The organism is Micromonospora ferruginea (genome assembly GCF_013694245.2).
GTDB lineage: Bacteria > Actinomycetota > Actinomycetes > Mycobacteriales > Micromonosporaceae > Micromonospora > Micromonospora robiginosa.
This window is the reverse complement of the sequence record NZ_CP059322.2, coordinates 5,536,884-5,592,629: the sequence shown is the minus strand read 5'-3', so window position 1 is coordinate 5,592,629 and position 55,746 is coordinate 5,536,884. Positions and strand designations below refer to the sequence as shown.

Below are 55,746 nucleotides of genomic sequence, written 5' to 3'. Positions count from 1 at the left end.
GCGTTTTCCGCCCACCCCGCCGGGTAGTACGCGACGGCGACGGAGTGACCGGGACCTCCCCCTGAAGCCCGTGGCACCACTTCCCCTCCCCCGGGGAGTGTGGTTAGGCTAGCCTTAGCTTCGGTCGACGGCACGCGCCGGCCGACGGGCGACCAGACAGGGGACGGCCAGGTGACTGCGGTGATGCCGGGGCGCGAGGTCGCCACCCCGTTCGCCCCGGTCACCGCGACCCTGCGCGCCATGTTCGGCACCGACGACCTGCCCGGCCTCGCGCCCGGCCTGCTGGTCCGCGACGAACTGGACCGCTGGACCCCGGCCGCCCGCCTGATCGACGGCACGCTGCTGCCGGGGTTCCTGACCGCCGCCGGGCGACGCTGGGGCGGCACCCCGCACGCCTGCGCCGCGCTCGCCTGGAAGTCCTACAGCTACTGGACGGCGCTGCCGGCCGTGCTCGGCTGGGCGTCCGCCCGGCGGGTGCCGCTGCTCGACCCGGCGAACGTGCTGGTGCACTTCGAGGACCACCACCAACTGCTCACCCTGGGCCTGCGCGCCTCCACCCCGGTGGCCGTGCTGCCCGGCGACCCGCTGGCGCTGGCCGGCGCGCCCGGCGTGCGGGTGGTCGCCGACGAGGCCGCGCTGCTCGGCGCGCTGCGCGCGACGCTGCTGGACGCCCACTTCGCCCCGCTGATCGCCGCCATCCAGGGCGAGGTCCGGATCGGCACCCGTACCCTGCTCGGCTCGGTGGCCTCCGGCATCGCGCACGGCATCCTGCGCGCGGCGGACGCGCTGCCCGGCCCGACCACCGCGACCGTCGGCACGCTGCTCGGCGCGCTCGACCTCGCCGACCTGGTGGAGCTGGTGCCCGGCCCGACCGGCGAGCCGACCGTGCAGCGGCGCACCTGCTGCCTCGCGTTCACGCTGCCCCGACCGAAGGTCTGCCAGGGCTGCTGCGTCCGCCAGGCCTGACCGGCGGTCAGTCGACGAGCGGACGGACGTCCCAGAGCCAGAGCCCGCCCACCCGGGTCGGCGTGATCCCGGTCAGCTCGGTCATCGCCCGGCGCAGCGACTCGGCCGTCCGCAGCCGGGGGTCGAGGACCACCGCGCCGGCCCGCCAGTGGCGCAGGTCGTCGACGGCGGCCACCCGGTCCTCCGGGGTGATCGGCGGGACCGCGTCGGTACGCCGCACCGTCTCGAAGAAACTGCTGGTGGGGCGCGGCGGCGCGGTGAAGAGCGCGACCCGGTCGGCGCCCGGCCGGGTGTCCGGGTAGAGGAAGTAGCCCCGGGCCAGCGGCATCTCCAGCCGGGTCTCGGCGGACCAGCGCAGCGGGACCGCGTAGGTGGTGTCGGGCAGCGGGAGCGTGACGATGCTCCGCCCGCCCGCCACCCAGGGGCGCCACGCCCCGGAGGTGACGAACGCCGGGGTCGGGTCCAGGCGCGTCGCGGGCAGCGGGGTGGGCAGGATCGGCAGCAACGCCATGGCCAGCACCGTGCCGGTGGCGAACCGGATCTGCCCCCGGGCCGCCGGATGCCGGTGCGCCAGCCGCCGCGCCCGGTCGGCGCCGAGCGCCAGCAGCACGCCGATGATCGGGGTGAGCGCGAGCGACCAGCGGGTCGGCACCACCGAGTGCAGGACCGGCAGGTTCTCCAGCGCGGCCCAGGGCCCGGGCACGCCGGTCCCGTGCCCGTCGAACCGGATCTCCCGGCCGAGGGAGAAGAGGCCGAACACCACCCCGACCGCGGCCAGCCCGAGCACCACCGCGTTCCGGCGCAGCCACCAGACCAGCGCGACCACCAGCACCACCAGCGGCCAACCGAAGAACGCGTTCTCCTCGGTGGCGTTCTTGACCAGCGGCTCGCTGCCCCGGGCGTCGCCGGCCACCGACTCCCGCGACCAGGCGAGGTAGGCGGCGAGATCGGTGGAGTAGCCCCGGATCAGGGTGGAGAGCCCGGAGTACGCGCCGGGGCCGGCGAACTGCACGTACAGCGGGTACGCGAGCAGCGCCCCGGCCACCGCGGCGGCCACCGCGAGCCCGGCGGCGAAGGGGCGGGCCGCCGAGCGCAGCGCGGGCCGGCCGAGGGCGAGCGCCAGCACCACCACGCCCAGGCCGATCGCGGTCATCAGCAGGATCTCCAGGTTGAGGAACGCCTGCCAGACGATCACCAGGCCGAGCAGCACCCCGTTGCGCAGCCAGCGGCCGGGCCGCGCCAGCCGGAGCGTCCGCCAGACGATCAGCGGCACCACGAACTGGCTGACGATGTTGGGGTGGGCGTTGGCGTGCGACACCATGGCCGGCGCGAACGCGCAGAAGCCGGCGCCCAGCCAGGCCGGCCCGCGGGCACCCACCACCACCCGGGAGAGCAGGAAATACCAGGCGACTCCGGTGGCGGCGAGCCCGAGGGTGAGGAAAATGAGGAACGACCAGCGCGGCCCGAACCACACCGTCACCGGCGAGAGGGGCAGCGACATGGATAACACGGAGGTGTTCGCCATCAAATTGACGACGTCGGGCACATTCATCCGATCCGAGGTGAACGGATAGGCGAAATCCGTGACGACTCGTGCACCGTGCGCCATCATCCATTCGAATTGCGCTTGATCGGTGCGATTGTCCCGTACGCCGTTCGCCGGGTTCACCCACAGTCGGGCGGTGACCCAGAACGCCAGCAGCACGAAGCTGAGCACGGCGAGGGCGTCGACGCACCGCCCCCGTCGCGGGTCCGCGTCCGAATGCGGAGTAGTCATAACATTTCAGAGCGTAGTCAGTGTATGACGGGCCCGTGACATATTTCGGGGACTCGCGTACTATGTGCCGAGTTCGCCGACCGCCGATCACGTGCCCCACCCGACCGCAATTCGGCCACTCCGGTGCCCCCGATTTTCCCGCCAGCCATCCAGATGGTTGACTCTGACGGTCCAGGCGCGGGTCAGTAATATCGTGAGGAATCGACGCATGGCAGAAATCACTGGGGATCAGCGCGTCCAGGCGGAGGTGCTCGAAGGCCTGGCCACGGCGGTCAACCACCGGCGGTGGTTCGTCGAGCTGGCCGTGCCCTACCTCGGTGACAACCCCATCGAGATCGGCAGCGGCCTGGGCGACTACGCCCTCGCCTGGTCCGAGCGCATCCCGCGGATCACCGCCACCGAGGCCGACCCGGACCGGCTGGTCAAGCTCAAGGAGCGGCTGGCCCCGCACCCCGGCGTCGAGGTCCGGCAGATGCTGCTGCCGCACACCGAGCGGGGCGACTACAGCGCCGCCGTGTCGTACAACGTGCTGGAGCACATCGACGACCACGTGAGCGCGCTGCGCAGCATGCGCGACCTGGTCCGGCCCGGCGGCGCCGTGATCATCATCGTGCCGGCGTTCCAGTTCGCCATGGGTCCGGCCGACATCGCGACCGGCCACGTCCGGCGCTACACCAAGAAGACGCTGGCCACGGCGATGACCGAGGCCGGGCTCACGGTCGAGAAGATCCACTATGCGAACGCGCTCGGCCTGATCGGCTACTTCATGGCCACCAAGGTCTTCCGGCTGATGCCGAAGGAGGGCCCGATGGTGAAGGTCTACGACACCCTGGTGCTGCCCGCCACCAAGGCCGCCGAGCAGCGCATCCGGCCCCCGTTCGGGCAGTCCGTGTTCGCCGTGGCCCGGGTGTAAGGCGGGGGCCCTTCTTAACGCTTTAGGTAGAGGCGGGGGCCCTTCTTAACACTCACCTGTTAAGAAGGGCCCCCGCCTTACCCGAGGGTCAGTCCTTGAGCTGGTAGGTGGGGCGGATCACCGCCCGGGCCAGCGTGTGGAACGCCAGGTTGAAGCCGACGAAGGCCGGGCTGGCCTCCTTGCCCACGTCCAGGCGCTCCACGTCGACCGCGTGCACCGCGAAGACGTACCGGTGCGGACGGTCCCCCGGCGGCGGCGCGGCGCCGCCGTAGCCGGTGTCGCCGTAGTCGTTGCGGATGCTGAACGCGCCGCCGAGGTCGGCCTCCCGCGCCCCGGTCGGCAGCTCGGTGACCGACGTGGGCACGTCCACCAGCACCCAGTGCCAGAATCCGCTGCCGGTCGGGGCGTCCGGGTCGAAGCAGGTGACCACGAAGCTCTTCGTCTCTGCCGGGAAACCCGACCAGGACAGGTGCGGCGACACGTTCTCACCACCGGTGCTGCCGTGCGCGTACCGCGCGTCCATCGGCTCGCCGTTGTGCACGTCGTCGCTGGTCAGGTCGAACGACGGCACGGTCGGCAGCAGCTCGTACGGGTCCGGGGCGATCGGTCGTTCCAGGGTCATCGAAACGGGTCCTTCCGGGTGCGCGAAATGTTTCTGCGCCCCTTCATACCCCGCTGTCGTGCTGCCGGCGCACCATCTCGGTGATCCAGATCGGCGCGTACGGCGACGTGCAGCCCGGCGGCGTCGGATAGTCCTTCAGCACCGCCAGGCGCTCGCCGATGCCGATCGCCCGGTCCCGGAACCCGGCGTGCTCGATCCCGATCTGGGCCAGGCAGTGGTTCATCGCCCACTGGAGGCGGTCCGGGGCGTCGCGCATCTCCGCCTCGACGACGTCGAGCAGGCCGGCCAGGTCCAGCCCGTCCGGCTTCCGCGCCACCCGGTCGGTGGTCAGCGCCCAGCCGGCGCTCGCCACCACCGGATCCGGGTCGGCGAGCCAGGCCACCCGCAGCGACTCGGCGTGCGGGCTCTTCCGCACCACGTAGGTGACCAGCCAGTCGTGCACCTTGGGGGTGCGCGCCTCGCGCAGCATGGCGTCCAGCTCGTCCGCACCGTACGCCCTGGGGCGGCAGATCAGCAGCGCCAGCAACCGCGCCGCGCTGTCCCCGGTCGCCCACAGCTCGCGGGCCAGCTCCGGTTGGGTCTTCAGCCGCTTCGCGATCGCGCGCAGCCGGCCCAGGTTGACCCCGTGGTCGTCGCCGTGCCGCTCGTTGACCGCGCGGGCCCTCGGGTCGTCCAGCGCGGCCAGCTCGGCCGTGACCTCGGCCAGCGCCGCGTCCGTCACCTCGGCCTCCTCGGTGTTGCGGGCGGAGGGTGTGGGATTCGAACCCACGAAGACATCGCTGCCTTACCGGTTTTCAAGACCAGCGCCATCGGCCACTAGGCGAACCCTCCCGACGCGCTCCCCGAAGGGGAACCCGACCGCGCATAGTCTGCCACGAACACGGGATCGGGTAAGACTGAGCCATGCGCGCGATCACGATCACGGAACCCGGCGGACCCGAGGCACTCGTCTGGGCGGAGGTCCCCGACCCGGAGCCCGGTCCCGGTGAGGTGGTCGTCGAGGTGGCCGCCAGCGCGGTCAACCGGGCCGACCTGCTGCAACGGCAGGGGCACTACCCGCCGCCGCCGGGCGCGCCCGCGTACCCCGGGTTGGAGTGCTCGGGGACGGTCCGCGCGCTCGGCGCGGACGTGACCGGCTGGTCGGTGGGCCAGGAGGTCTGCGCGCTGCTGGCCGGCGGCGGCTACGCGGAGCAGGTCGCCGTGCCGGCCGGGCAGTTGCTGCCGGTGCCGGCCGGGGTGGACCTGGTGGACGCCGCCGCGTTGCCGGAGGTGGCCTGCACGGTCTGGTCGAACGTGGTGGACCTGGCCGGGTTGGCCGAGGGGGACACGCTGCTGGTGCACGGCGGTGGCAGCGGCATCGGCACGTTCGCGATCCAGCTCGGGGTGGCACTGGGCGCGACGGTGGTGGTGACCGCGCGGGCGGCCAAGCACGAGCGGCTGCGCGAGCTGGGCGCCGCGCACACCGTCGACTACCGGGAGCAGGACTTCGTCGAGGAGGTGCGCCGGGTGACCGACGGGCGCGGCGCGGACGTGATCCTCGACATCATGGGCGCGTCCTACCTGCCCCGGAACGTGGCGGCGCTGGCGACCGGCGGGCGGCTGGTGGTGATCGGCATGCAGGGCGGCCGCAAGGGCGAACTCGACCTCGGGATGCTGCTGGCCAAGCGCGCCTCGGTGCACGCTACCGCGTTGCGGTCCCGGCCGGTCGACGGGAAGGCGGCGATCACCCGGAGCGTCCGCGAGCAGGTGTGGCCGCTGGTGGAGGCCGGGAGGATCCGGCCGGTCGTGCACGCGCGGGTCGACATGGCGGACGCCGCCGACGCGCACCGCCTGGTCGAGACCAACGACCACCTGGGCAAGGTGCTGCTGGTGCGGTGACGCCTCAGTCCCGGGGCAGCACCAGGCGCGCGCCGGGGCCCTCGTCGGCCAGCGAGTCGCCGGGGTTGTAGAGCGTGCAGCGCTGCAACGACAGGCAGCCGCAGCCGATGCAGCCGTCCAGGTCGTCGCGGAGCTTGCCGAGCAGGCGGATGCGCTCGTCCAGCCGGTCCCGCCAGGCCCGGGAGAGCGCGGCCCAGTCCTCCGGGGTCGGCGTACGCCCGGACGGCAGCGAGTCCAGCGCCTCCCGGATCTCGTCGAGGGACACGCCGACCTGCTGGGAGATCCGGACGAAGGCGACCCGGCGCAGCTCGGTGCGGGCGTAGCGGCGCTGGTTGCCGCCGGTGCGGGCGGCGTGGATCAGGCCGAGCCGCTCGTAGTAGCGCAGCGCGGAGGGCGCCACGCCGCTGCGCTCGGCGAGCTGGCCGATGGTGAGGGTTGCCTCGTGCATCACAGGACCTTGAGGTGAAGTTCGGTTGAGGTTCGAGGCTATCGGCATGACGACGACCACCGCCACCGAGCTGGCCGCGCTGCTGGACCGGGTACGCGCCGGCCGCGACTTCGGCCCGAACGTGTACTCGACGCTCGACGTGCTCCAGGTCCTCTACGACCGGGTGCTGCGCGTCACCCCGGCGACCGTGGACGACCCGGACCGGGACCGGTTCCTGCTCTCCAAGGGTCACGCGGTCGCCGGCTACTACGCGCTGCTCGCCGCCCGGGGCTTCCTCCCGGCGGACTGGCTGGACGACCAGGGCGGCCCGGCGAGCCGGCTCGGCGACCACCCGGACCGGCTGCTGGTGCCGGGCGTCGAGATCGGCTCCGGCTCGCTCGGCCACGGGCTCGGCCTGGGCGTGGGCACCGCGCTCGGCCTGCGGGCCCAGGGCCGCACCGACCCCCGGGTGTACGTGCTGCTCGGCGACGCCGAACTGGACGAGGGCGCCAACCACGAGGCGATCGCCTACGCGGGCGCGACCGGCCTCGGCAACCTGACCGCGATCGTGGTGGACAACCGCTCCGCCACGTACGGCTGGCCGGGCGGCGCGGCGAGCCGGTTCACCGTCAACGGGTGGACCGCCGCCACCGTTGACGGCCATGACCACGACGCCCTGCACACCGCCCTCACCGGGCACGACCACCACCGGCCGCACGTCGTCGTCGCGGCCGTCGCCGACGGGGAGTGACGCCATGACCATGCGGGACGCGTTCGTGACCAGCGCCGGTGAGGTGCTGGCGGATCCCCGGAGCACGATCGTGCTGGCGGACATCTCCGCCGCCGCGTTCGCCCCGGCCGCCGCCCGGTATCCGGAGCGGGTGGTCAACGTCGGGATCCGGGAACAACTCATGATCGGCGTGGCCGGTGGGCTCGCGTTGACCGGGCAGCGGCCGATCGTGCACAGCTACGCCCCGTTCCTGGTCGAGCGGGCGTACGAGCAGATCAAGTTGGACCTCGACCACCAGGGCGTCGGTGCGGTGCTGGTCGGCATCGGCGCCTCCTACGACCGGGCGGCGGCCGGGCGCACCCACCTGGCGCCGGCCGACGTGGCCCTGCTCGACACGCTCGACGGCTGGACCGTGCACGTGCCCGGCCACCCCGACGAGGTACGCCCGCTGCTGCGGGCCGCCGTGTGCGGGACCGGCTCGGCCTACCTGCGGCTGTCCACCCAGGTGAACACGGTCGCCTACCCGGAGGCGGGTGACCTGCGGGTGGTCCGGGACGCCGGGCCGGGCGCGCCGCTGCTGGTGGCGGTCGGGCCGGTGCTGGACGCCGCGCTGGACGCGGTGGCCGACCGGCCGGTGACGGTGGCCTTCACCCACCGGCCCCGGCCGTTCGACACCGCCGGGTTGCGGGCGCTGGCCGGCGCGGAGGTGATCCTGGTCGAGCCGTACCTGGCCGGCACGTCCACCCGGGTGGTGGCCGACGCGCTGGCCGACCGGCCGCACCGGCTGCTCGCCCTCGGCGTGGGCCGGGCGGAGCTGCGCCGCTACGGCGCCCCGGAGGACCACGACCGCTGGCACGGCCTGGACGCCGCCGGGCTGCGCCGCTCGGTCGACGCGTTCCTCGACCCGGCCTGATCCGGTGCCGCCGGACCGGCCTGACCTGGGCCGCACACGACAGGACCCCGCGACCCGGCTGATGCCGGTGCGCGGGGTCCTCGGGTCGGGCGGGTCAGCGCGGGGCGGCGCCGACCGGGCGGCGGCGGGCGCGCTCGCGGGCGAGGATCCAGATCGCCTCGACGCCGTCCTTCCAGGTGATCTTCTTGCCCTCCTCGCGGCCCCGGGCGCGGTAGCTGATCGGCACCTCGTAGGGGCGGATGCGCTGGCGCAGCAGCTTGCCGGTGACCTCGGCCTCCATGCCGAAGCCGCGCGAGCGCACCTGGAGCGAGCGGTAGAGCGCCAGCGGCATCAGCTTGAAGCAGGTCTCCAGGTCGCCGATGTAGGAGTTGTAGAGCACGTTGGCGGCCAGCGTGACGCCCTTGTTGCCCACCACGTACCAGAAGCTGTAGGAGCTGTGGCTGCCGAACGTGCGGTTGCCGTAGACCACCGTGGCCCGGCCGTCGAGCACCGGCTCCAGCAGGCGCGGAATGTCCTGCGGGTCGTATTCGAGGTCGGCGTCGAGGATGACCATGTACTCACCCTCGGCGTTGTCGACGGCGGTCTTGATGGCCGCGCCCTTGCCGGCGTTGCGCTGGTGGGTGATCACCCGCAGGCGGGCGTCGTCCACCCGGCCGAGCACCTCGCCGGTGCCGTCCCGGCTGCCGTCGTCCACGACGACCAGCTCGATCTCGCACGGGTAGTCGACCGCCAGCGCCTGCTTCAGCGCATCCGCGACACGTTCTTCCTCGTTGTAGACCGGCATGAGGATCGAGAGCTTCACGGGTTCTCCACGGGCGCGATGGCAAGTCGGGGCATAGCGTAGCCTGGCGGATCCGGCAGGTCACGGCAGCCCGGGTGGTCTACTGCTGCCGGAGCGGCACCACGACGAGCCGGGCGACCCCCTGGGCGCCGTCCTTCGTACCCGCCACCCCGACCGTGGTGCCCACCTTCACGTCGCTCGGCTGGATCGTGGCCCGGCGCTCGACCACCTTCAGCTTCTCGTCGAACGTCCAGGTCATGGTGAAACCGTCGGTGGACTTGACGGTCATCGACTTGTCGTCGACCGCGGTGACCTGGCCGCGCTGGACCGCGACGGTCTTCGTCCCGTCCTCCTTGGTCTGCACCACGACCTCGCCGTGCAGCGTGTTCTTGCGCAGCAGCACCCGGGCGCGGTGTCGTTTGCGCCACTCCTGGGCCCGCTCGCCCTTCTTCTCGCCGGCCTGCGGGCTCGGCGTGCCGGAGGCGGACGGTGCGGGCGCGGCGACCGGGTCGACGTCCAGGTCGCCGGCGTCCACGCCGAGCGCGGCGAGGGCCTGCCCGTCCACGCCCATGGCGGCGGCCACCTCGACCGCGCTCTCCCGGGCCGGGCCGGCCCCGACCTGGGCCGCCCCGCACCCGGCGAGGCCGAGCGTGGCGGCCGCGAGCAGTGCGGTGGCGCCGGTGACGATTCGCTGACGTGTCACGGAGGTTCCTCTCGTCCGGTGGTGACGTCAGCGTCCCCCGGCCACGCGAGCGGACCGTCAGGCCGATGTACGAGCCAGGTAAGGGTCTCCGGGCAGCCGGACGGCGAACGCCGCGCCGCCCTCCGGGGCGTGCCCGGCGGCGATGTCCCCACCCAGCCGGCGGACCAGGCCGGCGGCGAGCGCCAGCCCGAGCCCGCTGCCCACCTTGCGCACCCCCCGGTACCGCTGGTGCAGCGCACCCCGCTCGAACGCCACCGCCAGGTCGTCGTCGGTGAAGCCGGGTCCGCCGTCGCGGACCTCCACCACGCCGCCGGCCGCCGGGCCCGCGCCGGCCGGTCGGACCGCGAGCACCACCGGCGCCCCCGGCGGTACGACCCGCAGCGCGTTCTCCAGCAGCCCGTCTACCACCTGCCGGATCCGCCCCGGATCGGTGTACGCCGGCACCGGCACGCCCGGCGTCTCCACCCGGAACGGCACCCCGACCGCCGCGCACCGGTCCGACCAGGTGCGCTCCGCGTCGGCGGCGAGCCGGGTCAGGTCCACCGGACCGGGTTCCAGCGGAAAGTCGGCGGCCTCCAGGCGGGCCAGCGCCAACAGGTCGCTGACCAGCCGGTCCAGGTGCTCGGCCTCGGCGAGCACGGTCCGGCCGGTCGCCGGGACCGCGTCCGCGTCGAGCACGCCGTCGGCCAGCGCCTCGGCGTAGCCGCGGATGGCGGTCAGCGGGGTGCGCAGCTCGTGCGAGACGGAGAGCAGGAACTCGCGCTGCCGGCCCTCGCTGGTGGCCAGCGCGGCGGCCAGCCCGTTCAGCGCGTGCGCCAGGTCGGCCACCTCGTCGGGCGGCTCGACCGGCACCCGGACCGCCCGGTCCCCGGCGCGCAGCCGGGCGGCGGCGGCCGCCGCGATGCGGATCGGGCGGGCCAGCCGGCGGGCCAGCAGCAGCCCGGCGGCCGCCCCGGCGGCGAGGCCGGCGAGCAGCGGCAGCCACAACCCGCGCAGCACCTGCCGCCACGGGCCGGCGGTCACCGCCCGGGTCAGCACCACCCCGTCGCCGCCGGACAGCGACCGCGCCTCGACCAGCCGGCGTTCCCCGTCGACCAGCCGTCGGCCGGAGACGTTCCCGCCGGCGGCCACCCGGGCGACGAGCGGCGCGGGCAGCCCGGCCCGGTCGACCTGACCGCCCCGGATCACGTACACCGTGACCTGCTGCTGGCCGAGCTGCCGGATGAGCCGGTCCCCGGCGTTGTCGCGCTGGCGTACCGGCCGGACCCGCAGCACCTCGGCCGCGAGGCGGGCCTGGGCGGCCAGCGCGGCCTGGTCCCGCCGTTCCGCGCCGCGCACCGCGAGCGGCACCGCGACCAGCGCGGTGACCAGCACCGACACCAGCGCCACCGCGCACGTGACCAGCACCGCACGGACGGTCAGCGACAGGCCGGGCCGACGGCGGGCGGGCGGGGGGCCGGGCCGGATGACCGGCAGCGTCATGGTGGGCTGCTCAGGCATCGGCCGCGTACCCGACGCCACGGTGGGTGCGGATCACGCCGGCCGGGCCGAGCTTGGCCCGGACCTGCGCCACGTGCACGTCCACGGTCCGGGTGCCGCCGTGCGCCGCGTACCCCCAGACGGCGGCCAGCAGCTCCTCCCGGGTGAACACCCGGCCGGGGCGGGCCATCAGGTGCGCGAGCAGGTCAAACTCGGTGGAGGTGAGCTGCACCGGAACCCCGCCCGCGGTCACCGCCCGCCGGACCGGGTCGAGGGTGACCGCGCCGAGCACCCGCGGCTGCTCGACCGGCGTGCCGGCGCTGCGGCGCAGCACCGCACGGACCCGGGCGACCAGCTCACGCGGGCTGAACGGTTTGGTGACGTAGTCGTCCGCGCCCAGCTCCAGGCCGACCACGCGGTCCACCTCGTCGTCGCGCGCGGTGAGGAAGATGACGGGCGTCCAGTCGTCCGCCGCGCGCAGCCGCCGGCAGATCTCGGTGCCGGCGAGGCCGGGCAGCGCGATGTCGAGCACGCAGGCCACCGGGCGCAGCCGCCGCGCGGCGGCCAGCCCCGCCGTGCCGTCCCGTTCCAGGTGTACGCCGAAGCCGTCCCGGGTCAGGTAGAGCCGGACCAGGTCGGCGATGGCCGGTTCGTCCTCCACCACGAGGACGAGCCCGCGCTGCGCGGCATCGGCGGTCACCGGCCCATGATGACCGACCGCCGGCGTCGGGGACGGTCCGGGCGATGTTCGGGTTGGGTAAGGAGAACGTCAGCGCGCCGGCGCCGGGCGGAACACGGCGGGCCGGGCGGGGGCCGGCGAGTCGCCGATGGTGGCGACCAGCCGTTCCGCGGGTGTCCGCAGCCGGGTCCGGAAGGCGTGGTTGAGCAACGCGTCGAGCTGCCACACCTGCTTGGGGTGATGGGTGCGGATGAGGAAGCGCTCACGGATCCCGTCGATGGCGGTGGCCGCCAGCTCCAGGCTGTGCGAACGCGGGTCCGGGCTCCACGTGACGTTGCTCAGCTCGCGCAGCTCGGTGTTGAGGTGCAGGCGCAGCCGGTGCAGCACCCGGGTCTGCCGGGTCACCACCAGCCGGCGGTGGGTGAGGAGCATCAGGTACTCGCCGCCGACCGGGTGGTCCGGCCGGCTGCACCGGGTGACCAGGATGGTCGCGTCGCCGGAGCCGACGCACCGGCGGAACACCGGCATGTGGCGGGTGGCGGTCTGGGTCGCCAGGCCGGTCTCGGCGGCGGCCGGAAGGAACGTTCGCGAGAACACGTCCATGCATGGTGCAACGAGCATGTGACCTGGGGTGATATGGGTCACGCCCGATTTCTGGAACTTCCATCCGTGCAAATCGCACCCGCGGTGCGACGTCCGGCTCCGCTCAGAGCAGCTCGACGATCGTGGCGTTGGCCATGCCGCCGCCCTCGCACATGGTCTGCAGGCCGTAGCGGATGCCGTTGTCCCGCATGTGCTGGAGCATCGTCGTCATGATCCGCGCGCCGGAGCCGCCGAGCGGGTGCCCGAGCGCGATCGCCCCGCCCCGCGGGTTGAGCCGCTCCGGGTCCGCCTCCGTCTCGGCCAGCCAGGCCAGCGGCACCGGGGCGAACGCCTCGTTCACCTCGTACACCCCGATCTCCTCGATGCCCAGCCCCGCGCGTCGCAGCGCCTTCGCGGTGGCCGGGATGGGGGCGGTGAGCATGGTGACCGGGTCGTCGGCAGCGACCACGGCGGTGTGCACCCGCGCCAGCGGACGCAGCCCGTGCCGGCTGGCCCACTCGGCGGTGGTCACCGCGAGCGCGGCGGCGCCGTCGGAGATCTGCGACGCGGACCCGGCGGTGACCACGCCGTCGGCGCGGAACGGGGTGGCCAGCTCGCCCAGCTTGGCCAGCGACGTGTCCCGGCGGATGCCCTCGTCGGCGGCGAACTTGCCGCCGTCCGCGAGCGCCACCGGGGCCAGCTCGGGGTCGAACGCCCCGGCGTCCTGCGCGGCGGCCGCCTTCTCGTGGCTGGCCAGCGCGAACTCGTCGAGCTGGGTACGCGAGAAGCGCCACCGCTCGGCGATCAGCTCCGCCCCGACGCCCTGGTTGAACGGCAACGGAGAGTCCTCGGCGACGCCCTCGACCCCGCGGTAGCGCTCCAGGATCGCCGCGCTGAACGGCATCCCGCCGGCCACGCTGGTGCCCATCGGCACCCGGGTCATCGACTCGACGCCACCGGCGACCACCAGATCGGCCTGGCCGGAGAGGACGGTGGCGGCGGCGAAGTGCAGCGCCTGCTGGCTCGACCCGCACTGCCGGTCGAGCGTGGTGCCGGGCACCGACTCGGGCCAGCCGGCGGCCAGCACGGCGTTGCGGGCGACGTTCCAGGACTGCTCACCGACCTGCGACACGCAGCCCCAGATCACGTCGTCGACCTGGCCCGGATCGATGCCGGTGCGCTCGGCCAGGGCACGCAGCACGTGCGCCGAGAGATCGACCGGGTGCACGCCGGCGAGGCTGCCCTTGCGCCGCCCGACCGGGGTCCGTACCGCACCGACGATGACCGCGTCACTCATGTCTACTCCCCGGTAACCTCGCTTCCCCCGATCCTACGTGCTGACCCGACCGGTCGTCCTCCCCCGCTCCGGGGCGGTCGCGGCCAGGCGCGCGGTCGTCCTCCCCGGCGTCCCGGCGGTCGCGGCTGGCATGCTTGGGCGCATGGATCCACAGCCGTCACCGGCCCGGCAGTGGCGCGTGCCGCGGTCGTTGCCCCTGGTCAAGGCACTCGGCGCGCTCGCCGTGGCCGCCCTGGGCCTGCTCCTGGCCGCCGGCGACCCCATCCGCCCGGCGCTGGCCGGGGCGGTCGCCGCCGCGCTGCTCGCCTGGGCGCTGCGCGACGTCGTCGCGCCGGTCCGGCTTGCCGTCGACCCGGAGGGGCTCACCGTGATCCGGGGCTACGTCGGCCGGCGCCGGCTGCCGTGGGCAGCGGTGGAGGCGATCCGGCTGGACCGGCGCAGCCGTCGCGGCGTCACCGCCGAGACGCTGGAGATCGACGCGGGCGAGTCGCTGCACCTGTTCGGCCGCCGCGACCTGGACGCGCCGCTGGACGAGGTGGCCGCCGCGCTCACCGCCGCCCGCTCCGCCGCGCGCTGACCCCCCGGCTCCGCGCCCTCGCATGAGGATCTCGACCGATGGCGTCGATCTAGGAGTTGTGGCACCTCCGATATCCCACCGAAGCCGACATCTCATTGCACCACAAATCCATGATCGACGAAACGGTCGACGCGGGCCGCCGCGCGCTGACGGTCAGCCGGTCAGGGCGGCGGTGCGGACCAGGGCCAGCCCGATCAGGGCGACCAGCACGAGCGCGCCACCGGCCACCTGGAACGCGGTCCGCCGCGACCGTGGCGCGTACGCCAGGACCAGCGCCGTCACGGCGCCGACCACCAGCCCGCCGAGGTGCCCGGCCACCGAGATGCTCGGCACGGTGAACGTGAAGATCAGGTTGATCACCAGGATCGGCACGATCGCCGAGGTGTCCCGGCCCATCCGCCGCATGATCACGAAGATCGCGGCGAACAGGCCGAAGATGGCGGTCGACGCGCCGGCGGTGGACCGGTTCGGCGCGGTGAACACGTAGGCCGCGACGTTGCCGCCGAGCCCGGCGATCAGATAGAGCGCCAGGAACCGCAGCGGCCCGAGCACCGCCTCCAGCGTCCGGCCCAGCACCCACAGCGCCCACATGTTGAGCAGCAGGTGCAGCACGCCGAAGTGCAGGAACATCGCGGTGACCAGCCGGTACCACTGGCCGTCGGCCACCCCGCCGAGGCTCCCGTCGGGCAGGATCGCCAGGCCGATCACGCCGCCCCAGTCGGTCAGCGGCGTCGAGCCGCCCATCAGGCCGCCGAGGCCGCCGCCGGCGAGCGCGTTCCCGCTGCGCGCCGAGATGACGGAGAACACCATCATCAGCACGTTCAGCCCGATCAGGGCCTTGGTCACGTAGCCCTCGCGGCCGGCGGCACCGCCACCGAAGGCGGTGCGCGCCGGCCGCACGCTGCGGCGTCCCTCGGCGACGCACTCCGGGCACTGGTGGCCGACGGTGGCGTCGCGCATGCACTCCGGACAGATCGGCCGGTCACAGCGGGCGCACCGGAGGTAGGTCTCCCGATCGGGGTGCCGATAGCAGACCGGAGTGGTCGGCACCGGCCCCTCGGTCGCGTCGCCTGCCGGCCCGGAGCGCTCAGTCATGCGAGCAAAGGTACCCGCGCGACGCTCAGGACTGCTGCCGCTCGATCTCGACCCGCTCGATCACCACGTCCTGCAGCGGCCGGTCGCTCGGCCCGGTGGGGGTGTTCGCGATCGAGTCGACCACCTTCACCGACTGCTCGTCGGCGACCTGCCCGAAGATGGTGTGCCGGTTGTTCAGGTGCGGCGTCGGCCCCACCGTGATGAAGAACTGCGAGCCGTTCGTGCCCGGCCCGGCGTTCGCCATCGCCAGCAGGTACGGCCGGTCGAAGCGCAGCTCGGGGTGGAACTCGTCGGCGAACTTGTAGCCCGGCCCACCGCGACCGGTGCCGGTCGGGTCACCCATCTGCACCATGAAACCGCTGATCACGCGGTGCGAGATGGTGCCGTCGTAGTACGGCCCGCTGCCCGGCTGGCCGGTGCGCGGGTCGGTGTACTCCCGGGTGCCCTCCGCCAGCTCCACGAAGTTGCGGACGGTCTTCGGCGCGTGGTTCGGGAAGAGCTCCAGCCGGATCGGGCCGGCGTTGGTGTGCAAGGTGGCGTAGACAGCCTCGGCCACGGGTACTCCTCACTCGTTGGTCAGTTCCTTGCGGATCCTCCCATGTGCCCGATACGGCCATGCGGAGGCATCCGAAGGTGGAGGATGACGAAGGAACAACTCCCAGGAGGTGGGACCGTGTTTGGAATCGGGCGGCGAAAGACCCAGGGCCAGCTCGCGAAGGCTGAGCTGAACCAGGGCATCGGTCACCTGAGGCAGGCTGCCACGCACGCGGCGAAGGGTGCCGGCGCCACGGTCGGCCCGCGGGTCCAGGCAGCCCGGGTCGCGGTCGCACCCACCGCGGTCCTGGTCCGGGACCGGGCGTCCAGCGGCGTCGCGTCGAGCGCCGCCGCGCTCGCGCCGGTGCTCCTGGCCGTGCGCAACGCCCGGGCCGAGGCCACGGACAAGGCGCTGACCGGCCGCAAGGCCGCGGCGGCGAAGAAGTCCGCGCTGACGAAGAAGGCGAAGAACATGAAGACGGGGAAGAAGAAGCAGCGCAGGTCGCGGGGCATGACCGCGGGCCTGCTGGTCGCCGGCACGGTCGCCGGCCTGGCCGGGGCGATGGCCATGCGTCGCCGCCGCGAGCAGCAGGAGTGGGCCGAGTACGACCCGACCGGCGCGGTCGCCCCGACCGGTCGGGACAAGCTGGAGCCGATGCGGGAGGACGTGGACACCATCGTGGTGGAGACCCCGGACGCGACCGCGAAGGTGACCCAGGCCGGCCCGACCGGCGCCGGCAGCTCGCCGGTGGCGGGCGGCAGCAGCGCGTCGACCACGACGCCCGCCGCCGAGCCGGTGATCCACCCGAACAGCCAGGTCCCCTCGGTCGCCGAGGGCGCCCGGGACGTCTCCGGCCGCCCGGCCGACGACATCACCAAGGCCGCGCAGAACGGCCGCAACGCCGCCAAGGCCGGCGGTCGCCGCTGAGCCTCGATCCGGCCGTCGGAGCAGCGCCGGCACGCGGGCACGTCCCGCGTGGCCGGCGCTTCCGCGTCCAGGCCGGTCCGGCTCCGGGCCGTGGCCGTCAGAGCCAGCCGTTGCGGCGGAACCAGCGGTAGAGGACGAACGACAGGGCCAGGTTGACGGCCCAGATGCCCGGATAGCCGTACGTCCACTTCAGCTCGGGCATGTTCTCGAAGTTCATGCCGTAGATGCCGGCGATCGCGGTCCACACCGCACCGATCGCGGCCCAGGCGGCGATCTTGCGCATGTCGTTGTTCTGGTCGACGGTGACCTGGGCCAGCCGCGCCTGGAGGATCGAGTTGAGCAGGTCGTCGTAGGAGTTGACCTGCTCGACCGTACGGCTGAGGTGGTCCTGCACGTCCCGGAAGTAGCGGCGGACCTCCTGCGGCACCGCGCGGTTGACCTGGGAGGTGAGGGTCATCAGCGGACGCTGCAACGGCACCACCGCACGCTTGAACTCGACCAGTTCCCGCTTCATCTGGTAGATCCGCTGGATCCGGCCGCTGCTCTGGCGGTCGAAGACGTCCGCCTCCAGCACGTCGAGGTCGTCCTCCAGCCGGTCGGCGACCTCCAGGTAGAGGTCGACCACCCGGTCGGTGATCGCGTACGCGACCGCCCACGGCCCCTGCCGCAGCAGGTCCCGCTTCGCCTCCAGATCGGCCCGGACCGGCGACAGCCGGCAGGCGTCCCCGTGCCGGACGCTGATCACGAAGTTCGGCCCGATGAAGAGCATCACCTGGCCGGTCTCCACCACCTCGGAGTTCTCGGTCAACTCGGTGTGCTCGCAGTAGCGGGCGGTGCGCAGCACCAGGAAGACGATCTCGCCGAAGTGCTCCAGCTTCGGCCGCTGCTCGGCCTTGACCGCGTCCTCCACGGCCAGCTCGTGCAGGCCGAACGTGGCGGCGATCTCGGTCATCTCGGTCAGGTCGGGCTCGTGCAGGCCGAGCCAGACGAAGCCGTCGCGCTCCCGGCGGGCGGCGGCCAGGGCCTCGGCGTACTGCGGGCGGCCGGGCCGGCGCTCGCCGTCGACGTAGAGCCCGCAGTCGACGATCCCGCTGCGGCCGGGGCCGGCCGGCTGCGGCGTGCGCGGGGAGCCGTCGGCGTTGAGGATGCGGGACATGGCGCGTACCGGGGCCGCCCAGGCGCGTGGCCTGACCGCCCGGTCGCCCTGCTGGCCGGCGGTTCGCTCGCGTGACACCCGGTCCGTCATCTCTCGCCCCCTCTCCGCGAAGCTGCGGCTTGCAGGCTACGCCGCCGGGGAGCGGGACTGCCGCTCACGTGTGGCGCCGGGCGGGCCGGCCGCGTCAGGGGGGTGAGGGGCGACACGGCCCACCCGGCACCCCTTGGGGGCGGGGGTGATGCTGGGCGCGTCGCCGACCCGGCCGGGACGGTTCGCCGGCCGGAAAGGTGAGCGACGCTCGCAGCATTGTGGGCCGGGGGCCGGCCCGGCGGGAGAGCCGGACCGGCCTGCAAGGGCTTTCTGTCGGAAACCCGACAGAAAATCAGCCGCGTACGGCGGCCATCGCCTCGGCGAGCCGCCGGACGCCCTCGTCGATCCGGTCCACGGTCACCGCCGAGTACGCCAACCGCAGCGCGTGCCGACCGCCGTCGACCATGAAGTCACTGCCCTTCACCACCGCCACGCCGCGCTCGGCCGCGGCCGGCGCCAGCCGGTCGACCTCGACGTCCTCCGGCAGCTCCACCCAGAGGAAGTAGCCGCCGTCCGGCTCCACGAACCGGGCCTCCGGGACGTGCCGGCGCAGCGACTCGGCCAGCGCACCGGCCCGCTCGCCCAACGCGGTGCGGACCGTGTGGATCGACCTGTCGATCGCGCCCGAGACGCAGAACTCGTGCACGATCGCCTGCGCCACCATGCCCGGCGAGATGTAGAGGTTGGTCGCCCGCTTGGCGATCGCCGCGATCAGCTCCGCCGGACCCACCAGGTAACCGACCCGGACGCCCGGGCAGACGGTCTTGGTGAAGCTGGAGGCGTGCACCACCACACCCCGGCCATCCATCGACAGCATCGACGGCAGCGGCTCGCCCCGGAACCGGATGTCCGCGTACGGGTCGTCCTCGAAGATCGTGAACTCGTACTCGGCGGCCAGGTCCAGCAGCTCACGACGCTTCTCCAGGGAGAGCGTCACGCCGGCCGGGTTCTGGTAGTTCGGGATCACGTGGGCCAGTCGCGGCCGGACCCCGGACTCCAGGAGCTTGCGCAGCTCGGCGGTGTCCAGACCGTCCGGCTGGATCGTCACGCCGTGCACCTCGCCGCCCATCTGCTGCAGGTTGAGCAGCGTGCGGTCGTACGTCGGGCGCTCGACGACCACCGCGTCGCCCCGGCGGACCAGGTGGTCGAAGAGGAACGCGTCGGCTTGCAGCGAACCGTTCGTGACCAGCACCTGGTCGGCCTCGACGCCGTGCTTCTCGGCGATCCACTTCCGCAGGGGCGGGTAGCCGACGGAGGTGCCGTACGCGGTGACCCCCGCGGGGTCGGCGTCGAAGGCGCGGACGGCGGCGGCCTTGAGCCCCTCGACATCGACGATGTCCAGCGAAGGAGCCCCACGGGCGAAGGAGATCAGCTGCTCGGCGGTCATGCGCAGAGCCTAGGGCCTGGCCCGGCGGGTCCGACCGGCATACACGCGAAGTTCAACATGCGGGCGGCCACCGGCGGTCAGCAGGACCGACGGGAAGGCGAGACCGCCTCGCGGCTGTCTACGATCCGACCGGACGGTGGCGCCGACCGGGCCGGCCGCCGAAGGATGACGGGTCGGCAGACCCGCGAGACAGGGATGGGGCTCGTGACCGAGGACGAGACGGGACGACTCGACGACCAGCGGTTCGCGCAGTGGCTGGCCACCGAGGCCGGGATCGCGCTCACCGCGCTGCGGGACCGGCAGGGCTTCGCCGACCCGAAGGCGCTCAAGGACGCCGGCGACCGGGCGTCGCACGAGCTGATGACCGCGGCGCTGGCCCGCTGGCGTCCGGCCGACGCGGTGCTCTCCGAGGAGGAGGCCGACGCCCGCCGGGCCTGGGCGGACGGCGAACGCGCGCCCCGGCACGAGGCGGACCGGGTGTGGATCATCGACCCGCTGGACGGCACCCGCGAGTTCTCCGAGGCCGGACGGGACGACTGGGCGGTGCACGTGGCGCTCTGGCAGCGGTCCGCCGCGCCGGACGGCGCGCTGGTCGCCGGCGCGGTCGGCATGCCGGCGCGCACCACGGTGGACGGTGACCCGGTCGTCCTGGGCACCACCTGCCCGACGCCGAAGGCGACCGACGGGCCGATCCGGATCGCGGTGAGCCGCAGCCGCCCGCCGGCGTTCGTCGGCGAGCTGGTCGAGATGCTGGGCGCCCAGGCGGTGCCGATGGGCTCGGCCGGGGTCAAGGTCTGCGCGGTGGTGACCGGCGAGGTCGACGCGTACGTCCACGCGGGCGGCCAGTACGAGTGGGACAGCGCCGCGCCGGTGGCCGTGGCGCTGGGCGCGGGCATGCACGCGTCCCGGATCGACGGGTCGCCGCTGCGCTACAACCGGGCCGACCCGCGCCTGCCCGATCTGCTGGTCTGCCGCCCCGAACTGGCCGACCGGTTACTCGACGCGATCTCGCGTACCGGGGTCGAGATGCCCGCTTCGGCCGTCACCGATGAGCAGGGTGAGGCGTTCGGCTGAGAGTGACGGTACGTACGGCCAGGGTGAACGAGGGATATTGTCGGGCAGGAATGCGCGTCCGACCTGAGCCCACGACACGGGCCGCCGACAGCCAGGGAGGGCCATGCCGGCCGACCGAGACCCGCACACTGCCTTCGGGCAGCCACCCGGCCTGTGGCCGGGGCAGGACATTTCGCACCAGTCGGACGGGGTTGCACTGCCCTGGCCCGACGCCCGGGCCGAGCCCGCGCCACCGGCGCGGCTCGACGCCCACGGCGACCTGCCCTGGCCGCAACGGGAGGCGCCCGGTCGCGAGCACCCCGACCAGAGCTGGTCGACGCACGACCAGTCCTGGTCCGGGCGCGACGAGCCCTGGTCCGGGCACGACCAGCCCGGGTGGCGACACGACCCGTCCTGGTCGGGACCCGACGCGGCCCCTCCGGCCGCCGTCGACCAGGCGACCGCCGGTTGGGGCCGGTCGGCGACGGCGACCGCCACGCTGACCGGGCCACCGCCCCCGCACGCCCCGGTCGGGCCCCCCGCCCGGCCGACGGGCGGAGGTCCCGGCCAGCCACCGCCGCCGTCCGGCTCGCCCGTGCCGCCACCCGGCGGGGCGCGTCGGCGCTGGCGCATGATGATCGCGGCAGCCGTGGTGCTGGCCGTGGCCGGCGGCGGAGTCGCGGTGGCCGCGCTGCGGCCCGACGCCACCAACCCGCAGGCGGGCGAGGTGCCTCGCACCTCCGCCCCGTCGGCCGGCCTCGGCGCGCCCGCCGCGCCCGGCCCCGCGTCCCCGAGCGCCGCCCAGGGCCTCGGCGGCAAGCCCGCCGCGAAGCCGTCGGCGTCCGCCGGCGCGAACGCGAAGGGCTTCGCCGGCACCCGGCTGACGCTCCCCGGCGCCTCGATCGGGGTGCAGAGCGGGGAGAGCTTCGGCCAGGCGCTGACCCGTTCCGACCAGACCTTCGGCAAGCTGCAGATGGCCCGGATCTTCTTCCCGGGCCTGCCGCCGGCCTGGAAGGGCAGCCGCGCGGACGTGGTGGACCGCACCGTCGTGGTGTCCTTCAAGGCCTCGCCGCAGGAGATCAACTCAGGCCGGCACGACGCCCGCCTGGCCTCCTGGTTCGCCTCGATCCCGCGCGACCACAACGTCTACTGGTCCTACTTCCACGAGCCGGAGGACGACGTCGAGCGCGGCGCGTTCACCACGGACGCCTACCGGGCGGCGTGGAAGCGGGTCGCCGGCCTGGCCGCGCGGGCCGACAACGCCAAGCTGATCAACACGCTGATCCTGATGTGCTGGACGCTGGACTCGAAGTCCGGGCGCAGCTTCGACGCGTTCTACCCCGGCGGTGACGTGATCGAGGCGCTCGGCTGGGACTGCTACAACTGGGGCAAGAAGTGGAAGCGGTACGCCGCGCCGCAGGAGATCTACGGCCCCATGATCAACAAGTCGAGGGCGCTGGGCAAGCCCTTCGGCGTCGCGGAGACCGGCAGTGACCTGGTCCCGGGTGACTCCGGCGCCGGCCGGGCCGCCTGGATCCGAGCCATGACCAGCTATCTGAACGGTCAACGGCCGGAGTTCGTGGCCTACTACAACCAGACGGTCAGCCAGGGTGACTTCCGGCTGCTCGACCAACCGAGCATCCAGGCCTGGAAGTCGTTCTGCGTGGCCTGACCGGACGAGTGGAGCGGCGGGCGGGCGGCCCCAGGTCGCCCGCCCGCCGCCGTCTCAGATGCCCCGGCCGCGCTTGTGCAGCGTGCGCAGCACCCGGTCGGCCTGCACCGCCCGGCTCGCCACGGCCAGCGCCAGGTAGGCGCGCGGCTCCTTCGGGTTGCGGGCCAGCGTGCGCCGGGCCCAGCGGACCGCGTCCCGCCGGTTGCCCATCGCCGCCTGCGCGAAGGCGATCTGGCCGGCCACCCGCGCCTCGCCGTGCGGCACGGTGGCGAACTCGGGATAGCGGCGCAGCAGCCACTGCAACGCGGTCGAGATGGTCTCCCAGCGCTGCGCGAAGTAGGACCGCTTGTGCCAGCGGACCAGCACGTACGGGCTCTCCACGTTGACCAGCGGGGCATACCGGGCGGCCCGGAGCAGGAACTCGTAGTCCTCCGCGTAGCTGCCCGGGATCTGCTCGTCGACCAGGCCGATCGCGTCGAGCAGCGCGGCCCGCCGGATCAGGAACGTGGACGGGTGCAGCTCGGTGAGCCGGTCGCGGAGCAGCGCCTCCAGCGAGATCCGGGCCCGATCCAGCGAACGGTCCACCGTGCGGTCGTCGTAGCTGACCCGGATGCCGCAGCTCACCAGCGCGCCGTCCGGGTGCGCGTCGAGCGCGCCGAACTGGGCGGCCAGCTTGCCGGGCAGCCACTCGTCGTCGTCGTCGCAGAACGCCACCCAGTCGCCGGTGGCCGCCTCGATGCCGGTGTTGCGCGCCCCGGCCAGCCCCGCGGTGCGGGTGTTCGTGATGACCCGGACCCGCCGGTCGCCCCGGTCCGCCTCCAGCGACCGGTCCGGCTCGGACTGGTCGTAGACCACGATCGCCTCGATCAGCCCGGGATGCGCCTGGCTGAGGATCGCGTCGAGCGCCGCGCGCAGCAACTCCGGACGGTCCCGCGTCGGTACGACGACCGAGATGCTCGGCCCACTCATGATCTCTCCACGGACTCGTCGGATCCCCGCTGGCCCAGGTAGCCGTAGCGGACTCGGAGGGGCAGCGTGGCCAGGCTGACCACGGCCCGGCTGCGGCGCGGCAGGCGGTCCCGCCACGCCTCGTCCCGCCGTACCGTCAGCGGGCCGCCGCTGAACCGCAGCGGGTTGCCCGCGACGCTGTGCGCGCGGAACGGCGCGGCCGGCTCGGCCGCGGGGTTCGGCGGGTCACCGGCCAGAATGCGCAGCGCCGCCGGGTCGTCCGGCAGGCCGCTGAAGTCACGCAGCCGGCGTACGGTGCCGGCCGGGTCGGCGGTGAAGTCCTCGTAGCGCAGCCGGAGCACCTTCGCCCGGGAGGCGAGCAGGTGGAACGCCGCGTTCTGCGCGGTCCACAGCTTGCTCACCTCGAACGGCGAGAACGTCGGCATGAAGTCCTCGCCGTCCACCACCTCGGGCCGGCGCACCTGCTTGCCCCACGAGTACGCGACCGCCCGGCTGTCCCGGACCAGGTGCAGCACCCGCAGGTCGAGGTCGTCGGCCCAGCTCAGCGCGAAGGCGAGCGAGGCGTGCTTGCTGGAGTCGACCACCACCCGCGCGCCGGTCACCGCGAGCGCGGCGCGGTAGATCCGGGTGTAGAGGTCGGCGTAGCGGCGCACGTCGGCGAGCTGATCCGGCGCGAGCGAACCCTTCGCCAGCCGGGGGATGTGCCGGGTCCGGTCGACCCGGTCCTTGAGCGCCAGCACGTCGTCCCGGTCGACCGCGGACCAGCCGCCGAAGGCCTGCTCGCCGACCTGCCGCCAGAACGGGCAGGCGGTGAACCGCTCGCCGCAGCCGCAGCGCTCGTCGGCGCCGAGCGCCCGCTCCCAGAGATGCACCACCTCACCGACCGCGCACACGTCGGCACTCTGCGCCAGCAGCAGTTCCAGCAGCGTGGAGCCGCTGCGGCCGAGACCGCCGACGAAGAGGACGCGCGGCTGGGGCGGCTCCGGCGTGCTCATCCGCGCCGCCCGCCAGCCCGCTGGCGCCCCCGGCGGGCCACCAGGTCGTCGATCACGGCGCCGACCCGGGCGACCGCCTCGGCGCGCGGGTCCGGCCGCCCCGGGTCGGCGGCCAGGACGAAGCGACCCGGCTCGGCCAGCCCCTCGTCGAGGGCGGCGACCAGCTCGGACTCGGACTCGCAGAGCCGGACCATCCCGGCCGCGCCCAGCCGCCGGGAGAACAGTTGCTGGTGGTTGTCGACGTGCTCGTCGTGGGCCGGGTCGCGGGGCACCACGATCGGCAGGTGACCGGTGCGCCGGGCCTCGGTGATGGTGGCCGGGCCGCCGTGGCTGACCACCAGCGTGGCCTCGGCCATCGCGCGCTGCAGCTCCTCGTGACCGAGGAACGGGGTGGCCTCGGGCAGCGCCGGCTGGCGGCTGTGGCCGAACTGCAGGACCAGCCGCACCTCGGGACGGGCCGCGTGCCAGCGCTCCAGCCAGCCGACCAGACGGTCGAAACGGTGCACGTCGGTGCCGACCACGACCAGCACGAACGGCACCGTACGCCGGTCCCGCTGCTGCGGAATGTGCGCCATCAGAGGAGGTTCCCCACGACGGTCGCCTCCGGGTACATCCGGCGCTGCTCCTCCCACTGCACGAGCATCGCGGAGAGGAAGGGCCGGCAGAGCCGGGCGGTCAGGGTCGCGCTGTCGATCCGGTCGTACACCTCGATGTAGACCGTGGGGATCCGGCGCAGCCGGGCCGCCACCACGAACGGCAGGGCGACCCCGGCCCCGGTGGTGACCACGGCGTCGACCCGGCGCCGGCGGATCACCTTGAGCGCGAGGAACGCGTTGCGGACCAGGTTCTTGACGTTGCGGGTGGTGGGGTGGTGGGCCCAGACCACGTCCTCGCCGTCGAGCAGCGAGCGGGCGTCCGGTGTGTCGAAGGTGACCCAGGCCCGACGCCGCTCCCGGTACCAGGGCTCCAGTGCCAGCAGTTGGGCCAGGTGGCCGCCGCTGGAGCCGACCAGCAGGACCTGCCCCGCGCCGTCGGTTGACCCGCTCACCACAACGTTTCCTCCCGTACACGTGTGACCGCGTCCGGATTTACGTGAATGCCCCTCGGACGCGCCCTGACAACCTACTGGCGCGCCCCTGGACAACTGAAGGGGCCGTTGGACGGATCCCGGCCCGCCGGACGGGTCACCTCGGGATTCCCGCCGCCGGGATCCGGCCGCCGGTGCGAGCCGGCAGGTCAGCCCTGGTGACCCCGCAGCGGTGGGCCGGGACACCCGCACCTCGGGCGGGTGTGTCAGGATTCCGTCACCGCTCCGCACGCGAGCCGGCGGCGACGTCGGCTCCCGGGGGCAGGTCGGGCCCGCTGCCGGGAACCCGCCGAATGGCCAGCACCGGTCGGCCATCTCTATGCGGGCTGCCCACACCTGGGCAGGCTTACCGGAACGTGAGCAGACTTTCCCTCAACGTTCGGATCGGGGACACTCGAAGTCACGGTCAGTTCCAGCTGTGCCGTGGGACTGCCCGGCTCGGTCGAAAGGGAGCGACAGACACTCATGCCCTCACCCCATTTGGCCGAGAACGACGCCGACGGTCTTGCCCTGATGGCCTACCTGGGCTGGTTGCGCCGCCGCTGGTGGATCCTGCTGCTCGCCGCGGTCCTCGGCCTGGCCGGCGGCCTGGCGATCACGCAGATCCAGGACGCGCGCTACACCTCGACCACGTCGCTGCTGGTCCGTCCGCTCGGCTCCGGCGCGGAGAGCAACCCGAACGCCAAGGTCAACCTCGACACCGAGGCGCAGGTGGTCCGGTCGCTCGTGGTGGCGGAGCGGGCCAAGGGCCTGATGAAGGTCACCACCGGCGGTGACGAGCTGGTCAAGTCCGTGACCGTCAACGTGCCGCCGAACAGCCAGATCCTCCAGGTCGCCTACGAGGCGGACACGCCCGCCGAGGCGCAGGCGGGTTCGCACGCCTTCGCGCAGGCCTACCTCGACCTGCGCAAGGCCACCGCGCAGAAGGCGCTGGAGAACGAGACCAACGCGCTCAATCAGCAGATCGCCGCGGTGAAGAAGGAGCTCAGCGCCGTCGCCGGGCGGATCTCGGCGGCCCCGGCCAACTCCCCCGAGCGGGAGCGCGCCGAGGCCGACCGCAGCGTGCTGACCAACCAGCTCAGCGGGCTGAACAACCGGCTCAGCCCGCTGGTCTCCGCCGACTCCGACCCCGGCGAGATCATCTCCGACGCCCGGCTGCCCGAGCGGCCCAGCTCGCCGAACCGCACGCTCAACCTGGCCAGCGGGATGGGCGCGGGCCTGCTGCTCGGCATCGTGCTGGCGCTGGTGCTGGACCGGCTCGACACCCGGATCCGGCGCGGGCGCGACATCTCCGACCGGGTCGGCCTGCCGCTGCTGCTGGAGCTGGCGACCCGCCCGCCGTCGCTCTCCGTCCTGCCCGCCACCCACCGGATCTCGCGCGAGCTGGGCCGGCTGCGCAACGTGCTGCTCTCCGCCGTCCCCGAGTCGACCCAGGCGGGCCGCGGTCGCCAGCTCCTGCTCTGCGACGGCTCGGCCGGCACCGCCGCCGGGTTCGTCGCCGCCAACCTGGCCGCCGCGTACGCCCGCACCGGCGCGCAGGTCGCGCTGGTCACCACCAAGCCCGACTCGACGCTGAGCAGCATCACCGGGGTCGCCGAGGGTCGGCACAGTCTCGCCTCGGTCCTCCGTCGCGACGTGCCGGCGCTCAAGGCGCTGGCCCCGGTGCCCGGGCTCGGCCAGCTCCGGGTGCTCGTCCCGGGTGAGCTGGACGCGGAGGTCGAACTGCCGGTCGCCGGCCTGCTGGAGATCCTGCAGGAGCTGACCGCGCGCTTCGACCACGTGCTGATCGAGACCGGCCAGCCGACCCACGCCGTCGAGGCGCAGGCGCTGGGCCGCTACGTGGACGCGGTGATCGTGGTGGCCGAGTCCGGCAAGACCCGCAGCGGCGAGATCACCGCCGCCCTCCAGCAGTTCGAGCAGGTCAACGCGCCGGTCATCGGTGCGGTGCTGGCCCCGCGCCTGCCCGCGCCGACCGGCGGGGCCACCCGCCCGGCCGCGCCGTCCGGCTCGACCGCTCCGGCGCCGCCGGCCGCCAACCGGCCCAAGCCGCGGCCGAGTCCCGGCCCGTCCGCCGAGTCCACCATGGTGCTGCCCCGCATGCAGTCGTCCCGTTCCGGCCCGACCGCCGGGCCGGCGAAGCCGGCGGCCCCGGGCAAGGGCGCCGCGCCGGTGAAGCCGCCGGCCGGTCCGGGCAAGCCGATGCCGGTCAACGGCGCCGGCGGCACCTACCGTTCGCGCGGCGGCGGCGGCAGCAGCGACGGCGGCGACGGCCGCAGCTACGCCATCGACTCCGGCGAGGACCTGGGGTGAACCGCCGGCAGATGCTCCGCGCCGCCCTCGCACCGGCCGTCGTCCTCGGCGTCGGCACGGGGTGCAGCGAGCCGCAGCCCGCGCCGGGCAGCGTCGACGTGGCCGACCCGGGCAGCCTCGCCGCGACGCCACCGTCGGCCAGCCCGACCTCGAGCCTGCCCGCCGGCCCGCTGACCGGGGCCCCGGTCGGCACCCCGGCGGCGGCCACCCGCCAGGCGGTCGCGGTGCCGATGCGGGTGAGCCCCGCCACCACCCCGGCCGGGCTGGACGCCGCCGACCTGGTCTACGCCGAGTTCGCCGAGTCGGACACGCTGCACCTGACCGCCGTGTTCCACTCCCGGGACGCCAGCAAGATCGGGCCGGTCACCGAGATCCGGCCGGTCGACATCCGCTCGGTCTCGGTGCTGCGCCCGTTCGTCGGATACGACGGCGGCCCGACCGGCTTCCTCACCCAGTTCGAGAGCTCCGACCTCGACGGTGTCACCCCGGACGACGACAGCAAGGTCTTCAGCGGCGACTACACCTCGACGGCCGCGCTGCTGAAGGCCGCCCCGAAGGGGGGCCAGCCGCCCACGCCGGCGCTCGACCACGCCACCGACGGCGACGCGCTGGCCGCCCGGGACCTGGCCCCCGCCACCGAGTTGACGATCACGGTGTCCGGCGGCCCGCCGATGGTCTGGCGATACGACCAGCCGAAGGCGCGCTGGGTGGGCAAGGTCGGCACCGCGACGGTGACCGCCGCCTCGGTGATCGTGCTGACCATGGAATACCGCACGCTCGAGGTCCGTAAGCCGTCGTTCCGCTCGCTGCCGTCGGCGAACGTCTTCGGCGAGGGCGCGGTGGTCGCGGTGTCCGGCCCGACCAGCGCGAAGGGCCGCTGGCGCAAGCCCGGCCTGGGCATGGTCTGCACGCTCGCCGACACCGGGGGCGACCTCCTGCACCCGCAGCCCGGCAACGCGTGGGTGATCTACGCGCCGACCACCGCCAAGGTCACCGTGAAATGAGCACCGTCACCCCACCCCGCCCGGCGCGCGGGTCGGTCCCGGTGGGCGCGGTGGTGGCGGCGTCCGGCGGCAACCGGCTCGCGCCGGTCCGGGCGCGGCCGAAGGGCTGGTCCTGGCGGCTGCCGACCGCGTGGCCGCTGATCTCGCTCTTCCTGCTCTGGCCGGTGTGGTGGGCGCTCGGCGTGTCCAGCTTCGTCTTCATCATCTTCGCGGTGCCGATGGTGGTGCAGATGGCCCGGCGCGGCCCGGTCCGGGTGCCGCCCGGCTTCGGCATCTGGCTGATCCTGCTGCTCTGGCTGTTCCTGTCCGCGGCGACGCTCGGGCTCACCGCCCCGAACACGCTGCCGCCCGGCGGTGGCGGCGGCCGCTATCTCGGCTGGGGCATCCGGCTGGCCAACTTCGTCGCCATGACCGTGACCATGCTCTACGTCTACAACCTCAGCGAGCGGGAACTGTCCCGGCGCCGGATGATCCGGCTGTTCGGGTTCATGGGCGTGGTGGTGGTCGTCGGCGGTTGGCTCGGCTCGCTGTTCCCCACCGCCGGGTTCGTCGCGCCGCTGCGCTTCGTCCTGCCGCACTCCATCGCCACCCACCCCTTCGTCGCCTCGCTGATGGACGTCAAGTTCGCCCAGGTCCAGCAGGTGATCGAGGGGGAGGCCAGCTCACCGCGACCGTCCGCGCCGTTCACGTACACGAACTCGTGGGGCGAGAACACCGCGATCCTGCTGGTCTGGCTGATCGTCGGCTGGGTGGTGCTGGGCAAGCCGCTGCGCCGCACCGCGGGCGTGGCCATCGCGCTGGCCGCGATCTTCCCGATCATCTACTCGCTCAACCGTGGGCTCTGGATCGGTCTCGGCATCGCCGCGCTCTACGTGGCGATCCGGCTCGCGTTGCGGGGCCGGATGGTGGTGCTCGGCGGGCTCGCCCTGGCGGTCGGGCTGATCGGCGTGCTGATCGTCGCCACCCCGCTCGGCCGGACGTTCGACGAACGACTGCAGAACGGGCACAGCGACGACATCCGCACCACGCTGTCCGAGGGCGCGGTCGCGGCGGCCAACCACTCGCCGATCCTCGGCTACGGCGGCAACCGGGCACTGATCGGCAGCAACCGGTCCATCGCCATCGGCAAGTCCGACGACTGCAAGCAGTGCGGCAACCGGGAGCTGGGCAGCAACGGCCAGGTCTGGGCGCTGCTCGTCGGCCAGGGCTGGGTCGGCGCGCTGGCCTACAACGGCTTCTTCCTCTACTGCCTCTGGCGCTACCGGCGCGACCACAGCGCGATCGGGATCGCCGGCACGCTCGTCATCATCCTGATGCTCTTCTTCCAGTTCACCTACGGCGCACTGGAAGCCACCCTTGCCTACGCCCTGATCTCGGTCGCTCTGCTGGCCCGCAACGACCGGCTGCGCCGGGCGCTCGCGCCGGTGCCCCCCAAGGGCACGATCGCCGGGCTACGGGCCCGACTGGAAGCAGCCGGTGACCGTTGATGGTGCTCCGCCTACCCCCGGACGGCGACGGCCGCTCCGCCTACCTCGGTGAGCTGGCCGGCCTGATCTGGCCCGAACCGGCCGAGCCCGTACTGCGCCGGGGCGGCCCCGGCTGGGTGGTGGTGCCCTCGGCCGCCCGCCCCCGGCTGCTGGTGCCCACCGGCTCGGGCCGGGCCGCCGCCGGGGCCGTCCGGCACTCCACCGAAGCGGTCGGCCGCAAGGCCAAGCTGGTCCGGCAGGGGCTGGCCACCGCGTTCCGGCTCGGGCTGGGGCCGGTGGTGTTCCGCGACCGGTTGGTGGTCGACGGCGGCGGGCTGGACGCCTACCTGACCGAGGTGCTGGGCGAACCGGCGCTGGTCAGCCTGCACATCGGGCCGGCGCGGGCCAACCGCAAGCCGGTGCTGCAACTGCTCGCGCCGGACGGCCGCGCGCTGGGCTACGCCAAGCTCGGCGTCGACCCGCTGACCCGGGCCCTGGTCGACGCCGAGGCCGCCGCGCTGCGCCGCCTCGCCGGCGTGCCGCTCGGCCCGGTCGTCCTGGCCGGGGTCCGGCACCACGGCGACTGGCACGGGCACGCGCTGCTGGTGCAGGAGGCGCTGCCGGTGCGACTGCCCCGGGCCACCCCGGCCGTGGCAGCGGACGCCGAGCGGGCCGCCATGGTGGCGGTCGCCGGCTGTCTCGGCGTACACCGGGGGTCGTGGGCGGGCAGTACGCACGCGGCCAGGCTCGCCGACGCGGTGGACGCGCTCGGTGACCGGCCGGAGGCCGGGCGGCTGCGCGCGGTGCTCGCGGCGGTCGCGGACGCCGACCCGGTGGTGGCGTTCGGCGCCTGGCACGGCGACTGGAACGGCGGCAACAGCGCGGTGCTGGCCGACGGCCGGGTGCTGGTGTGGGACTGGGAACGGTTCGAGGCCGACGTGCCGGCCGGCTACGACGCGCTGCACCTCGCGGTGCAGGGCGCGATGAGCCACGACGGGGTGGAGCCGATCGAGGCCGCCCGGGCGCTGATCGCCGGCGCCGACCGGACGCTCGCGCCGTTCGAGCAGGTCGGTGGGGGCGCCGACCTCGTCGCCGTGCTCTACCTGGTGGAGCTGGCGGCACGTTATCTGCGGGACCGGCAGGCCGAGGCGGGTGCGCGGCTGGGGCACGTCGACACCTGGCTGCTGCCCGCCGTCGAGGAGCACCTGGCCCGCCGGGCCGGGTGAGAGTGAGGAGTGGGGACGTGACGGTGGCCAGGGAGCAGGCGCTCCGCGCGGTGAAGTCGGTGAGTCGGACGGTCGGTCGGTTGACCGCGGGCTCGCGGATGGTGCCGGGATTCCTGATCGTGGGGGCGCAGCGCTGCGGCACCACCTCGCTGTTCAAGACGCTCTCGCAGCACCCCGGGGTGCTGCCGCCCGCCTACCACAAGGGCGTGCACTACTTCGACGTGGACTACCACCGGGGGATGAGCTGGTATCTCGGGCACTTCCCCACCAACGGCAAGGCGGACGCGGTGAAGGCGCAGCTCGGCGTGCGCGGGATCACCGGCGAGTCGAGCCCCTACTACATGTTCCACCCGCTGGCCGGGCAGCGGATCGCCACGGACCTGCCGTCGGTGAAGCTGCTGGTGCTGCTGCGTGACCCGGTGGAGCGGGCCTACTCGGCGCACTCCCACGAGCTGGCGCGCGGCTACGAGACCGAGGCGGACTTCGAGCGGGCGCTGGCGCTGGAGGAGCAGCGGACCGCCGGCGAGCGGGAGCGGATGACCGCCGACCCGACGTACGCCAGCGAGCACTTCCAGCACAACTCGTACCTGGCCCGGGGCCGCTACATCGAGCAGGTGGAACGGCTGGAGGCGCTGGTCGGCCGGGACCGGCTGCACGTCATCGACAGCGACGACTTCTTCGCCGACCCGCGGCCGTCCTTCGACGCGGTCTGCGACTTCCTGGAGCTGCCCCGCTGGGCGGACATCGCGTTCGGCAAGCACAACTCGCGCTCCCGCTCGCCGATGTCGGCCGAGCTGCGGGCCCGGCTGGAGGACCACTTCGCCCCGTACGACGAGCGGCTGGCCACGTGGTGGGGACGCGTGCCGTCGTGGCGGCGGTGACCCGGGCGGACGCCGACGCCACGGTCGTCCTCCCGGCGGTCGGGCCGGGTGCGGGTGCGGGTGCGGGTGCGGGCCTGGGTGGCGCGGCCCGCCAGGGCTTCGCCAACCTGGTCGGGGTGGGTCTGGCCGCGGTGGCCGGCTTCGGCCTCAACATCGTCATCGCCCGGGGCTGGTCGGTCCGCGAGGCCGGCATGTTCTTCGCCGCCACCAGCGCCTTCATGATCGCCGCGTCGGCGGCCCGGCTCGGCACCGACGTGGGCACGGTCTACTTCGTCAGCCGGCAGCGCACGCTGGACCGGCGGGACCAGATCCGCGGCACGATCCTCGCCGGCCTGCTGCCGGTGCTGGTGGTCGGCACGCTGCTGGGCGTGGCCGGCTGGCTGGCCGCCCCGGCGCTGGCCCGGGTGACCATGCCGGAGGCCGGTCCGGGTGCGGTGACCGCGCTGCGCGTCCTGCTGGCGTTCGTGCCGCTGGCCGCGCTCAACGACTACGCGCTGGCCGCCTGCCGCGGCTTCGGTCAGATGCGTCCGCTGCTCACCGTGGAGCGGCTCGGCCGCACGCTGGTGCAGTTCCTGGCCGTGTCGGTGGCCGCCTGGCTCGGGCTCTCCGCCACCGTCGCGTTGCCGCTGGCCTGGGTGGTGCCCTACCTGCTCGCCGCCGTGGCCGCGTTGATCTGGCTGGGTCGGCTGGTCGGCCGGGCCGGCCGGCAGGTGGCGCGGCCGGTCCCGGCCGGCGAGATGGTCGGGCCGTTCTGGCGGTTCACCGGCCCCCGCGCGATCAGCAGCGTGGCCGCGATCGTGGTGCAGCGCATGGACATCGTGCTGCTCAGCGCGCTGCGCGGGCCGGCGGACGCGGCGATCTACACGGCGGCGACCCGGTTCCTGGCGCTGGGTCAGCTCTCCAGCGTCGCGCTCTCCAGCTCGGTGCAGCATCGGCTCGCCGCCGCGTTCGCCCGGGACGACCGGGCCGACGCCCGGCAGCTCTACCAGGCCGCGACCGGCTGGCTGGTGCTGCTGTCCTGGCCGGCCTACCTGGTCTTCGCGGCGTTCGCCGCGCCCATGCTGTCGCTCTTCGGCGCCGGCTACGGCGGCGGCCGCCGGGTGGTCGTGCTGCTCGCGCTGACCATGTTGGTGGCGACCGGGTGCGGCATGGTCGACATGGTGCTCAACATGGCCGGCCGCACCGCGTGGACGTTCTACAACGCGATGGGCGGCACGGTGCTCAACGTGGTCGCCAACCTGCTGCTCATCCCGCGCTACGGCATCCTCGGCGCCGCCCTGGCCTGGACCCTTTCCATCCTGGTCACCAACCTGGTGCCGCTGACCCAGCTCTGGTGGTCGATGCGGCTGCACCCGTTCGGCGCCGGCACCCGGGCCGCGATGGCGCTGGCCGTCGTCGCGCTGGGCCTGCCGCTCGGGGCGGCCTCCCTGCTCGGCGTGTCGCTTCCGGTGCTCGCGCTGGTGGCGGTGGCCGGCACGGGGGCGTACCTGGCGGGCGCGTGGCGCTGGCGGCGCACGCTGCACCTCGACGCGCTCCGGTCGCTGCGCCGGGGCGGTAAGCGCGCCGGGGCGGACCCGGCGACCCGGTCCTGACCGTTCCTGCTCACCGATGGGATCTTCGATGACCAGCGACTCCCCCCTCGCCCCGCACGCCGGGCTGTCCACGGTGAAGGCCGCGAAGCTCGCCGCAGTCGGCCTGCTGGCGGACCGCAAGGAACGCCGGGACCTGGAGCGGCCGGTGGAGGCCGGCAAGCGGAAGCTCACCCTGAAGGTGGAGCGGCCCATCTTCATCCTCGGCGCCCCGCGCTCCGGCACCACGTTCCTGGGTAGCTGCGTGGGCGCGCTGCCGGACGTGTCCTACCACTACGAACCGCGGCTGACCAAGGCGGTCGCCCGCTGCGTCTACGAGGGAAGCTGGACCCCTCAGCGCGCCGCGCGTTACTTCCGCGGCTACTACGGCGCGCTGCTCGCCGCCGCCGGCCACGGTGGGCTGCGGTTCGCCGAGAAGGACCCGGAGAACTGCTTCATCGTGCCGTTCCTGGCCGAGGTCTTCCCGGACGCGGTCTTCCTGCACGTCTACCGGGACGGCCGGGACGTGGCGGTGTCGCACGCCGAGCAGCCCTGGCTGAACGCCGCTTCCACCGGCACCGGGCGCAGCGGTCGCGGCGGTACGCCGTGGGGCGCCGCGCCGCGGTTCTGGGTGGAGCCGGAGCGGCGCGAGGAGTTCACCCGCGTCTCCGACCTGGGGCGGTCCGCCTGGATGTGGCGGCGCTTCACCAGCAGCGCGTTGGCTCAGCTCGCCGCGCTGCCGGCGGACCGGGTCCGGCACCTGCGTTACGAGGACGTGGTCACCCGGCCGGCCGAGGCGGCCGAGGTGGTCGGCGACTTCCTGGAGGTCGGTGACCCGGCCGGCCGGCAGGCGCTGCACGCCCGGTTCGCGCAGGCCCGGCCCGGCTCGGTGGGGCGTTGGCGGAAGCGACTGACCGAAGAGGATCTGGCCGACGTGCTCGCCCAGGCGGGCCCGCTGTTGACGGAACTCGGCTACCACCCGTGAGGACGCTGGCACGGGTAGAGTGCCAGGGGTCGCCCGCCCGGCCCGGCGTGCCGTCCCGCTGACGCGGGGCCCGCCAGCAGAATGACCGTGGGCCGGCGACCATCCTGGGGAGAGGTTGCGGTGGTACGACGGTTACGACGGACGATGGCGGCCGTGTTCGCGTTGGCCCTCCTGGCACCGGCGGTCGCGGCGTGCGACTCCGGGTCGGGTGACCGGGCCGGGGAGACGGCGTCGGCGGTGCCGCCGCCGCCCACGGTGACGCCCCGCACGGGCGTGGTGCAGACCACCGGGCGCGGGCCGGAGCTGCCGGAGAAGGGCGCCTGGGTGGGCGCCTGGGTGAAGCCGCAGTTCCACAACGCCACCGGCCGGGCGGCGGCCTGGGACGACTTCAACCGGGCGGCCGGCGGTCAGCTCGCCATCGCGCATATGTTCCACGAGTGGAACGAGCCGTTCCCGGGCGGCACCGAGCGGGCGTTCCAGGCGCAGGGCAAGCTTCAGATGATCTCCTGGCAGGGCACCGACACCAGGTCGACGGTCAGCGGCGTCTACGACAACCTGATCCGGCAGCGGGCGCAGGACGTCAAGGCGTTCGGCGTGCCGGTGCTGCTGCGCTACCGGTGGGAGATGGACCGGCCGAACCTGGCCGCCAGCATGCACTCCCCGGAGGACTACGTCGCCGCCTGGAAGCACGTGCGCGCCATCTTCACCGAGGTCGGCGTCACGAACGCGGCCTGGACGTGGTGTCCGCACGCGGACGGGTTCGCCGAGCCGGAACGCCGGGCCGCCGACTACTACCCCGGTGACGACCAGGTCGACTGGCTCTGCACCGACGTCTATCCGAGCCCGGAGTGGAACAGCTTCAGCAACCGGATGGACCACTTCATGGCGTTCGCCAAGAAGCACCCGCGGCCGGTGGTGATCGGCGAGTTCGGGCTGACCCAGGACGGCCGGCCGGGCCAGCGGGCCGAGTGGATGCGCGAGGTCGGCCCGTACCTGAAGAAGCACCCGCAGATCAAGGCCGTGATCTACTTCGCGGCCAAGCAGACCGAGAAGCCGCTGTACGACAGCACGTTCGGCAACGACCCGGAGAGCGCGGCGGTGTTCCGCGAGTTGGCCACCGATCCGTACTTCAATCCGCCGATGCCGGATCTCAGCGCCTCCGCTGTGCCATCCCCCGCACGCACAGAGTGATCTTCACTCGTCTTTTCGTTCGACTCGGGCCGCTTGTTGTGTCAAAAAGGCCGGTCCCGGGTGGACGGGCGACAGGCGAATGCGAGAAGGTATTGCTCTCACGTCTGCGGTCGGCCGTGCGACGCCACACCTCGCGTCGACACCGGCCACGATCGCAGCGCCTCCGACGTTCCCCCCGGAGCAGCCTGTGCCTTCCTCGATCCTGAGACACCGCTCGGTGTCCGCCTTCGGCGCTGCCGTGCTCGGCATCGCCACCCTGTTCACCCCCGTGCCGGCACTGGCCGCGCCGGCGGCCACGGTCGCGCCCGACCACAGCACGCTGGTCGGCGAGGTGCCCTCGGACAAGACGCCGAACATCAACGACGGCAACGTCGTGGCCATCCACGACGCCGGCAGCAAGGTGATCGTGGGTGGCTCGTTCACCAACGCGCAGAACCGCGGCTCCTCGCCCACCCCGGTCGACCGCCGGGGCCTGCTCGCCTTCGACAAGGCGACCGGCAAGATCGACGAGGCGTTCGCGCCGGTGCTCGACGGTGACGTCACCGCGATCATCGCCGGCCCGACCGCGGGCACGGTCTACGTCGCCGGCACCTTCAACAAGGTCGGCGACAAGAACTTCCGCAAGCTCGCGCTGCTGAACGTCGCCGACGGCACCCCGGTCGACGGCTTCAAGGGCCCGGCGTTCAACGGCACGGTCAACGACATCGCGCTGATCGACGGCCACCTGCTGGCCGGCGGCATCTTCAGCACGGTCACCGCGACCACCAACCGCAACGGGCTCGCCTCGCTGAACCCGACCACCGGCGCGGTCGACGACTACCTGACCGTGGCGCTGACCGAGCACCACAACTGGACGTCGACCAACGGTGGCGCCTCGGCCGGCGTCGGCGTCGAGAAGCTGACCGTCTCGCCGGACGGCAAGCACCTCGTGGTGATCGGCAACTTCAAGAAGGCCGACGGCGCGGTGCACGACCAGATCGTGCGGATCACCCTGGGCACCGGCTCGGCCACCGTCGCCGACTGGAACACCGACGGCTACTCGGGCGCCTGCAAGTACAGCGCCTTCGACTCGTGGGTGCGCGACGCCCAGTTCTCCCCCGACGGCAAGTACTTCGTGGTGGTCACCACCGGTGCGTCCTACCCGGGCACGCTCTGCGACTCGGCGGCCCGCTGGGAGACCGACGCCACCGGCGCCGGCCAGAAGCCGACCTGGACCAACTTCAGCGGCGGCGACACGTTCCTCTCCGTCGGCATCAGCGAGAAGGCCATCTACGTCGGCGGCCACTTCCGCTGGTCCAACAACCCGCTCGCCCGCGACAAGGCCGGACCGGGCGCGGTGCCGCGGGCCAGCATCGCCGCCCTCGACCCGGCCAGCGGCCTGCCGCTGGCCTGGAACCCGGGCCGCCACCCGCGCGGCTACGGCGTCACCGAGATGCTGGTCACCCCGCAGGGTCTCTGGCTGGGCAGCGACCAGGACTACATCGGCAACTTCGAATACCAGCGGAAGAAGATCGCCTTCTTCCCGCTGGACGGCGGCAGCACCCCGCACTCGACCAGCACCAAGGGCCTGCCCGGCGACGTCTACCAGGCCGGCCGCGCGGCGCAGACCGAGGTCCTCTACCGGGTCAACGCGGGTGGCCCGGCCATCCCGGCGACCGACGGCGGGCCGGACTGGGCCGCCGACACCGACGCCGCGCCCAGCCCGTACCACAACGGCGGCAACAGCGCGAAGGCCTACCCGACCAACGCGACGTTCGACGCCACGGTGCCGACCAGCACCCCGGCCACCCTGTTCAACACCGAGCGGTGGGACCAGGCGACCGCGCCCGACATGCAGTGGGACATCCCGGTCGCGGCCGGCACCCGGGTGAACGTCCGGCTCTACCTGGCCAACCGCTACTCCGGCACCGCCACCGTCGGCAAGCGCAAGCTCGACGTCAGCATCGACGGCGTGCTCAAGCTGAACGACTTCGACCCGGTGGCCGCCGCCGGCGGCACCGACCGCGGCACCATGCAGTCCTTCTCCGTGGTCAGCGACGGCGTGGTCGACATCGACTTCGGCCGGGTCCTGGAGAACCCGCTGATCCAGGGCATCGAGATCGTCAAGACCGCGCCGACGCCGGACGCCTCGGACGTGCTCTACCGGGTCAACGCCGGTGGCGACCAGCTCGCCGCGCCGAGCGGCCCGGCCTGGGCGGGCGACAGCCTGACCGCGCCGAGCGCCCTACACAACGCCGGCAACACGGTGACGACGTACACCACCGACGCGACGGTCGACGGCACCGTGCCGGCCGGCACGCCGGTCCAGCTCTTCAGCAGCGAGCGGTGGGACGAGGCGCCCGCCCCGGACATGCAGTGGGACTTCCCGGTCCCGGCCGGCACGCCGGTGCAGGTGCGGCTCTACCTGGCCAACCGCTGGGCCGGCACCGCCACCGCCGGCAAGCGCAAGTTCAACGTCAGCATCGACGGCGTGCAGAAGCTGAGCAGCTTCGACCCGATCGCCTCGATCGGCGCCACCAACAAGGGCACCATGCGGGCCTTCGCGGTGACCAGCGACGGCAACGTCGACGTCGACTTCGGTCGGGTCCTGGAGAACCCGCTGGTGCAGGGCATCGAGATCGTCAAGCTGCCGCCGGTGCCGCCGGCCACCACGGTCGACAGCATCACCAAGCGGTCGTACGACGGCGCGACGACCGTCGGCAACGCGATGTCGGTGCCCAACCCGGACGACACCCGCTGGTCGACCGTCAAGGGTGCGTTCTGGGTCGGCGGTGACCTGTTCTACGGCGTCGGCGGCGACCTCTACAAGCGCTCGTTCGACGGTGCCGACTTCGGCAGCCCGAAGAAGCTCGACCCCTACCACGACGAGAAGTGGGACACGGTGGTCACCGGCTCCGCGCCGGAGGGCTCGACCTACGCGGGCATGACCACCAACTTCGCCGCCGAGCTGCCCAACGTGACCGCGATGTTCTACAAGAGCGGCCGCGTCTACTACGCGCTGGCCGGCCAGAGCACGCTGTTCTCGCGGCAGTTCACGCCGGACACCGGCACGGTCGGCGCGGAGCGGACCACGATCACCGGGACGACCGCGTTCGCCGACGCGGCCGGCCTGTTCCTGGACGGTGACAAGCTCTACGTCGTCTCCCGGAGCACCGGCAACCTGTCCACGATGGACTGGTCGGACGGCGCGCCGACCGGCTCCGCCACGGTGCGCAGCGGCCCCGGCGTCGACGACGTGGACTGGCGCGGCACCGCGGTCTTCGTCGGCCCCTGACCGGGACGGCACCACCGAGAAACCGCACGACGATGGCCCGGCCGGTATCGGCCGGGCCATCGCCCGTCTCAGGCCCGGGTCGGGGCGTGCTCCCGCGCCCAGACCCGCATCAGGTCACGTACCGAGATCACCCCGGCCACCTCCCGGCCGTCGAGCACCACCAGGTGGCGGAACCCGCCCCGGGCCATCGCCGCGGCCGCCTCCTCCACCGTCCAGTCCGGGCCGGCGTAGACGACGTCCCAGGTCAGGTGGGCACCGGTGCGCTCGACGTCCGGGTCGAGCCCGGCGCCGATGGCCTTCAGCACGTCGCGTTCGGTCATGATCCCGACCCCTTCGGAATCCGGGTCGATCACGACCGCCGACCCGACACCGCGGGCCGACATCATCCGGGCCGCCTGGCGGAGCGTGTGCTCCGGGCCGACCACGAAAACCTCACTGGACATCGCTTCCCGAACCTGCATCACACATCACTCCTGTGGGACGGCGACTGGGTACGGACATGGTGGGCCATCGATGCGTACCGGGACAAGAACGGGCATCGCCGGAAACGGCGCGGCTCGCTACTGTCGGAGGGTGTCCACCGAGCCCCTCCGCTGCGCCGGCGCGCTGATCGTCGACGACGACGGCCGCATCTTCGTCCAGCGCCGCTCCGCCGAGCGTCGTCTCTTCCCCAACTGTTGGGACATCGCCGGCGGTCACGTCGAGCCGGGTGAGGAGATCGACGACGCGCTGCGCCGGGAGGTCACCGAGGAGACCGGCTGGGCCGTGTCGCACGTGCTCGGCCTGGTCGGCGAATACCGCTACACCGGCGACGACGGGGTGGAGCGGATGGAGACCGACTTCCTGGTCCGGGTGGACGGCGACCTGAGCCGGCCCCGGCTGGAACCCACCGAGCACACCGAGTTCCGCTGGCTGGCCGAGCGGGACATCGCCGTGCTGGACGAGCACCGGGACGTCAACGACGGTCTGCTCAGGCGGATCGTGGCGGACGGTTTCGCGGCGCTGCGGTCGATCGGGCTCTAGGGCGATCACGGGCTGCACCACGGCCGCCGGGCCGCCGACGATATCCTCGCCTCGTGGAATCGGTCGAGAAGAGGAGCGTGTCGGCATGATCGGGATGGTGCTCGCCGCGGGTGCGGGGCGCCGGCTGCGGCCGTACACGGACACCCTGCCCAAGGCCCTGGTGCCGGTCGACGGGGAGACCACCATCCTCGACATCGCGCTGCGCAACCTCGCCGAGGTGGGGCTGACCGAGGTGGTGATCGTGGTCGGCTACGCCGCCGACGCGGTCCGGCGGCGGCAGGCCGAGCTGGCGGAGAAGTACGGCGTCACCATCACCCTGGTCGACAACGACAAGGCCGAGGAGTGGAACAACGCGTACTCGCTCTGGCTGGCCCGGGAGCACTTCTCCCGGGGCGTGCTGCTGGTCAACGGCGACACCGTGCACCCGGTGAGCGTCGAGAAGACGCTGCTGGCCGAGCGCGGCCCGGGCATCCTGCTGGCCGTCGACACGCTCAAGCCGCTGGCCGAGGAGGAGATGAAGACCACCTTCGACGCCGCCGGCCAGCTCACCCGGATCACCAAGCTGATGGACCCGGGCGAGGCGTACGGCGAGTACATCGGCGCGACGCTGATCGAGCCGCAGGTGGCCGACGCGCTCGCGGACGCGCTGGAGGCGACCTGGCGGCGGGACCCGAACCTCTACTACGAGGACGGCTACCAGGAGTTCGCCGACCGCGGTGGCGAGGTGCGGGCGGCGCCGATCGGCGACGTGTCCTGGGTCGAGGTCGACAACCACGACGACCTGGCCCGGGCGCGGGAGATCGCGTGCCGCTACTAGCCCGTAGCGTCCTCACCCCGCTGCACATCGACGTGCGGCGGGGCGCGGTGGCCGACCTGGCGGCGATCCTCTCCGACGGCCGGATCTCGGCCGGCGGGGACGTGGCCGTGGTGGTCGGGCCGGGGCAGGGCGAGAAGATCGCCGAGCTGATCCGGCCGTCGCTGCGGTCGGCGGACGTGTTCACCGTGGCCGGGGGCACCCTGGACGCCGCCGACGAGCTGGGTGGCAAGCTGCGCGCCCGGTCGTACGACGCGGTGGTCGGCATCGGTGGCGGCAAGACCATCGACGTGGCGAAGTACGCGGCCACCCGGCGCGGCCTGCCGATGGTGACGGTGGCGACCGCGCTCGCAAACGACGGCATCGCCTCCCCGGTGGCCAGCCTCATCACCGAGGGCCTGAAGGGTTCCTACGGGGTGCACATCCCGATCGCGGTGATCGTCGACCTGGACTTCGTGGAGGCCGGGCCGGAGCGGCACAACCGGGCCGGCATCGGTGACGTGGTCAGCAACATCAGCGCGCTGGCCGACTGGGAGCTGGCCCGCGTGGTGCGCGGCGAGCCGGTGGACGGGCTGGCCGCAGCGTTGTCGCGGGCCGGCGCGGAGGCGGTGCTCAACCATCCGGGCGACATGACCGACGACGCGTTCGTCACGGTGCTGGCCGACGCGCTGATCTCCAGCGGCCTGGCGATGGCCATCGAGGGCACCAGCCGTCCGTGCAGCGGCGGCTGCCACGAGATCATGCACGCGGTCGACGCGCTGTTCCCGGGCACCGCCTCGCACGGCGAGCTGGCCGGGCTCGGCGCGCTGTTCTGCACGTTCCTGCGCGGCGACGAGCGCCGGTTCGCCGAGATGTCCGCCTGCCTGGCCCGGCACGGGTTGCCCCGGCTGCCGGCCGAGGTGGAGCTGACCGACCACCAGTTCGTCGAGGCGGTGCAGTTCGCGCCGGCCACCCGGCCGGACCGCTACACCATCCTCGAACACCTGGCGATGTCCGCTTCCGAGACCCGGGAGCGGCTGGCAGACTACGCCGGTGCCCTCCGCGACCACCTTGGCTGAGCCCCGTCCCACCGTCGCCGACTTCCACCGGGTCAACCGGGGCGGCGGCCTGTTCAGCGAGTCGATCAGCCAGTGGATCGGGGCGGCGTTCGCGCTTGCCGCTCAGCGGCTGGGGCTGCGCCCGACCGCGCTGACCGTGGCCAACCTGGTGCTGGGGCTGGCCGCCTCGGCGACCGTGGTCGCGTTCGCCGACGAGGTGGCCGCCGGCACAGTCCCGGCCTGGGTGGTCGGGCTGGTCGCGCTGGTCGGCTGGCAGGTCGCGTACGCGCTGGACTGCGCCGACGGGCAGCTCGCCCGGGTGACCGGTCAGGGCAGCGCGGCCGGCGCCCGGGTCGACGTGCTCTGCGACGTGGCCGCCCAGATCGCGCTGGTGGCCGCTCTGTCCGCCACCGCCGTGGCGCAGCGCCCGTCGACGCCGGTCTGGTTGGTGGCGGTGTTCGCCGGCACCTGGATGGTCAACCTGGTGACGTCGGTGATGCAGGCCGGCCCGAACGCGGCCAGCATGGTCACCTCGACGTCCCTGCCGGTGCGCCTGGTGAAGCTGGTCCGCGACTACGGCGCGGTGATCTTCGTGGCCGGGCTGGTGCTGGTGTTCGCGCCGGCGCTGGCGTTCTGGGTGATGGTGGCGTTCACGGTGGTGAACGGCGGCTTCCTGCTCGCCAGCATCGCGTTCTCCGCCCGCGCCTCACTGTAAGGCGGGGCCCCTTCTTAACGCTTTCGGTATAGGCGGGGCCCCTTCTTAACGCTGCCGAGGCGCCACCGGGGCGGCACGGCGCTGGCGTGCCGACTCGTAGAGGACGACGGTCCCGGCGGCCGCCGCGTTCAGGGAGCTGGCGGCCCCGGACATCGGGATCCGGACGAGCTGGTCGCAGGCCGCACGCCAGCCGACGCTGAGACCGGTGGTCTCGTTGCCGATCAGGGTCAGGGTGGGTCGCGTGAAGTCGTACTCGGCGACATCCAGTGCGCCGTGCTCGTCGGTGCCCACGACTCCGATGCCGACGCCGGCGGCGCGCACGTCGGCGACCCAGGACAGCACGGCCTGGTACGCGGGCACCCGGACCACGGGCAGCGCGAACAGCGAGCCGGTGCTCGCCCGCACCGCCTTCGGGTCGTACACGTCGGCGGCATGGCCGGTGACGATGACGCCGGACGCGCCGAGGGCGTCCGCGGACCGGACGAGCGTCCCGATGTTGCCCGGGCTGGTGGGCCGGTCGAACACGACGACGTTCATGGTCGGCCCGGCCGGGATGCGGGACAGGTCGTCCGCCCGTGACGCGACCACGGCCAGCAGCTCCGGCACGGTGTCCGCCTTGCCGCCCAGCTCGTGCATCAGTTCACGGGAGACGGCGAACGTCTCGGCCCGGACGGTGTCCAGGACCTTGCGTGCCCAGCCGGACATCTGGGCCTCGGCGTCGTAGAGCAGCTCCCGGACCTCCCAGTCGTGTTCGACGGCCATCGCGATCGGGCGCACGCCCTGCACGAGGAACTCGCCGCGACGCTGCCGCTTGGCCCGGTTGCGGAGCAGAGCCTCCCACTGCTGGAACCGGGCGTTGCGGCCGCTCACCCGCACCCGGTGTCCCGCCCGAGCCCTCGGCGAATCGCGATCTCCACGGGCGAGTACGCGCCGTCGGCCCGTTCCAGCTCGTACGGCGCGGCCGGCATCAGCGGCGGCTGGGCCATGAAGCGCGGTCGCGTCCCGTGGTGCGGTTGTGCCCCGTGCACCAGGAACGGATGGCACAGGAAGACGTCGCCCGGCGACCCGGTGGCCAGGGCGAGCGGCCGGTGGTCGGAGGCCGCCACCAGCTCGGGCGCGAGGTCCAGCCCGCTCGCCCCGTCCTCCCCGTACCTCTCCAGCACCTTCGGCACGTCGAGGTGTGAGCCGACCCGGATCCGGGTCGGGGCGTCCTCCGCGCCGACCTCGCTGAACAGGAACAGCATCAGCAGCGCCCGGTCCCGGGAGCGGACGTTCGTGAAGTACCAGGTCGCGCCCTCCGGCAGGTAGCTGCCCTCGATGTGCCAGCCCGCGTCGTCCGGCTCGTCCTCGTGCGGGAAGCGCAGCGGGAACGTGCCCAGCGAGTAACGCGGCTCCCACCGTCCCGCGCCGACGAGCAGGTCGTACGCGTGATGGAGGAACGGGGAATTGGGCGCGGCGGCGAACGGCCCCTGCGCCATGCCGGGCACCCAGTGCACGGGCCGCGTCCAGGTGGCCGGGTCGTCCGGGTCGCAGCCCGTCTCCCGCCACAGCAGCCGCGCGCAGTCCGCGGCCACGCGCGGTGCGACGGCGCCCGGCACCTTCACGAAGCCGTCGCGAAGGAACCGGGACACCAGTGTCGTGTCGTCCATGCCCCCATCGTGCGGCGGCACCGGCGCCGATCACCCGACACTTTCCGCTCCGCGTCGGTCGGGTGGGCCGCGCCGCACAGGGGAGGGCGGTCAGGACAGGGAGGTGTAGATGTCGATCAGGCGCTTGGTGATCACGTCGGGGTGGAACGTGCGCTCGTAGCGGCTCCTCGCCGCCCCGGCCAGCGTGGACGCCTCGGACGAGGCCAGCGGCAGCGCGGCGGCCAGCGCGTCGACCTCGGGCGCCACCACCCAGCCGGCCTCGCCGCGCTGCACCCCGACCGGCAACGGGACGTGCCCTTCGCCGGGCGCGGCGGTCGCCACCTCGGCCGGGCCGGTGCCGGCGGGCTCGCGCGGGGAGTCCGCGCCGACCAGGTACGGGATGCCGCCGAGCGCGGTGCCGAGCACCGGCCGGCCGGCGGCCAGCGCCTCGATGATCACGGTGGGCAGCACGTCGTGCCAGGTGGACGTGGCCAGCACCACGGCGCTGTCGGCGAGCGCGGCGCGTACCCCAGGGCGGTCGAGCTGGCCCAGGTAGATCACGTCGGGCCGCTCGGCGGCGGCCGCCTCGGCCAGCGGTCGCAGCTCGCCGTCCCCGGCGATCCGCAGCGGGCCGAGCGTGCCCACCGGATGCCGCCGCCACGCCGAGAGCAGCAGGTCCAGCCCCTTCTCCGGGCTGAGCCGGCCCATGAACAGGAAGCCGTTCCCGGGCGGCACCGGCATGCCCGGGTCGGGCACCGCGTTCGGCTTGACCACGATCCGCTCGTCCGGGATGCCGTAGTCGCGCAGATGATCAGCCACCGCCGTGGTCAACGCGATGTAGCGGTCCACCGACCGCCAGGTCGGGCGGTGCACGGCGAGCGTGGTGGCCATCAGCGCGCTCTGCGCGCGGGAGTCGCGGTAGCACCGGTGCACGATCGCCGGCACGCCCAGCGCGCGACCGCGGCATTCCTGGCAGATCACGCCGTCGCGGAAGTAGAGGCCGGAGGAGCAGACCTGCCGGTAGTTGTGCACCGTCTGCACCACCGGCACGCCGCGCTTGTGCGCGGTCCGCACCACCCAGGGCGAGAGCAGAGGGTACGGGTTGTGCAGGTGCAGCACGTCCGGCCGGTGCTCGACCAGCAGGCGGTCGAGGTCGTGCTGGGCCTTCGGGGCCCAGATCGGCGAGATCGGCAGCAGCGCCTTGGCCGCCTTCGACATCGACGGGATCTCGTCGGAGCTGCGCAGGAACGGCAGCACCTCCACGCCCGCCGCGGTGAGCTGGGCGATCTCCGCGTCGACGATGGTGTTCTCACCGGACGGCTGGGCTTCCCGGTACCGGTTGTGCGCCACCACGATTCTCACTGAGCTTGCCCTTCGTTCGCGACTGCGGGACTCGCAAGCTCATTCCTCGCGCTCACGGGAAAGAAGGCTACCGTTGTCCCGTGCCTGAACTACCGGAGGTGGAAGCGCTCGCCGGTTACCTGCGCGAGCGGGCGGTCGGCCGGCGCGTCGAGCGGTTCGAGGTGGCCTCGATCAACGCGCTGAAGACGTACGACCCGCCGCCGAGCGCGGTGGCCGGCCGGACGGTGACCGGCGCCGGCCGGTACGGAAAGTTCCTGGACGTCCGGTTCGGCGACGACCTGCACCTGGTGGTGCACCTGGCCCGCGCGGGCTGGCTGCACTACCGGGAGGCATTCGGGTCGGCGACCCCGCTGCGGCCCGGCAAGGGGCCGATCGCGGTGCGGCTGCGCCTCGACGACGGCTCCGGGTTCGACCTGACCGAGGCCGGCACCCAGAAGAAGCTGGCCGCCTATCTGGTCACCGACCCGGCCCTGGTGCCGGGCGTGGCGAAGCTGGGCCCGGACGCGCTGGCGGCCGACCTGCCCACGTTCACCGAGCGGCTGCGCAGCCGCCGGGGCCAGGTCAAGGGTGTGCTGACCGACCAGTCGGTGCTGGCCGGCGTGGGCAACGCGTACTCGGACGAGATCCTGCACGCGGCGCGGCTCTCCCCGTTCGCGATCACCGACCGGCTCACCGACGAGCAGCTCGCCGGCCTGCACGCGGCGACCCGGACGGTGCTCGGCGACGCGGTCCGGCGGTCGATGGGGCAGCGGGCCGCGGAGCTGAAGGGCGAGAAGCGCTCGGGCCTCAAGGTGCACGCCCGGAAGGGCCTGCCGTGTCCGGTCTGTGGCGACACGGTGCGGGAGGTGTCGTTCGCCGACTCCAGCCTCCAGTACTGCCCGACCTGCCAGACCGGCGGCAAGCCGCTGGCTGACCGAAGGTTGTCCCGACTCGTACGGTGAGTAATCGCACCGGCCGGTTACTGAGCGGAATCGTCCCGGGATCGCGGAAGGTCCCACTCGGCGGCTCTACCCGAGCCGCCATCCATCGGTATAGTGGCTCGGTCCCCGGCTTCACAACTGACTGGGAGCCGGCCAGATCCCACCCGAACGCGTGGGAGACTGGAACGGTGAGCGACCCGGGTCCTCACGGCGAGTGAGGGCACGGGTCATGCGGGAGGACATGGGTTGAGGTGACGACAAGCCTCCAGCGCCCGGTAACCGACACAGGCCGGAGCAAGAGCGTGCGGCACGTCGACAGCTTTGAGATCCAGCCGCCGACACCGCCGTCCCACAACGGCGTACCCCGGTCGGGGTGGGCTCGCGCCCGGCGTCGGGTCTCCCGCTGGCACCGCCCCTACATCGCGATCCTGCTGCTGCTCGATTTCGGGGCGGCGGCCCTGGCCAGCTTCCTGGCCGTGCAGATCTTCGAGCAGGCCGACTCCGGCTTCAAGAACTCGCCGCAGGTGTGGTTCTACACGGTGGCGTTCCTGCTGCTGCCGCTCGGCTGGGTGCTCATCCTCTGGGGCAACCGGGCGTACGACCGGCGCTACCTGGGCCTCGGCCCGGACGAGTACAAGCGGGTGATCCGCTCCGGCGTGGCGGTCGCCGCCACCGTGTCGTTCCTGGCCTTCGCCACGGTGACGTCGCTGTCCCGGTGGACGGTCGGCTTCGCACTGCTCGGCGCCCTGATGCTGATCCTGCTCGGCCGGATGATCGCGCGGGGCAGCCTGCACGCGCTGCGCCGCCGGATCGGGCAGGCCGGGCACCGGATGGTCCTGGTCGGCACGCTGCCGGAGTGCCTGGAGGTCTTCACCACGGTCACCCGCAACCCGGGCGTCGGTCTGGTGCCGGTGGCCATCCACCTGACCGACGGGTACGCGGCGGCCCGCGGCCTGGAGACCCCGGTCCCGGTCTACGCCGGTCGTGACGTGCTGGCCCTGGTCCGCGAGGTCGGCGGGGACACCATCGCGGTCTGCGGCTCGGCCAGCGCCGAGCCGGGTGAGCTGCGGCGGCTGGCCTGGCAACTGGAGGGCTCCGGCGTCGACCTGGTGGTCGCGCCGCAGCTCACCGACATCGCCGGCCCCCGGGTGCACATCCGCCCGATCGAGGGCCTGCCGCTGCTGCACGTCGAGGAGCCGACGCTCTCCGGCCCGGCGCTGCTGCTCAAGAGCCTGATGGACCGGGTCGCGTCCGGGCTGGGGCTGCTGCTGCTCTCCCCGCTCTTCCTGGCCGTCGCGCTCGCCATCCGCATCTCCGACCCCGGCCCGGTGTTCTTCCGCCAGTCCCGGGTCGGGCACGAGGGGCGCACCTTCCGGGTCTGGAAGTTCCGCACCATGTACGTGGACGCCGAGGAGCGACTGGCCGGCCTGGTCGACCAGAACGAGACCGACGGCATGATGTTCAAGATGAAGCAGGACCCCCGGGTCTTCCCGGTGGGCCGCTTCCTGCGGGCGTCGTCGCTGGACGAGCTGCCCCAGTTGATCAACGTGCTGTGGGGTGAGATGTCGCTCGTCGGCCCGCGCCCGCTGCCCGCCGACGACGGCGACTTCCTGGGTGACGTCCGGCGCCGGCTGCTGGTGCGGCCGGGCATGACCGGGCTGTGGCAGGTTTCCGGCCGCTCCGACCTCTCCTGGGACGAGGCGGTCCGGCTCGACCTCTACTACGTCGACAACTGGTCGCTGGCGTACGACCTGAGCATCCTGTGGCGGACCGTCGGGGTGGTGCTCGCCAGCAAGGGCGCGTACTAGCCTTCGCGGGGTGGGTGCCAACCTCTCGGCGGTCTTCGCGGTCGTCTCGCTGGTCACCGCGCTGGCCGCGGCGCTCTGGGCGGTGCTGCGGCTGCGGGCCCGCCGGGGCATCGCCACCGCGACCCAACGTGCCACCTACGAGGTGCTGCACACCGCCGGCCTGGCCGCCGAGCCGCTGCGGGCCGGCCTGAGCGCGGCGGGCGCGGCGAAGGCCGTACGCCATCTGCGGGCCCTGGTGGGCGCGGCCGGGTTGGCGCTGACGGACCGGGACGTGCTGCTTGCCGTCGACGGGAGCGGCGCGCACCACGGCGACCAACTGGTCGCGGCGGCGCGGCGGGTGGCCGACAGCGGGCGCTCGACCGTGCTCCAGGAGTCGGAACTGCACTGCGACCTGGTCGACTGCCCGGTACGCGGCGCGGTGGTGGCACCGCTGAGCGCGGACGGCCGGGTGGTCGGCGCGCTGGTGGCGGTGGCCGACGAGCGACCCGCGCCGGGCCTGGTGCAGGCGACGCTGGAGACCGCGCACTGGGCCGGTGACCAGCTCGCCCTGGCCGAGCTGGACTCGTCGCGGGAGCGGCTGGCCCGGGCCGAGGTGCGCGCGCTGCGCGCGCAGATCAGCCCGCACTTCATCTACAACGCGCTCACCGCGATCGGCTCGTTCGTGCGCACCGACCCGGAGCGGGCCCGCGAGCTGATCCTGGAGTTCGCCGAGTTCACCCGCTACTCGTTCCGGGCGCACGGCGAGTTCACCACGCTGGCCGAGGAGCTGCGCTCGATCGACCGTTACCTGACCATCGAGCGGGCCCGGTTCGGCGAGCGGCTCCAGGTGCGCCTGCAGATCGCCCCGGAGGTGCTGCCGGTGACGCTGCCGTTCCTGTGCCTCCAGCCGTTGGTCGAGAACGCGGTCCGGCACGGGTTGTCCCGCAAGCCGGGCACCGGCATGGTGAGCATCGAGGCCCGGGACGCGGGCGCCGAGTGTCACATCATGGTGGAGGACGACGGAGTGGGGATGGATCCGACCACGCTGACCGCGGGCATCGCGGAGGTGTCCGGCGTCGGCAGCGACCCGACCGACGACCCGGGGCAGCACGTCGGCCTCTCCAACGTCGACGAGCGGTTGCGGTCGGCGTTCGGGGACCGGTTCGGCCTGGTCGTCGAGACCGGCCTGGGTTCGGGTACGAAGGTCAGCATGCGGGTGCCGAAGTTCCATCCCGGCGTCCGGGTCTCCTCATGACGATCTCCGGCACCGGTTTCCTGCGGGTGCTGGCGGTGGACGACGAGCCGCCGGCCCTGGACGAGCTGGCCTACCACCTGCGCGCCGACCCCCGGGTGGCCCGGCTGCACACGGCCGGCGACGCCACCGAGGCGCTGCGGGTGCTCCGCGACGACGACGTGGACGTGGTCTTCCTCGACATCCGGATGCCCGGCCTGGACGGCATGGAGCTGGCCCGGGTGCTGCGCCGGTTCGCCCGGCCGCCGGCGATCGTGTTCGTCACCGCGTACGACGACGGCGCAGTGGACGCGTTCGACCTGGGCGCCACGGACTACGTGCGCAAGCCGGTGCGCGCCGAGCGGCTGGCCGAGTCGCTGCGCCGGGTGATGGGGTCCCGGGTGGTGCCGTCGCATCCGGCCGCGCTGGCCCGGGCGGAGGAGGATCCCACCATCCCGGTCGAGCTGGCCGGCACCACCCGGATGCTGCCCCGCTCGGCGGTGCGGTGGGTGGAGGCGCAGGGCGACTACGCCCGGTTGCACACCGCGGAGGGCTCGCACCTGGTCCGGGTCTCGCTGGCGACGCTCGCCGAGCGGTGGGCGGACGCGGGTTTCGTCCGGGTCCACCGGTCCTATCTGGTGCAGTTGCGGCTCATCGCCGAGCTGCGGCTGGTCAACTCCGGCTACGTGGTGGTGATCGACGGGACCGAGCTGCCGGTGAGCCGCCGGCACACCCGGGAGCTGAAGGACAAACTGGTGCGCGCCGCCAAGCAGGACTGGGGTCGCTGAAACCCGACGTGCGGTCGTCCACAACGACTCCACGCTCATCCACCGGGTTGTCCACAGGTGTGGCCGGTTATCCACAGGTTGTGCACAGGGCGTCCGCGCTGCGCTTGACATTCGCGCCGGGCAGGCGAGACTGCCGGGGATGACCGCAGCCGAGGAGTCGCAGGCGGCGGGTCGGCCCGTGGAGGCGGCCCCCGGCCCGCGCACGCCCCCGCAGCGGACCCGGATCGTGCTGGCCGAGGTCTCCCGCACCGGCAACCGGGCCGACCGCACCCGTTCCGAGCTGGCCCAGCAGACCCGGGTCGGCGAGACGCTGGTGCAGGGACTGATGCGCGCCCAGCTCTCGCTCGCCCTGCGGCTCAGCCTGCTGGTGCTGATCGGGCTGGGCGGGCTGCCGTGGCTGTTCGCCATCGCGCCCACGGTCGGCCGGGTCACCATGTTCGGGGTCAACCTGCCGTGGCTGCTGCTCGGAGTGGCCGCCTTCCCGTTCCTGATCGTCGTCGGCTGGGCCTACGTGCGGCTCGCGGAACGCAACGAGCAGGACTTCGTCGACCTGGTCCAGCGGCCGGAGCGCTGATGGGCAACGGCTACGTGGTCCCGGCGATCGTCGCGGTCACCCTGGTCACCGTCGGCATCGGCTTCTACGGGCTGCGCCTGGCCCGCACCACCTCCGACTTCCTGGTGGCGTCCCGGGCGGTCAGCCCGACCTGGAACGCGGCCGCGATCGGCGGGGAATACCTGTCCGCGGCGAGCTTCCTCGGCGTGGCCGGTCTGATCCTCAAGTACGGCGTGGACGTGCTCTGGTACCCGGTCGGCTTCGCCGCCGGCTACCTGGCGTTGCTGCTGTTCGTGGCCGCGCCGCTGCGCCGCTCCGGCGCGTTCACCCTGCCCGACTTCTGCGAGGTGCGGCTCGGCTCGCGCCGGCTGCGCACGCTCGCCACCGTCTTCGTGATCTTCATCGGCTGGCTCTACCTGGTGCCGCAGTTGCAGGGCGCCGGCCTGACGCTGGCCACGCTGACCGGCTCGCCCTACCCGGTCGGTGCGCTGCTGGTGGCCGTGGTGGTGACCGCCAACGTGGCGCTGGGCGGGATGCGGGCGATCACCTTCGTGCAGGCGTTCCAATACTGGTTGAAGCTCACCGCGCTCGCCGTACCCGCGATCTTCCTGGCCCTGCAGTGGCAGGCCGACGCCCGCCCGGCGGTGACGCCGCCCGACGGGCCGGCGTTCCGGACCGCCACCACCGTGGTGGTCGAGCACCGTGCCACGCTCACCCTGCCCGACGGCGACGTCCGGGAGGTACGCCCCGGCGATCGCCTCGACTTCGCCGCCGGCGACCCGGTGCCGGAGGTGTCCGGCGCGGCCATCGCCGCCACCGACTGGCTGCTGCCGGACACCGCCGGCGACGACGACCGGAGCCTGTTCGCGACGTACTCGCTGATCCTGGCCACGTTCCTGGGCACCATGGGGTTGCCGCACGTGCTGGTGCGCTTCTACACCAACCCCGACGGCGCCGCCGCCCGGCGCACCACGCTCGTGGTGCTGGCCCTGGTCGGCGTCTTCTACCTGCTGCCCACGATCTACGGCGTGCTGGGCCGCATCTACACCCCGCAACTGCTGGTCACCGGCCAGACCGACGCGGTGGTGGTGCTGCTGCCCGGCGCGGCGCTCGGCGACGGCGTGACCGGCCGGCTGCTCGCCGCGCTGGTCGCCGCCGGGGCGTTCGCGGCCTTCCTCTCCACCTCGTCCGGCCTGCTCACCAGCGTGGCCGGGGTGATCTCCACGGATGTGCTGGGCCGCGGCTCGGTGCGCGGCTTCCGGCTCGCCACGGTGATCGCCGGCGCGGTGCCGGCGGTGCTCGCGTTGAACGTCTCCGGGCTGGACGTGTCGCAGGTGGTGGGGCTGGCGTTCGCGGTCGCCGCGTCGAGCTTCTGCCCGCTGCTGGTGCTCGGCATCTGGTGGCGCGGCCTGACCGACCTGGGCGCTGCCGCCGGGGTGCTGGTCGGCGGCGGCGCGGCGATCGGCGCGGTACTGCTCACCGTGCTCGGGCCGCCGCTGAGCGGGTGGCCGGCGACGCTGACCACCCAGCCGGCCGCGTGGACGGTGCCGCTGGCGTTCACCGTGATGGTGGTGGTGTCGATGGCCAGCCGCCGTCGCCTGCCCCGCGACGTCGGCACCACCATGCTCCGGCTGCACACCCCGGAGTCGCTGCGCCTCTAGCGGTCGGGCTTCCGGTCGGGGTCCGGCCCGTACGCGGTGTGAATGTTGACCTTCTTCTTCGGCTTCACGATCACGTTGTTGCCGGTGCCGCCGATCGTCCAACTGGTGCGGGTGGACGGGGCCGGGCGTGGCCCCTCCGGCTTCTCGGCGTCCGCGCCTCGCCACTCCCGCCACAGGTTCCGGCCGAACGTAGCGAACGTCACGAGGAAACCGCCGATCGCGGCGTACTGGCTGGCGGCCATGAGCTCGCGATTGGCCAGGAACACCACGACGCCCACCGACGCCGCCCCCATCACCAGCGGCAACACCCACTTCGTCATCTGCTCCCCCTGTTCGGATCCGACTTCTCTCACAGCCCCGCGGCCGGGCCGAGACCGTGGTCACCTGGTCCCCACTGCCACCGGTCCTGCGGCGGCTTCGGCCGTCCCTCGCCAGGCGGGCGCTGACCCCGGTCGGGCTTCGGCGTGCGGGCGTCCAACTCCCGCCCCAGTTCAGCCAGGAAAGCCGCCTTCTTGGTGAGCCCACGCCGCACCTCGGCCAGTCGCTCGTGCTCGTCGGCCAGCTTCTGTTCCCGCGCCGCCACCTCGGCCTCCCGGCGGGCGACCAGTTCCTCCCTCGCCACGACGCTGATCACGTCGAAGCCGGGGGACAGGCGGAGCGCACCACCCGGGCGCCGCACCCTCACCCGGTGATCGATCTCGTTGCCGTCGCCGATCAGTACGACGGGTGCGTCCTCGACGACCTCACGACCCCTGGCTCGGAAGACGTGCGTGTCCGGGTCGCGCAGGTCGGTCGCGCCCCGGATCAGGTCGACATCGCCGAGACCGCCGGCAGCACGGGCGAACAGCCGCGTCAGTTCCGCGTGGGACGCGCCCTTCCCCGACGCGAGACGGCGCACGAACTCGGTCGCGAGCGCAGGGTGATCCGCGAGCAGCGTCACCGCGTCGATGGTGGTCAGTTCGCTGACGAACCGCATCGTGTGCTTCACCCGCGCGCGGTCCTCAAGGACAAGCGTCGAGGCCATGGCGGTGACGGCACACCCGTCCCGCACCCTGGTGCGGTACTCGCCGGCCCCGGCCGACCGCGGCTCCGGGTCGCGCAGCGACCGCACCGCATGCCGGAACCGATCGACGTGGCCGCGGTCGCCCTGGGCGGCGATCGCCTCCCGGAGTCGGTCCATCACCGCCGTGGAGGAGGTGAGCAGGTCGAACGAGACCTCCAGGTGGTGCAGGTGGTAGTGCTCCTGGTGCTGGAGCACGCAGTCGCGCCCGATGACGGCGGTCGACCGTTCCAGGTGCACCGCGCCGGCCGGGAACAGTCGGGCCGCACCGGCCACCCGCACCTCGGCGTGCGACGCCGTCGCGACGATCAGGTCCACCGCCAGCCAGCGCTGCCGGATCGGTAACGGGCCGGCCCCGGTACGCAGCGCGGCGGCGGGGGCGCCCGCGCCCGGCGTACGCCTCGGGACAGCCCTGCCCGGCGGTGAGGGTTTCGGGATCTCGGCCGGGTCGGCGAGGTTCGGTGCACCGCCGACCCGGGTGACCTCGACCGGCGGCGAAGCCGGCCTCGCCTCGGCCCCGAGATCGACCCCGAGATCGGCCCCGAGTGCGGCCCCGACGTCGGCCGACCGGGTTCCGCCCTCCTCGTCGCCCTCGACGTCGTCGTCGGCCGGCTCGTCGGATGGTTGTCGGAAGTCCACGGCGCCTCCCACGACACGTGAGGTGACCTCATCCTGACAGTGCGCATCCATGGTCACCAGTGGGTGCGCCGCCGCGGGTACCCCTCAGGTATGACGGGAAGATCGTCCTGCGGCCGGAGTGCGGGCTGGCCGGGGCGGGCTACCGTCGGTGCATGACCGATCAGCACCCGGCCCTGCACCTCCGTGGCCTGGCCAAGCGCTTCGACACCAAGGTCGCGGTGGCCGGCGTCGACCTGGCCGTGCCGACCGGCTCGTTCTACGGCCTGCTCGGCCCGAACGGGGCCGGCAAGACCACGACCCTCTCCATGGCCGTCGGCCTGCTGCGGCCCGACGCCGGTGAGGCCCGGGTGCTGGGGTACGACGTCTGGGCCGACCCGGTGCGCGCGAAGAGCCTGCTCGGCGTGATGCCGGACGGGGTACGCCTCTTCGACCGGCTGAGCGGGGCGGAGCTGCTGGCGTACCACGGTCTGTTGCGCGGCATGGACCCGGCGGTGGTCGACCAGCGGGCGGCGGAGCTGCTCGACGTGCTGGCGCTCACCGACGCGGGTCGCACGCTGGTGGTCGACTACTCGGCCGGCATGAAGAAGAAGATCGGCCTGGCCTGCGCGCTGCTGCACGGCCCGCGCCTGCTGGTGCTCGACGAGCCGTTCGAGGCGGTCGACCCGGTCTCGGCGGCGCTGATCCGGGACATCCTGCACCGGTACGTGACAGGTGGCGGCACGGTGGTCTTCTCCAGTCACGTGATGGAGGTGGTCGAGCGGCTCTGCTCGCACGTGGCGATCCTGGCCGAGGGCACCATCAAGCGGGTGGGCACGCTGGCCGAGGTGCGCGGCGAGCGCTCGCTGGAGGACGTGTTCGTCGAGGTCGTCGGCGGCCGGACCGCGACCGGCGAGGAGCTGTCGTGGCTGTCCCGGTGACCGCCGTCGATCCGCCGGCGCGGGCCGTCTCGCCCCGCCACTTCGTCCGGCTGAAGCTGCGGGTGCTCGGCAACAACTTCCGCGGCCAGGCGTGGCGGATCGCGTTGTTCGTGGTGGGTGTGCTGGTCGGGCTCTGGTTCGCCGCCGGCGGTTTCCTGCTGCTGGCCTCGCCCGGCCTGGCCGACGAGCCCCGGTACGCGCTGATGACCGCCGCGTTCGGCGGCGGCGTGCTGACGCTCGGTTGGCTGCTGCTGCCGCTGGTCTTCTTCGGCGTGGACGAGACGCTGGACCCGGCCCGGTTCGCGCTGCTCCCGCTCTCCCGCCGCACCCTGGTCACCGGGCTGTTCGCCGCCGCCCTGGTCAGCGTTCCCGCGGTGGCGACGATGCTCACCGTGGCCGGGCTGGTGGTCACCGCC

The 55,746-nt window shown here is 73.3% G+C and carries 54 protein-coding genes and 1 tRNA gene (1 of these 55 cut by a window edge); 30 read left to right on the top strand and 25 right to left on the bottom strand.

The window, feature by feature from the left end:
* Positions 1-183 precede the first annotated feature (183 nt).
* Positions 184-966 (top strand): ferric iron reductase, encoded by a 783-nt coding sequence (locus tag H1D33_RS24890; protein WP_181572599.1) that lies wholly within the window; start codon positions 184-186, stop codon positions 964-966.
* Positions 967-973: 7 nt separating this feature from the next.
* Here the strand turns inward: H1D33_RS24890 and H1D33_RS24885 are convergent, their stop codons facing one another.
* Positions 974-2,743 carry a DUF6311 domain-containing protein gene (locus H1D33_RS24885; RefSeq protein WP_181570857.1) on the bottom strand — a complete coding sequence of 590 codons (1,770 nt, stop codon included), beginning with the start codon at positions 2,741-2,743 and terminating at the stop codon, positions 974-976.
* Positions 2,744-2,951: 208 nt separating this feature from the next.
* Here H1D33_RS24885 and H1D33_RS24880 point away from each other — a divergent pair, with 208 nt between their 5' ends.
* Positions 2,952-3,656, top strand: coding sequence for a class I SAM-dependent methyltransferase (locus H1D33_RS24880; RefSeq protein WP_181570858.1), 705 nt, complete (start codon positions 2,952-2,954; stop codon positions 3,654-3,656).
* 88 nt (positions 3,657-3,744) lie between these two features.
* Here H1D33_RS24880 and H1D33_RS24875 read toward each other — a convergent pair whose 3' ends face one another.
* From H1D33_RS24875 to H1D33_RS24865, 3 genes are all read right to left on the bottom strand, one after another.
* Positions 3,745-4,278 (bottom strand): YbhB/YbcL family Raf kinase inhibitor-like protein, encoded by a 534-nt coding sequence (locus tag H1D33_RS24875; protein ID WP_181570859.1) that lies wholly within the window; start codon positions 4,276-4,278, stop codon positions 3,745-3,747.
* A 43-nt stretch (positions 4,279-4,321) separates the two neighbouring features.
* Entirely contained in the window at positions 4,322-4,984 is a 663-nt protein-coding gene (locus tag H1D33_RS24870) for a DNA alkylation repair protein (RefSeq protein WP_220138763.1), read from the bottom strand.
* A gap of 38 nt (positions 4,985-5,022) precedes the next feature.
* Positions 5,023-5,109 (bottom strand) — tRNA-Ser (locus tag H1D33_RS24865).
* Between the two features lie 72 nt (positions 5,110-5,181).
* On the opposite strand from H1D33_RS24865, the gene H1D33_RS24860 reads away from it, so the two are divergent.
* Positions 5,182-6,156 (top strand): NAD(P)H-quinone oxidoreductase, encoded by a 975-nt coding sequence (locus tag H1D33_RS24860; protein ID WP_181570860.1) that lies wholly within the window; start codon positions 5,182-5,184, stop codon positions 6,154-6,156.
* Between the two features lie 4 nt (positions 6,157-6,160).
* Here the strand turns inward: H1D33_RS24860 and soxR are convergent, their stop codons facing one another.
* Positions 6,161-6,604, bottom strand: a complete 444-nt coding sequence (gene soxR, locus H1D33_RS24855) for a redox-sensitive transcriptional activator SoxR (RefSeq protein WP_181570861.1) — start codon at positions 6,602-6,604, stop codon at positions 6,161-6,163.
* A 46-nt stretch (positions 6,605-6,650) separates the two neighbouring features.
* Here soxR and H1D33_RS24850 point away from each other — a divergent pair, with 46 nt between their 5' ends.
* Both H1D33_RS24850 and H1D33_RS24845 read left to right on the top strand, forming a co-directional pair.
* The gene (locus tag H1D33_RS24850; protein ID WP_181570862.1) at positions 6,651-7,334 is read left to right on the top strand and encodes a transketolase; all 684 of its coding nucleotides are present in this window, start codon (positions 6,651-6,653) and stop codon (positions 7,332-7,334) included.
* Positions 7,335-7,344: 10 nt separating this feature from the next.
* A complete protein-coding gene (locus H1D33_RS24845) occupies positions 7,345-8,226 on the top strand; it encodes a transketolase family protein (protein ID WP_181572601.1) in 882 nt (293 codons plus the stop codon).
* A 94-nt stretch (positions 8,227-8,320) separates the two neighbouring features.
* Here H1D33_RS24845 and H1D33_RS24840 read toward each other — a convergent pair whose 3' ends face one another.
* The 6 genes from H1D33_RS24840 to H1D33_RS24815 form a co-directional block, all read right to left on the bottom strand.
* Complete coding sequence (locus H1D33_RS24840; protein WP_181570863.1) at positions 8,321-9,028, bottom strand: glycosyltransferase family 2 protein; 708 nt, start codon at positions 9,026-9,028, stop codon at positions 8,321-8,323.
* Between the two features lie 79 nt (positions 9,029-9,107).
* Positions 9,108-9,710 (bottom strand): hypothetical protein, encoded by a 603-nt coding sequence (locus H1D33_RS24835; protein ID WP_181570864.1) that lies wholly within the window; start codon positions 9,708-9,710, stop codon positions 9,108-9,110.
* A gap of 57 nt (positions 9,711-9,767) precedes the next feature.
* The gene (locus H1D33_RS24830; RefSeq protein WP_181570865.1) at positions 9,768-11,210 is read right to left on the bottom strand and encodes a sensor histidine kinase; all 1,443 of its coding nucleotides are present in this window, start codon (positions 11,208-11,210) and stop codon (positions 9,768-9,770) included.
* Positions 11,203-11,889, bottom strand: a complete 687-nt coding sequence (locus H1D33_RS24825) for a response regulator transcription factor (protein ID WP_181570866.1) — start codon at positions 11,887-11,889, stop codon at positions 11,203-11,205. Before H1D33_RS24825 ends, H1D33_RS24830 begins: the two co-directional genes overlap by 8 nt.
* 69 nt (positions 11,890-11,958) lie before the next feature.
* On the bottom strand, positions 11,959-12,471 hold the full coding sequence (locus H1D33_RS24820; RefSeq protein WP_181570867.1) for a hypothetical protein: 513 nt from the start codon (positions 12,469-12,471) through the stop codon (positions 11,959-11,961).
* 103 nt (positions 12,472-12,574) lie between these two features.
* Positions 12,575-13,747 carry a thiolase family protein gene (locus H1D33_RS24815; protein WP_181570868.1) on the bottom strand — a complete coding sequence of 391 codons (1,173 nt, stop codon included), beginning with the start codon at positions 13,745-13,747 and terminating at the stop codon, positions 12,575-12,577.
* Between the two features lie 130 nt (positions 13,748-13,877).
* Between H1D33_RS24815 and H1D33_RS24810 the strand changes: the two genes are divergently transcribed.
* Positions 13,878-14,324, top strand: coding sequence for a PH domain-containing protein (locus tag H1D33_RS24810; RefSeq protein ID WP_181570869.1), 447 nt, complete (start codon positions 13,878-13,880; stop codon positions 14,322-14,324).
* 153 nt (positions 14,325-14,477) lie between these two features.
* Here H1D33_RS24810 and H1D33_RS24805 read toward each other — a convergent pair whose 3' ends face one another.
* Both H1D33_RS24805 and H1D33_RS24800 read right to left on the bottom strand, forming a co-directional pair.
* Positions 14,478-15,419: a rhomboid family intramembrane serine protease gene (locus H1D33_RS24805; RefSeq protein WP_181570870.1), complete on the bottom strand. Its 942-nt coding sequence runs from the start codon at positions 15,417-15,419 to the stop codon at positions 14,478-14,480.
* 25 nt (positions 15,420-15,444) lie between these two features.
* On the bottom strand, positions 15,445-15,975 hold the full coding sequence (locus H1D33_RS24800) for a peptidylprolyl isomerase (protein ID WP_091061623.1): 531 nt from the start codon (positions 15,973-15,975) through the stop codon (positions 15,445-15,447).
* An 84-nt stretch (positions 15,976-16,059) separates the two neighbouring features.
* Here H1D33_RS24800 and H1D33_RS24795 point away from each other — a divergent pair, with 84 nt between their 5' ends.
* Positions 16,060-16,881, top strand: a complete 822-nt coding sequence (locus H1D33_RS24795) for a hypothetical protein (RefSeq protein ID WP_181570871.1) — start codon at positions 16,060-16,062, stop codon at positions 16,879-16,881.
* A 97-nt stretch (positions 16,882-16,978) separates the two neighbouring features.
* Here the strand turns inward: H1D33_RS24795 and corA are convergent, their stop codons facing one another.
* Together corA and H1D33_RS24785 are read right to left on the bottom strand one after the other, a co-directional pair.
* Positions 16,979-18,127 carry a magnesium/cobalt transporter CorA gene (corA, locus tag H1D33_RS24790; protein WP_181570872.1) on the bottom strand — a complete coding sequence of 383 codons (1,149 nt, stop codon included), beginning with the start codon at positions 18,125-18,127 and terminating at the stop codon, positions 16,979-16,981.
* Between the two features lie 292 nt (positions 18,128-18,419).
* Positions 18,420-19,514 (bottom strand): aminotransferase-like domain-containing protein, encoded by a 1,095-nt coding sequence (locus tag H1D33_RS24785; RefSeq protein ID WP_181570873.1) that lies wholly within the window; start codon positions 19,512-19,514, stop codon positions 18,420-18,422.
* Between the two features lie 195 nt (positions 19,515-19,709).
* Here H1D33_RS24785 and H1D33_RS24780 point away from each other — a divergent pair, with 195 nt between their 5' ends.
* Together H1D33_RS24780 and H1D33_RS24775 are read left to right on the top strand one after the other, a co-directional pair.
* Complete coding sequence (locus H1D33_RS24780) at positions 19,710-20,588, top strand: 3'(2'),5'-bisphosphate nucleotidase CysQ (protein WP_181570874.1); 879 nt, start codon at positions 19,710-19,712, stop codon at positions 20,586-20,588.
* A gap of 103 nt (positions 20,589-20,691) precedes the next feature.
* Complete coding sequence (locus tag H1D33_RS24775; RefSeq protein ID WP_307755245.1) at positions 20,692-22,239, top strand: glycoside hydrolase family 26 protein; 1,548 nt, start codon at positions 20,692-20,694, stop codon at positions 22,237-22,239.
* Between the two features lie 54 nt (positions 22,240-22,293).
* Here the strand turns inward: H1D33_RS24775 and H1D33_RS24770 are convergent, their stop codons facing one another.
* From H1D33_RS24770 to H1D33_RS24755, 4 genes are read right to left on the bottom strand one after another with little or no spacing between them, the layout of a single operon-like run.
* Positions 22,294-23,208, bottom strand: coding sequence for a glycosyltransferase family 2 protein (locus H1D33_RS24770; RefSeq protein ID WP_181570876.1), 915 nt, complete (start codon positions 23,206-23,208; stop codon positions 22,294-22,296).
* Positions 23,205-24,203 (bottom strand): sulfotransferase family protein, encoded by a 999-nt coding sequence (locus tag H1D33_RS24765; RefSeq protein WP_181570877.1) that lies wholly within the window; start codon positions 24,201-24,203, stop codon positions 23,205-23,207. The genes H1D33_RS24770 and H1D33_RS24765 overlap by 4 nt, the downstream gene beginning before the upstream one ends.
* Positions 24,200-24,778: a glycosyltransferase gene (locus tag H1D33_RS24760; RefSeq protein ID WP_181570878.1), complete on the bottom strand. Its 579-nt coding sequence runs from the start codon at positions 24,776-24,778 to the stop codon at positions 24,200-24,202. The genes H1D33_RS24765 and H1D33_RS24760 overlap by 4 nt, the downstream gene beginning before the upstream one ends.
* A complete protein-coding gene (locus H1D33_RS24755) occupies positions 24,778-25,254 on the bottom strand; it encodes a glycosyltransferase family 28 protein (RefSeq protein WP_181570879.1) in 477 nt (158 codons plus the stop codon). The genes H1D33_RS24760 and H1D33_RS24755 overlap by 1 nt, the downstream gene beginning before the upstream one ends.
* A 501-nt stretch (positions 25,255-25,755) precedes the next feature.
* On the opposite strand from H1D33_RS24755, the gene H1D33_RS24750 reads away from it, so the two are divergent.
* The 9 genes from H1D33_RS24750 (at position 25,756) to H1D33_RS24710 (ending at position 39,195) form a co-directional block, all read left to right on the top strand.
* Entirely contained in the window at positions 25,756-27,600 is a 1,845-nt protein-coding gene (locus tag H1D33_RS24750; RefSeq protein ID WP_181570880.1) for a Wzz/FepE/Etk N-terminal domain-containing protein, read from the top strand.
* Positions 27,597-28,604 (top strand): DUF3048 domain-containing protein, encoded by a 1,008-nt coding sequence (locus H1D33_RS24745; RefSeq protein ID WP_181570881.1) that lies wholly within the window; start codon positions 27,597-27,599, stop codon positions 28,602-28,604. The genes H1D33_RS24750 and H1D33_RS24745 overlap by 4 nt, the downstream gene beginning before the upstream one ends.
* A complete protein-coding gene (locus H1D33_RS24740) occupies positions 28,601-30,091 on the top strand; it encodes an O-antigen ligase family protein (protein ID WP_181570882.1) in 1,491 nt (496 codons plus the stop codon). The genes H1D33_RS24745 and H1D33_RS24740 overlap by 4 nt, the downstream gene beginning before the upstream one ends.
* Positions 30,091-31,296 carry a hypothetical protein gene (locus tag H1D33_RS24735; RefSeq protein WP_181570883.1) on the top strand — a complete coding sequence of 402 codons (1,206 nt, stop codon included), beginning with the start codon at positions 30,091-30,093 and terminating at the stop codon, positions 31,294-31,296. The genes H1D33_RS24740 and H1D33_RS24735 overlap by 1 nt, the downstream gene beginning before the upstream one ends.
* A gap of 17 nt (positions 31,297-31,313) precedes the next feature.
* Positions 31,314-32,177: a sulfotransferase domain-containing protein gene (locus H1D33_RS24730; protein WP_181570884.1), complete on the top strand. Its 864-nt coding sequence runs from the start codon at positions 31,314-31,316 to the stop codon at positions 32,175-32,177.
* Positions 32,144-33,769 (top strand): oligosaccharide flippase family protein, encoded by a 1,626-nt coding sequence (locus tag H1D33_RS24725; RefSeq protein WP_181570885.1) that lies wholly within the window; start codon positions 32,144-32,146, stop codon positions 33,767-33,769. The genes H1D33_RS24730 and H1D33_RS24725 overlap by 34 nt, the downstream gene beginning before the upstream one ends.
* A 28-nt stretch (positions 33,770-33,797) precedes the next feature.
* Positions 33,798-34,730, top strand: coding sequence for a sulfotransferase family protein (locus tag H1D33_RS24720; protein ID WP_181570886.1), 933 nt, complete (start codon positions 33,798-33,800; stop codon positions 34,728-34,730).
* A gap of 144 nt (positions 34,731-34,874) precedes the next feature.
* The gene (locus H1D33_RS24715) at positions 34,875-35,921 is read left to right on the top strand and encodes a glycoside hydrolase family 26 protein (RefSeq protein WP_181570887.1); all 1,047 of its coding nucleotides are present in this window, start codon (positions 34,875-34,877) and stop codon (positions 35,919-35,921) included.
* A gap of 217 nt (positions 35,922-36,138) precedes the next feature.
* Positions 36,139-39,195, top strand: coding sequence for a malectin domain-containing carbohydrate-binding protein (locus H1D33_RS24710; RefSeq protein ID WP_246411893.1), 3,057 nt, complete (start codon positions 36,139-36,141; stop codon positions 39,193-39,195).
* A gap of 68 nt (positions 39,196-39,263) precedes the next feature.
* Here the strand turns inward: H1D33_RS24710 and H1D33_RS24705 are convergent, their stop codons facing one another.
* Positions 39,264-39,656, bottom strand: coding sequence for a CBS domain-containing protein (locus H1D33_RS24705; RefSeq protein WP_181570889.1), 393 nt, complete (start codon positions 39,654-39,656; stop codon positions 39,264-39,266).
* A 112-nt stretch (positions 39,657-39,768) separates the two neighbouring features.
* Here H1D33_RS24705 and H1D33_RS24700 point away from each other — a divergent pair, with 112 nt between their 5' ends.
* From H1D33_RS24700 to H1D33_RS24685, 4 genes are all read left to right on the top strand, one after another.
* Positions 39,769-40,218: an NUDIX domain-containing protein gene (locus H1D33_RS24700; RefSeq protein WP_246411895.1), complete on the top strand. Its 450-nt coding sequence runs from the start codon at positions 39,769-39,771 to the stop codon at positions 40,216-40,218.
* 85 nt (positions 40,219-40,303) lie between these two features.
* A complete protein-coding gene (locus H1D33_RS24695; protein ID WP_181570891.1) occupies positions 40,304-41,035 on the top strand; it encodes a phosphocholine cytidylyltransferase family protein in 732 nt (243 codons plus the stop codon).
* Complete coding sequence (locus H1D33_RS24690; protein WP_181570892.1) at positions 41,023-42,090, top strand: iron-containing alcohol dehydrogenase family protein; 1,068 nt, start codon at positions 41,023-41,025, stop codon at positions 42,088-42,090. Before H1D33_RS24695 ends, H1D33_RS24690 begins: the two co-directional genes overlap by 13 nt.
* Entirely contained in the window at positions 42,065-42,784 is a 720-nt protein-coding gene (locus tag H1D33_RS24685) for a CDP-alcohol phosphatidyltransferase family protein (protein WP_181570893.1), read from the top strand. The genes H1D33_RS24690 and H1D33_RS24685 overlap by 26 nt, the downstream gene beginning before the upstream one ends.
* Before the next feature lie 45 nt (positions 42,785-42,829).
* On the opposite strand, the gene H1D33_RS24680 is transcribed toward H1D33_RS24685, so the two are convergent.
* From H1D33_RS24680 to H1D33_RS24670, 3 genes are all read right to left on the bottom strand, one after another.
* A complete protein-coding gene (locus H1D33_RS24680; protein WP_246411897.1) occupies positions 42,830-43,660 on the bottom strand; it encodes a TrmH family RNA methyltransferase in 831 nt (276 codons plus the stop codon).
* Positions 43,651-44,433 (bottom strand): phytanoyl-CoA dioxygenase family protein, encoded by a 783-nt coding sequence (locus H1D33_RS24675; protein WP_181570895.1) that lies wholly within the window; start codon positions 44,431-44,433, stop codon positions 43,651-43,653. Before H1D33_RS24675 ends, H1D33_RS24680 begins: the two co-directional genes overlap by 10 nt.
* A gap of 90 nt (positions 44,434-44,523) precedes the next feature.
* A complete protein-coding gene (locus H1D33_RS24670; protein ID WP_181570896.1) occupies positions 44,524-45,774 on the bottom strand; it encodes a glycosyltransferase family 4 protein in 1,251 nt (416 codons plus the stop codon).
* Between the two features lie 80 nt (positions 45,775-45,854).
* On the opposite strand from H1D33_RS24670, the gene H1D33_RS24665 reads away from it, so the two are divergent.
* From H1D33_RS24665 to H1D33_RS24640, 6 genes are all read left to right on the top strand, one after another.
* Positions 45,855-46,715 (top strand): Fpg/Nei family DNA glycosylase, encoded by an 861-nt coding sequence (locus H1D33_RS24665; protein WP_181570897.1) that lies wholly within the window; start codon positions 45,855-45,857, stop codon positions 46,713-46,715.
* Positions 46,716-46,996: 281 nt separating this feature from the next.
* A complete protein-coding gene (locus H1D33_RS24660; RefSeq protein WP_181570898.1) occupies positions 46,997-48,502 on the top strand; it encodes a sugar transferase in 1,506 nt (501 codons plus the stop codon).
* Between the two features lie 10 nt (positions 48,503-48,512).
* Complete coding sequence (locus H1D33_RS24655) at positions 48,513-49,736, top strand: sensor histidine kinase (protein ID WP_181570899.1); 1,224 nt, start codon at positions 48,513-48,515, stop codon at positions 49,734-49,736.
* A complete protein-coding gene (locus H1D33_RS24650) occupies positions 49,733-50,500 on the top strand; it encodes a LytR/AlgR family response regulator transcription factor (protein WP_181570900.1) in 768 nt (255 codons plus the stop codon). Before H1D33_RS24655 ends, H1D33_RS24650 begins: the two co-directional genes overlap by 4 nt.
* 139 nt (positions 50,501-50,639) lie before the next feature.
* Entirely contained in the window at positions 50,640-51,074 is a 435-nt protein-coding gene (locus tag H1D33_RS24645) for a hypothetical protein (protein WP_246411899.1), read from the top strand.
* Positions 51,074-52,714: a sodium/solute symporter gene (locus H1D33_RS24640; protein WP_181570901.1), complete on the top strand. Its 1,641-nt coding sequence runs from the start codon at positions 51,074-51,076 to the stop codon at positions 52,712-52,714. Before H1D33_RS24645 ends, H1D33_RS24640 begins: the two co-directional genes overlap by 1 nt.
* Here H1D33_RS24640 and H1D33_RS24635 read toward each other — a convergent pair.
* Positions 52,711-53,034 (bottom strand): hypothetical protein, encoded by a 324-nt coding sequence (locus H1D33_RS24635; RefSeq protein WP_181570902.1) that lies wholly within the window; start codon positions 53,032-53,034, stop codon positions 52,711-52,713. The two genes, H1D33_RS24640 and H1D33_RS24635, sit on opposite strands and share 4 nt — an antisense overlap.
* Before the next feature lie 29 nt (positions 53,035-53,063).
* Positions 53,064-54,413 (bottom strand): hypothetical protein, encoded by a 1,350-nt coding sequence (locus tag H1D33_RS24630; RefSeq protein ID WP_181570903.1) that lies wholly within the window; start codon positions 54,411-54,413, stop codon positions 53,064-53,066.
* A gap of 152 nt (positions 54,414-54,565) precedes the next feature.
* Here H1D33_RS24630 and H1D33_RS24625 point away from each other — a divergent pair, with 152 nt between their 5' ends.
* Entirely contained in the window at positions 54,566-55,330 is a 765-nt protein-coding gene (locus tag H1D33_RS24625; protein ID WP_181570904.1) for an ABC transporter ATP-binding protein, read from the top strand.
* Positions 55,315-55,746, top strand: partial view of an ABC transporter permease gene (locus H1D33_RS24620; RefSeq protein ID WP_181570905.1) — the start only. It continues 1,263 nt past the right edge of the window; the window shows 432 of its 1,695 coding nt (coding positions 1-432); the start codon lies at positions 55,315-55,317; its stop codon lies off the right edge, out of view. The genes H1D33_RS24625 and H1D33_RS24620 overlap by 16 nt, the downstream gene beginning before the upstream one ends.

What these genes read in the sequence shown, in the direction of transcription:
- H1D33_RS24775 (WP_307755245.1), top strand. Translation starts at nt 20,692, where the DNA reads ATGCCGGCCGACCGAGACCCGCACACTGCCTTCGGGCAGCCACCCGGC.
- H1D33_RS24805 (WP_181570870.1), bottom strand. Translation starts at nt 15,419, where the DNA reads ATGACTGAGCGCTCCGGGCCGGCAGGCGACGCGACCGAGGGGCCGGTG.
- H1D33_RS24795 (WP_181570871.1), top strand. Translation starts at nt 16,060, where the DNA reads ATGACGAAGGAACAACTCCCAGGAGGTGGGACCGTGTTTGGAATCGGG.
- H1D33_RS24885 (WP_181570857.1), bottom strand. Translation starts at nt 2,743, where the DNA reads ATGACTACTCCGCATTCGGACGCGGACCCGCGACGGGGGCGGTGCGTC.
- H1D33_RS24720 (WP_181570886.1), top strand. Translation starts at nt 33,798, where the DNA reads ATGACCAGCGACTCCCCCCTCGCCCCGCACGCCGGGCTGTCCACGGTG.
- H1D33_RS24750 (WP_181570880.1), top strand. Translation starts at nt 25,756, where the DNA reads ATGCCCTCACCCCATTTGGCCGAGAACGACGCCGACGGTCTTGCCCTG.
- H1D33_RS24810 (WP_181570869.1), top strand. Translation starts at nt 13,878, where the DNA reads ATGCTTGGGCGCATGGATCCACAGCCGTCACCGGCCCGGCAGTGGCGC.
- H1D33_RS24780 (WP_181570874.1), top strand. Translation starts at nt 19,710, where the DNA reads ATGGGGCTCGTGACCGAGGACGAGACGGGACGACTCGACGACCAGCGG.
- H1D33_RS24850 (WP_181570862.1), top strand. Translation starts at nt 6,651, where the DNA reads ATGACGACGACCACCGCCACCGAGCTGGCCGCGCTGCTGGACCGGGTA.
- soxR (WP_181570861.1), bottom strand. Translation starts at nt 6,604, where the DNA reads ATGCACGAGGCAACCCTCACCATCGGCCAGCTCGCCGAGCGCAGCGGC.
- H1D33_RS24675 (WP_181570895.1), bottom strand. Translation starts at nt 44,433, where the DNA reads ATGGACGACACGACACTGGTGTCCCGGTTCCTTCGCGACGGCTTCGTG.
- H1D33_RS24705 (WP_181570889.1), bottom strand. Translation starts at nt 39,656, where the DNA reads ATGCAGGTTCGGGAAGCGATGTCCAGTGAGGTTTTCGTGGTCGGCCCG.
- H1D33_RS24760 (WP_181570878.1), bottom strand. Translation starts at nt 24,778, where the DNA reads ATGGCGCACATTCCGCAGCAGCGGGACCGGCGTACGGTGCCGTTCGTG.
- H1D33_RS24890 (WP_181572599.1), top strand. Translation starts at nt 184, where the DNA reads ATGCCGGGGCGCGAGGTCGCCACCCCGTTCGCCCCGGTCACCGCGACC.
- H1D33_RS24860 (WP_181570860.1), top strand. Translation starts at nt 5,182, where the DNA reads ATGCGCGCGATCACGATCACGGAACCCGGCGGACCCGAGGCACTCGTC.
- H1D33_RS24880 (WP_181570858.1), top strand. Translation starts at nt 2,952, where the DNA reads ATGGCAGAAATCACTGGGGATCAGCGCGTCCAGGCGGAGGTGCTCGAA.
- H1D33_RS24820 (WP_181570867.1), bottom strand. Translation starts at nt 12,471, where the DNA reads ATGGACGTGTTCTCGCGAACGTTCCTTCCGGCCGCCGCCGAGACCGGC.
- H1D33_RS24770 (WP_181570876.1), bottom strand. Translation starts at nt 23,208, where the DNA reads ATGAGTGGGCCGAGCATCTCGGTCGTCGTACCGACGCGGGACCGTCCG.
- H1D33_RS24830 (WP_181570865.1), bottom strand. Translation starts at nt 11,210, where the DNA reads ATGCCTGAGCAGCCCACCATGACGCTGCCGGTCATCCGGCCCGGCCCC.
- H1D33_RS24765 (WP_181570877.1), bottom strand. Translation starts at nt 24,203, where the DNA reads ATGAGCACGCCGGAGCCGCCCCAGCCGCGCGTCCTCTTCGTCGGCGGT.
- H1D33_RS24815 (WP_181570868.1), bottom strand. Translation starts at nt 13,747, where the DNA reads ATGAGTGACGCGGTCATCGTCGGTGCGGTACGGACCCCGGTCGGGCGG.
- H1D33_RS24645 (WP_246411899.1), top strand. Translation starts at nt 50,640, where the DNA reads ATGACCGCAGCCGAGGAGTCGCAGGCGGCGGGTCGGCCCGTGGAGGCG.
- H1D33_RS24740 (WP_181570882.1), top strand. Translation starts at nt 28,601, where the DNA reads ATGAGCACCGTCACCCCACCCCGCCCGGCGCGCGGGTCGGTCCCGGTG.
- H1D33_RS24640 (WP_181570901.1), top strand. Translation starts at nt 51,074, where the DNA reads ATGGGCAACGGCTACGTGGTCCCGGCGATCGTCGCGGTCACCCTGGTC.
- H1D33_RS24735 (WP_181570883.1), top strand. Translation starts at nt 30,091, where the DNA reads ATGGTGCTCCGCCTACCCCCGGACGGCGACGGCCGCTCCGCCTACCTC.
- H1D33_RS24635 (WP_181570902.1), bottom strand. Translation starts at nt 53,034, where the DNA reads ATGACGAAGTGGGTGTTGCCGCTGGTGATGGGGGCGGCGTCGGTGGGC.
- corA (WP_181570872.1), bottom strand. Translation starts at nt 18,127, where the DNA reads ATGACGGACCGGGTGTCACGCGAGCGAACCGCCGGCCAGCAGGGCGAC.
- H1D33_RS24875 (WP_181570859.1), bottom strand. Translation starts at nt 4,278, where the DNA reads ATGACCCTGGAACGACCGATCGCCCCGGACCCGTACGAGCTGCTGCCG.
- H1D33_RS24625 (WP_181570904.1), top strand. Translation starts at nt 54,566, where the DNA reads ATGACCGATCAGCACCCGGCCCTGCACCTCCGTGGCCTGGCCAAGCGC.
- H1D33_RS24845 (WP_181572601.1), top strand. Translation starts at nt 7,345, where the DNA reads ATGCGGGACGCGTTCGTGACCAGCGCCGGTGAGGTGCTGGCGGATCCC.
- H1D33_RS24650 (WP_181570900.1), top strand. Translation starts at nt 49,733, where the DNA reads ATGACGATCTCCGGCACCGGTTTCCTGCGGGTGCTGGCGGTGGACGAC.
- H1D33_RS24695 (WP_181570891.1), top strand. Translation starts at nt 40,304, where the DNA reads ATGATCGGGATGGTGCTCGCCGCGGGTGCGGGGCGCCGGCTGCGGCCG.
- H1D33_RS24715 (WP_181570887.1), top strand. Translation starts at nt 34,875, where the DNA reads ATGGCGGCCGTGTTCGCGTTGGCCCTCCTGGCACCGGCGGTCGCGGCG.
- H1D33_RS24785 (WP_181570873.1), bottom strand. Translation starts at nt 19,514, where the DNA reads ATGACCGCCGAGCAGCTGATCTCCTTCGCCCGTGGGGCTCCTTCGCTG.